Source organism: Flavobacterium sp. MK4S-17 (assembly GCF_009848495.1).
GTDB lineage: Bacteria > Bacteroidota > Bacteroidia > Flavobacteriales > Flavobacteriaceae > Flavobacterium.
The window spans coordinates 1-57,671 of the sequence record NZ_WWEP01000018.1; the positions used below are offsets into that span (position 1 = coordinate 1).

Genomic DNA, 57,671 nt, shown 5'->3' on the forward strand with positions numbered 1-57,671 from the left:
CGGAGGTACTTATACCATAACGGCAACCGACCAAAACGGCTGTGTTACTTTTGATACTTTTACCGTAGGCATGCCGCCTGCACCACCTGTAGCGCCTGTACTGGATACTCCTGTACAGCCAACCTGCAGTACAAATGCCGGCAGCATTACCGTGTTATCCCCTACAGGCACTGGTTATAGTTATAGCATAAACAGTTCACCTTTTCAGGGAACTCCTGTATTTAACGGTTTACAGCCGAATACTTATTCTATAGTGGTAAAATATCCTGATGGCTGCATATCACAGCCTGCACAGGCAATAATCAACCCGGCACCGGGCACTCCGGCTACACCACAGGCTGTAGCTTCAGCTTTACAGTGTGGCGATATAAACGGTACTGTAACTGTTAACCAACCTCTTGGTACTGACTTAACCTATAGCCTTGACAATGGCCCATTCCAGGCATCGCCGGTATTTAATGCTGTGCCTCCCGGTATTTATCCGGTAGTTGCTAAAAATTCGGCAGGATGTATTTCTCCTGTTGGGTATGTTACAGTAAATCCTGCACCGGTTGCACCTGTAATACAGGCCACACAGGTAAACCCTGACTGCGCAGGTACTATGGGCAGTATAGTTGTAACGGCTCCTGTTGGAACTGGTTATATGTACAGCCTTGATGGCGGTACCCCGCAGGCTTCTCCTGTATTCAATAACCTTGCACAAGGAACTTATACCATAGTGGCCGATAATGGCATAGCCTGCCCTGCAACAAGGCAGTTTACGCTTTCGCAGCCATCATCTTTATTTGTATTTGGTACAATAATACAGGATGCCACCTGTTCATCGCCCGGAAGTTTTACAGTTACCTTCCCTGTAGGCCCTGAATATACTTATAGTGTGAACGGTGGTGCCCCGCAAACATCAGTAGTATTTAATAATCTTCCTGTTGATGATTATATTATTACTGCCGTAAGCACTAACGGATGTGTGCATCAGGGCACATTCCGCATATCAACACCTGCGCCACCAGCCACACCTGTTGCAAGCGCATCGGTTTTGGATTGTGAGGACACAACAGGAAGTATAGTAGTTGTATTCCCTACAGGAAGTGATATAACTTACAGTATAAACGGAACCGCAGGGCCATTCCAGGCATCTCCATTATTTACGGGGCTTATACCCGATACTTATGAAGTAACAGTTAAAAATGGCAAGGATTGTACATCATCCAGAATGGTAACAATTAACCCTGCGCCTGCTTCACCTGCAATGCCTGATGTAACTACACCTGTTATAAATTGTGGGAATACCACAACAAGCCTAACGGTTAATTCACCTACAGGAACAGGTTTAACATACAGTATAAATGGAACCGCAGGGCCATTCCAGTCCTCACGCCTATTTACGGGTATAACTTCCGGAACATATAACGTAATTGCAAGGAACAGTGCCGGCTGTTATTCTCCCGTAAAGCAGGTGGAAGTAGAGCCTGCGCCTGTTGTTCCAGCCGCTCCGCAGGCAACAGCATCTGTGCTGGCATGTGGCGATACTACAGGAACTATAACTTTTACCAACCCAACAGGTAGTGACATTATCTACAGTATTAACGGTACAGCAGGCCCTTTCCAGGCATCTCCGGTATTTAATAATGTTGCCCCCGGCACATATACTCTTATTGTTGAAACAGTACAGGGATGCCGCTCGGCAACAAAGCAGATAGTTGTAAACCCTGCGCAGGCAGCACCGGCTATTACTGCAACTATTACACCTATAAACTGTACCGGCGGCAGTACTGCCACAATTGAGGTAACAGCACCAACAGGAGCAGGATATATGTATAGTATTGATAGTGGTACACCTCAGGCATCGCCAATATTTACAGGGTTAAATGCAGGCACCTACACTATTACTGCCGTTAATGGCAATAACTGTATTTCAACACAATCATTTACCATAAATCCACCAACTGCTGCCCCTGCAATGCCTGTTGTATCGGCTCCGGCGTTGGCTTGTGGTGATACCACAGGTACCATCACCATATTATCACCAAGAGGCAGCGGGTTAACTTACAGTATTAATGGTGAAGACGGCCCTTTCCAGCCATCGCCTGTATTCAATAATGTTTCCCCGAATCTGTATGATGTAGTGGTTCGCAATTCGTCAGGATGCTTTTCTCCTGTAAGCCAGGTTACTATAAACCCGGCTCCGGCGGCTCCATTGCTTGTAGCAAACAAAACTGATGAAACATGTACCGCTTTAGGAAGTATTACTATAACCGCCCCTGTAGGTACGGGTTATAGCTATAGTATTAATGGTGGCACTCCGCAAACATCAAGAACATTCAATAACTTATCAGCAGGTACCTATACTCTTACTGCTGATAACGGTTCAGGTTGTATCTCAACGAAAGAAATCAATATTGGAGCACCTGTTTATCCTTCTGTTCCGCAATACTCTGTAACCGATACAGATTGCAGTAATGCAACAGGCAGTATAATCATAACCAATTATGTAGTGGGCAACCAGTACCAACTGGATAGCGGCCCATGGCAGAGCAGTGCCACATTCAGCAATTTAATGCCGGGCTTATATACTGTTACAGTAAGGAGTGCCAACGGTTGTACTGTAAGCAATACAGTGCAGGCAGAAATTAACACGCCTCCTGCACCTGCGCCCAGCCCTGGTACTATTACAGGAAACAATGATGTATGTGCCGGGGAAACTTTACAACTTGTCAATACGGTAACAGGCGGTATATGGTCAAGCGGCAATGAGACTATAGCAACTGTAGACAATAATGGGCTTGTTACTGCTTTAAGGGCGGGTACTGTTACTATCGGTTATACCGTAGGCACAACATGTACCGCTATGGCTACCAAAACAATTACTGTGTATGCACTGCCTGCACCAAATATTGAAGACATGTATTTATGCCAGAATAATGATACACTAGAGGTAGAATCCGGAGTACTGGCTTCCGGCCTTTCCCCTGCCGATTATATATTTACCTGGAGTAAAGATGGTTCGGCACTTACCTATACTACGCCTAATATTATTATTAACCAGCCGGGTACTTATACTGTTACGGCTACCAACCGTGTAACCGGTTGTGTTGGCGAAGATAGTGCAGTTGTAGGATTATCATCACCTGCCATAGCTTATGCTACTGTTGGGCAGGATTTTAATTATAACCAGACGATTACTGTTCATGTAGATGGTGCATCAAAAGGTATATATGAATACAGCCTTGATAATGAAAACTGGCAGAATGAGCCTTATTTCAGCAATATATACGAAGGTATATACACGGTTTACATAAGGGATATTAACGGATGTTCGCCTATTGAGCTTGAAGTTTATGCCCTGAATTACCCAAGGTTCTTCTCCCCTAACGGAGATGGCGTTAGGGATACATGGAATATTACAGGACTGCGTAACCAAAAAGATGCTTATATTTACATATTCGACAGGTATGGCAAACTTGTGGCATCAATAAAACCTTCAGGCCCGGGCTGGGACGGAACCTATAACGGTGAACGCCTGCCTGCAACTGATTACTGGTTTACATTGATGTACCAATCGCCAAATACCGGAGCGGCAAAAGAATTTAAGGCACACTTCTCGTTGCTACGTTAGTAAATATGAAAAAAGTATTATTAGGTTTATTTTTATTACCGGCTTATTGTATAGCGCAGATACCTGCATATTACAATACTATTGATTTTAATTTAACCGGAGATGCATTAAAAAACCAGTTAGGCACTTTAATAACCAGTACCCACAATGCCAACCTGGAGTATACCCCGGGAGTATGGGATGCACTCAAGCAGACTGACCATGACCCCGATAATCCGGAAAATGTATTATTGATATACGGCTATGATGATACTGATAACGACCCGGATAATGACAGGACAAGGGATAAAGACGATAGCTGCCATACATCAAGCTGCGTTGGGCTGTGGGTAAGGGAACATGTTTACCCCCGCTCTTTGGGTACTCCTAATTTAGGGTATGAAGGGCCGGGTTCCGACCCTCATCATCTAAGGGCGGTAGATTACTATATGAATAACTCACGCAGCAATAAACGTTTTGCCGACGGCTCCGGAAATTCCACATCATTGTCCGGCGGCTTTTTTTACCCGGGAGACGAATGGAAGGGCGATGTTGCACGGATGATGATGTATATGTATGTACGCTACCAGTCGCGTTGCCTGCCTAATGCTGTTGGTTCGGGCAGTTCATCTTACAGTACTTTTGGCGACATGCCGGATATATTCCTGGAATGGAATGAAGAAGACCCTGTAAGCCAATATGAAATTAACCGTAATAATATTTTACAGAACATTCAGGGCAACAGAAACCCCTTTATTGACAACCCCTATCTTGCCACAATTATTTGGAACGGCCCGGAAGCAGAGGATAGCTGGGGGGTATTGGCAACAACATATCCTAATAGCAGCGTAGCCAAATTGTTTGCCTACCCTACCGTTACAACCGGGGTTGTTACTATAGCCAATGCAGAAAGCAACCCTTATCAATACAGTGTATATAATAGTATGGGACAGAAAATAAATGCTAAGGTTAATGATAATGTTATTGATATAAGCCATAATGCTGGAGGCATTTATTTTATAACTGCAACTGTGGATAATGAACGAAAAACTTTTAAAATTATCCTTAATTAAAAAATAACTAAAACTTAATAAAAACTAAACCCGCTTAAAAGCGGGTTTTTTGTGCTTCAAACACTTAATAAAAGTCTGTTAACGTAATGATAACAGTCATTTGACCAAAATGACCCCCTTTATTTAAAATGAGAATTATATTTTTGTATTAGCTTGATTTACAACACTCAAATAATATCTAAATATTAATTAATAGTTTTTACTAATGAAGCAAAAAAACTTTTTTCTTACCAAAAAAACGCTTTTATTCTATTCCTTTACCTTACTTTTTGCATTCCTTGCAACAAGTCGTGTTTCGGCGCAGGTTTCAATAGGTAGCCATAATACTGCTGTTGTAACTAGCCTTAACGGATGGAACGGCAATCTGCCAAATGGCTATGCCATGTCAGGATCAGCAGATACATACAGAGGAACAAGTGCAAGCACATCAGGAGGTGTATATGCTATTTCAAACGCAGGTTTTGGCTACCAGCCATCCAGTAGTGCCGGGAGCATAACACTTACAGGAACCTACAGGAACAGCACAGGGAGTGCAATTACAAAACTTGAGATTTCTTATAAGGCTTTTGAAGTAGTAGCAAGATCATCCAGAACACCCGGGTGGACAGTAACATCGTCCGCAGGAGATGTTGCCGCGCTAAACTGGTCATTCAATGCTTCCAGTTCACCTTCCAGCCCTGATACTAAAAATGTAACTCTTACACTTTCAGGCTCAGGCATTGCCAACAATGCAACTTTTACAATTAGTTTTGCTTCTGACAGAGGTAATGGCAGTGGCTCATCTCCTTTAATAGGCCTTAAGGATATAAGTGTAAAATCAGTGAAAGGCTCCCCTCCTACTGTAGTTACCACAACAGCAACCAATATTGCTTTAAACACTGCAACCTCAGGAGGTAATGTTTCAAGTGACGGGGGTGCTGCAGTTACCGCCAGAGGTGTGGTATGGGGAACATCGCAAAACCCTACAACAGCGTTAACTACAAAAACAACAAATGGAACAGGTACAGGAAACTTTACCAGCAGCCTTACCAATCTTGCACAAAACACTACCTATTACTACAGGGCTTATGCAACAAATAGCGAAGGCACCAGCTATGGTACCCAATACAGCTTTACTACGCTGGCTTTGCCTACAGTAACTACAGTTATACCGGCTACCGATATTTCAATAAATTCTGCCACTACAGGTGGTGAGGTTACCAGCGAAGGTACTTCTGCCGTTACCGCTAAAGGTATTGTTTGGGGAACCTCCCCCAACCCTACCGTTGCACTTGCCACAAAAACGCAGGACGGCACAGGTACAGGCGCATTTGTGAGCAGTATTACAGGTTTGGAAATGGGGGCTACTTATTATTTCAGGGCGTATGCAACCAATGCACAGGGTACAGCTTACGGCAGCGAATCATCATTTACAACGCTTAACGTTGTTGCTCCTACCGTAGAGACAGCAGATTTTGATGCACAAAATGATGCAGATACAACTATAGCGTTCTTTTTAGGAGGCGTAAATAATAATGGTAATGAAACAGTAACTGAAAGAGGTTTTGTATGGAATGAAAGCAATGCAGACTTAACTGTAGGACAAAACTATACCCTTATAAGCAACGGCCCGGATGATAGTGACCTGGCATTTACAGCCATTGCTGAGAACTTAACGCCCAATACACGTTACTACTACAGGGCCTATGCTACAAACACTACAGGCGGAACAGGTTATGGTAACACCAATAGCTTTTATACCCTTGCCGCCACACCTGGCGAACCTGCCGTGAGCAATGCCACAACCACTACGCTTACTGCAACTGCAAATACAAATGGAAACCCGGAAGCTACCGAATATCTTATAAGGGTACTTGTTGGGGGCAACTATTATTATGTTAACCAGTATTCTGAATTACAGAGCCAGCCTGCATGGCTTGCCGGTTCAATGCTAACAACGCCTGTAACCGTTACAGGCTTAACGCCGGGAACAAATTATACTTTCAGTATGAAGGCACGAAACGTTTCAGGTGTAGAAACATCTTGGAGTGCCACAACTGCACTTGCAACCGCAACGCCATCTACTCCGTTTTTTACACTTATAGATTCAGACCTTGATTTTGGCGCAGTATGTACAAATACCACATCAGCGGCAGGATTTTTCACGTTCTCTGCCAGCAACCTGCCAATGAACCAGCAGATAGCCATATATAACCTTAACGGCTTCAGTTATTCACTAACAGAAAATGGCACTTATTCTTCAGGTTTGTTTATACCTTATACAGGCCAGACAAGCATTACTGTTTATGTAAAATTTACACCTACAGAGGTTAAGGATTACCCTGAAAGCATAGAGGGTATACCGGGAACAATCAATATAAACTCATCAGGAACAAGCACTTTAAACATAGCTGTTTATGGAAATGGAGTAAACACACCAGCCACTGTACTGACAGATGCTGCTTCGGGTATTACTGTAACTTCTGCAACACTTGCAGCACTGGCTGAACAGGGATGTACAACAATTACTGCTTACGGCTTTGAGTACAGCACCACACAAGGTTTTACAAATGGAACGGGAACAACTGTAAATGCTACCAATTTTAACGGTATTGATTTCAGTGCTGATTTAACAGGGCTTTCTGCCTGTACAACTTATTATTACAAAGCATTTACAACTGACTCGGCAGGCACACACTATGGCGATGAGATAAGTTTTACTACCGGTAACCTGCCGGCCGCACCGGTTGCTGTTAGTGCTGCCAACATTGCCCAGGAAGGCTTTACTGCCAACTGGGAAGCTGTTGAGGGTGCAACAGGATATTATATAGATGTAGCCGATAATACAGCGTTCGGTTCTTCCATAAGCGTTTCAGGTGTATTTGATGATTTTACAGCTACCTCTACACCATCAACCGTTACCTGGACAGCTTCAGGTATAAACTGGACAGCCTACAGGGCAAGAAAACATGCATCTGCTTTATCAGGCAGTAATTTTACAAAAGGGCTGCTAATGTACAATACTGCAGGTACTGCAGGCCCTGACTATGATAACGGTTATTTCATTTCAGATATAATACCTGCAGGCGGTTTACAAAACGTTTCTTTAGACCTGATATGCAGTATATCAACAGTCAATGAAAAAGTTGCCGTTGCAGCCCTTACTGCCCCGGATTATAACTTTAGTGAAAGAATTGTACTTGGCTCGCAGGATATACAATCAGGAAACGTAAACCATTTAAGTTTTACAGGAAATATCACAGGCCCATACAAGCTGGTTGTATATAGGGAAGGTTTAAGTGCTGGTGGAACTGGTGACTATATCTATTTAGGTAACCTTGAATTTAGCGGCAGTACTGCCCCTGTAATTTCGGGTGCAGATGCAGGCAACGCACTTTCCTATAATGTAACCGGACTGAACCCGGGCACAACATATTATTACAGGATTCGGGCATATTCTGACAATTGCAGCACCGGAAATTCCAATGTTGTTGAAGTAGAAACGTTAAACTATCTTACCCTTGAAGATGCTTCACTTGCATTTGGTGAGGTATGTACCAATGGTGAAGGCAATGGTTTCTTTACTTTCAGCGGGTCAGGAATGTCAAATGCAAGTTTTAATGTATCGGCACTGGAAGGTTTCAGCTATTCATTAACCGAAAACGGGGAATATACCGAAACCTTAACCATAAGTAATTACAGCGGTGCTGAAACTACCGTTTATGTTAAGTTTACCCCTAATACTACTGGTGAGTACATGGGCAGTATAAGCCTGGACGGAGCCTCTCCTTATGAAGCCGCAGAGCTTATCATGAATGCAAGTGGCGAAGGTATATACACTCCTGCCGTAGCTACAGCAGGTGTTGCATCTGACATTACAATAGCATCTGCAACCTTACCGGGACAGTCTGTTGATGGAAACTGTGATGCTACTACAGCCTATGGTATAGAATACAGTACAGTAAATAATTTTGCTGATGGCGATGGTACTCAAATACAGGGCGACAACATTAACGGCGGTAATTACAGTGTAACTGTTTCCAATTTATTGCCTTGTACCACTTATTATTATAAAGCCTACACTGTTACTGAAAGTGGTACGGTTTACAGTTCGCAACAGTCATTTTCCACAACATCACTGGAAACCTCAACAGCATTAACAGCGGCCGACATTACCCAGTCGGGATTTACAGCCCAATGGGGTGCTGTTGAAGGTGCTTCAGGCTACAGGCTTGATATTTCCACCAGCCCTGAATTTGGTATCCAGGTTCCAGGCACCAGTTTTACGGAAGATATTGAACTGGCTTCCGGTTCAAGTTATGCTACAAGATCCTGGACAGGAACAAACGGTATTGAATGGACAGCTTATAAATCAAGGACTGACAGGCATATGGACGGCAGAAGTGATAATCATATCACGCTAAGAAATGAATCGGATTCTTATATTATTTCAGGGACAATTCCGGGAGGTATATCCAATATTAAATTTAAAATCCAGCAGACTTATTCCGGTTCAGGCGGAGAAGTTACTGTAACTATTTTATCGGGTGCAGGGTTTGCAAATGAAACAGCTGTAGGTACAATTGATTATAACCAAAGTGAAATCAAAGTTTTTGACAGTGGAAATATTACAGGTATTAATGGCGACTTTATTGTAAGGATAGACAATAATGCGGCGGCAAGGCCAATGATAGATGATATAGTAATAACATCGGCCGACATTGATGAACCTTACTATCTTGAAGGTTATGAGCAACTTGATGTAAACGATGTAACATCCTATACGGTAACAGGACTTGATGATTATACCACTTATTACTATAGGGTTACTGCCTATGCTGACAATTGCAACTCATCCAACTCTAATGTGGTTTCGGTAAGTACAAAGCCGGACGGTGTAATGTGGACTGGTACAGCCTGGACACCGGCAACACAGGCTGACGGAGTTACCCCTCTTGTGCTTGACACTACTATTGAAGTAACCATAAACGGTGATTATAATTCGGGCGCAAACGGCAGTTTTACTTCTAAAAAACTTACCTTAAACGAAGGCTATACATTTACTGTAGCCGATGGTACAACCGTTACCGTAGAAGATGAAATTATAAATAATGCAGGAGCCGCTAACTTTATCGTTGAAAATAATGCGTCATTGATGCAGGTTAATGATAACCCTAACCTTAATACAGATGAAATAACTGTTATAAAAAACAGCACCCCGTTATTCAGGCAGGATTATACTATGTGGGCTTCTCCTGTTAAAGGCCAGTTGCTGCGCCAGTTCTCGCCAAAAACACTTGCAAACCGCTTTTATGTATATGGTACGGCAAGTAATTCTTATGAAGGTGTAAGCGGTTTAAGCGATATTTCAACAAATACTTTTGAAACCGGCAAAGGATATCTTATAAGGATGCCAAATACCAATACAGATGTAGAAGGTTATGATGAAGGTACTACAGCTTATGCTTACCAGGGTATATTTACAGGTGTTCCGCACAACGGTACTATTCAGGTAAACCTGCCAACATCAGGAAGCCGTTACAGTGGTATCGGTAACCCGTATCCATCCCCTATTAATGTACAGGAATTCCTTAACCAGAATTCAGGAGTACTTAATCCGGGTTCGGCACTTTACTTCTGGAGGAAGAAAAACAACGCAAGCGCATCATCTTATGCAGTACTTACAGCAGACGCCTATATTTATAACAAAGCTGTAGGTGGCGAAGATGGTGAAGACATGCTGGGTGGTGCTGAATGGGATGATTTATTTAATGTTGATTCAGATCCGTCTGAGTGGGTTATTAACCCGGGGCAGGGCTTTATTGTTAAAGCTGCTGAAAACCCTACAGGGCCACTGGTATTTAATAACAGCATGCGTGTAGGCAATGTTCATAATAACCAGTTCTTCAGGTCTTCACAAGGTACAACCTCACCGCTTTCGCGCTTTTGGCTTAATATAGAAGGCAATGCAGGCGGCTTTAGCCAAACGGCTGTTGTGTACAGCAGCACTGCAACTCTTGGTATTGACTACGGCAGGGACGGAAGGGTATTTACAGATGGCGGTTCAACCTTTATATATTCAAAAGCAGGAGACGAAAAACTTGCCGTACAGGCCAGGCCGGAGTTTACGGATACTGATATAGTTCCTGTAGAGTATAAAGTAAATAATGCCGGTACATATACTATAAAACTTCACCGTTTTGATGGTGTATTCACCAACCAGGCTATTTACCTGAAAGACAATGTAACCAATACAATACAAAACCTTAAGGAGGGCAGCTATACCTTTGCTACCGAAGCCGGAACTTTTGAAAACAGGTTTGAAATTGTATATGTTAATGAAGCTCTTAGTGTTGAAAATCCTGTTGCCGACAGTAACAGTATAATAATTTACAAACAGGACAATACCCTAAAGATTGACACCGGAAAATATGAAATGACTGGTGTAACGGTATTTGATATAAGCGGAAGGCTTCTTTATAACAAACAAAGCATTAACGCTGCACAGCATACTGTAAACCAGTTGGCAGTACAAAACCAGGTATTGATAGTACAGGTTACTACAGCAAATAACGGTACAATCAGTAAAAAAATAGCTTTCTAGTCTAGATTACAAACAGGTTATTTATTGAAAAGCCCCGTAGTTGCGGGGCTTTTATTTTTGCTTAAATAGTAAAGTACTTATAATTCAAACTCCTTAACCTGCCTTACCTCTCCCGGCTGTAGGTTTCCTAACAAAATATTGCCTACCCGTACCCTTACCAGCCTTAGCGTGGGAAAACCTACAGCAGAAGTCATTTTTCTTACCTGTCGGAACTTCCCCTCTGTAACCGTTATGGATACCCATGAGGTTGGGCCATGCCTCTCATCACGTATTTTTTTGCCCCTTTCAGGCAGTTCAGGCGGATTATTCAATATTTGTGCCCGGCAGGGTAAAGTAGTATACTTTTCACCCTTTACCCCAATTACTACCCCACTGGCAAGCTGTGCTGCCGCTTTGGGGGTTATAAGCCCGTCAACTTGTGCATAATATTCTTTCTCAACTTTCCTGCCCCTCACAATTTCACTCATCATCCCGTCAGTTGTCAGCAGCAATAACCCTTCGGAATCTTCATCCAGCCTGCCTATAGCCATAATTCCTTCAGGAAAATCGTATAATTCTCCCAATAGCTTTTTATTGCGCTTCAGGTTATAGTTAAACTGGCTAAGGTAGCCATAAGGCTTATAAATAATAAAATGCTGGTGCGGCATAAACGGCTTTTTGTTTATGCAAAGTTAACTTTATAAACGTTCAATTTTAAAACCTGCCTTTTTTACGGCCTCCACAACATCATTTTCTGTAGCACCATTTGGTTCTACAGTAAGTATTTTATGAGGATTATCCGTATCCACCTTCCAGTTGATTATGCCTTTAGTGGCATTAAGCAAAGGAGTTACTTTAGCCACGCAGCCGCCACAATTAATACTTGTCTTAAATTTCATTTCTTTTTCCATATCACAGATTATATTATAATTTTTTTGTTTTTAAAAGCAGGCTGTTGCTTACAACACTAACACTACTAAGTGCCATTGCTGCACCGGCAATCATCGGGCTTAACAAAAAGCCGTTTACAGGATAAAGCACTCCCGCTGCTATAGGTATCCCTATAACATTATAAATAAAAGCCCAAAAAAGGTTTTGCCGTATGGTAGCCACAGTCTGCGCTGAAAGCTTTATGGCCTGTGGTACCTTTAATAAATCGCCTGATATAATAGTTACCTTTGCCACATCTATGGCAATGTCGCTCCCTGTACCCATGGCAATACCCAAATCTGCCTGTGCCAAAGCCGAACTGTCATTAATGCCGTCACCAGCCATAGCTACTATCTTTCCTTCGCCTTGCAATTCTTTTACAAAATCCGATTTATCCTGCGGCAATACACCCGCCTTATAGTGTTTAATATTCACACTTTGTGCTACAGCTTTGGCTGTATGCTCATTATCACCTGTAAGCATATATACTTCAACACCTTCATCCTGTAACATCTTCACTGCCTGTGCAGAACTTTCCTTAATTGTATCGGCTATAGCTATAGCACAAAGTACTTCTTTTTCATCTGCAAACAACACAACAGTATTAGCAAGCAAAAGCTTTTCATCAACCCATTTTCGAACTTCACCGGTGAGCATAACACCCTTGCTGTTTGTAAGTTTTTCATTACCTATACTGTATTGCCTTCCGTTATATATTGCTGTTATTCCCATGCCTTCCCTGTTTTCCAACTGTACATTTTCAAGAAAAGAAGCTTCTTTGAAATGTGCAGCAACAGCTTCCGCTAAAGGATGCTCCGATGATTTTTCAATGGTATATAAAATATTGAGCATTTCATTATTCTCATTGGTAAACCATTTACTATCAGTAACAGCAGGTTTTCCTTTTGTAATAGTACCTGTTTTATCTAATATTATTGCATTTACTTTTTTGGCGATTTCAAGGCTATGGGCATCTTTTATTAATATGCCATACTGTGCACCCTTACCTACTCCCACCATTATTGCAGTAGGTGTTGCAAGCCCCAGTGCACATGGGCAGGCTATTACCAACACTGTAATCATGGCAAGCAAGCCCTGAGTAAAACCATTTTCGCCCCCAAATATTATCCATACTATAAATGTAATTATAGCCATACCTATTACTATCGGCACAAAAATACCTGCTATTTTATCTACAAGCCTTTGCACCGGTGCTTTGCTGCCCTGTGCATCCTGTACCATTTTAATTATCTGTGCCAGCAGGGTTTCACTGCCTACTTTTTCGGCCCTGAACTTAAAGCTACCCTTTTGGTTTATTGTACCTGAAAATACTTTGCTGCCTTTTTCTTTTTCTACAGGAACAGGTTCACCACTTATCATGCTTTCATCTACAAAGGAGCTACCTGAAATTACCTCACCGTCAACCGCTATTTTTTCTCCGGGTTTTACTAAAATAATATTCCCTTTTTGTACCTCTACAATGGGTATTTGCACCTGGTGGCCGCCTTCGTGTATAATGGTTACTGTTTTGGGCTGCAATCCCATAAGGTTTTTAATGGCTGATGAAGTACTGCCTTTAGCTTTTTCTTCAAGCATTTTTCCTAAAAGTATAAATGCAATTACTACTGCGGCAGCTTCAAAATACACATGCGCATGCAGCCCCCTGCTGTGCCAAAAAGAGGGAAATAGTGTATTAAATACACTGAAGATATAAGCCGTACCTGTGCTTACGGCTACCAATGTATCCATATTAGCTGACCGGTGTTTTGCCTGTTTCCATGCACCTGTAAAAAACTGCCTGCCGAAATATAGCACAACAGGCGTGGCCAGTGCCCACATTATATAATTAGCATAAGGCATTACCATAAGGGCAGGTATCATGCCAATGGCAACCAAAGGCACAGAAAACAGTATTGCCCAAAGGGTACGCTTTTTAAGGGATTTGTAATGATCCCGCTGAAGCTCTTCAAGCGTGGCAGCTGCATCGTCACTTTCATCGATTATTAAATCATAACCAACGGATTGCAATGCTGATTTTAGTTTTTGAGCATCGGTAACAGTGGGTACATATTCAACCGTTCCGTTACCATTGGCGTAATTAACCGATGCGTTAACCACGCCGGGCTGCATTAGTAAAATATCCTGGCTGCTTGCCGCACAGGATGCGCAGCTCATTCCTGTTACAGGATACGTTTTTTTTACAGTAGCTACGCTATATCCTAAATCGCGTATTTGTTTTACCGCTTCAGTTATTGCTGTTTGTAAGTCAGCAGTTTCAATAACAGCCCTGTTATTATTAAGCTCAACCCTGTAATTATCAATGGAGCGTATATTTGACAGCCCCTTGCCAATAATCTGGGCACAATGTTCGCTTTCTACACCCTGTAAGGGTAAATAAGCTCTTTTATTTATATCTTCTGCCATACCATTTACTATTCATATAGCAAAGTTCAATAATAAGCTATCAAATAATTTATACAATCAAGGAAAGTGTTTATACTTTTTTGGTAATGCTGTCTAAAGGCTGGCGCATGTTTTTACCTTGCTTTTTAAAAGCCGTTGGGGTAAAGCCTGTGGTTTTGCGAAATTGTGCTGAAAGATGTGCCACGCTGCTGTAACCCAGCATATAGGCAATTTCACTTAACGTTAGTTCATTATACAAAAGCAGTTCTTTGGCTTTTTCTATCTTTTGAAGTATAATAAACTGTTCAATAGTAATGCCTTCGTTTGCAGAAAACAATTTGCTTAGTGCCGAGTAATCGCGGTTAAGTTCCCTGGACAGCAGTTCGGAAAATACAATATGGCTTTCTGCTAAATGATGTACTTTTTCTACAATAACCGCTTTAATCTTTTCAATAATCTGCGCTTTATTGTCTTCAATCAGCTCAAAGCCTGCATCTTTCAGCTTTTGTTTTAGGGCTGCCATTTGATTTTCATCAGGTTGTATTCCTGTTACGGCTTCGCCAAGCTGAATATTGAGGGGATTTAAATGCAAATCCTCCAATATTTTTTCCACGGCTGTTATACAACGCGGGCAAACCATATTTTTAACAGAAAGTTTCATAATCAGGCAGATACAAAGATAGCCATTTTTACGGGTATAATAACTGCTTTGCAATCCTGTTTTAGTAAGTATTTTTTTAGGAAAATTTTAAAAGTGACCTGTTAAAATTATATATACTTTTAGCATAAATGAACACAAAGCTTAAAAAATATCTGAAGAAAAGTTTAAAAATACTATTATGGATAATAGGTTCTGTAATAGCTTTATTTTTACTAATAGTACTGCTGCTGCAAATTCCTTATATTCAAAATAAGGTTAAAGACAAGGCCGTAGCCTACCTTGAAGAGAAAATAGGTACCGAAGTACAGGTAGGAAAAATAGAAATAGGGCTCCCTAAAAAAGTAATACTGGAAGATATTTATTTTGAAAGCCGGCAGGGAGATACCCTTTTAGCCGGTGAGAAACTTGCAATTGATATAAGCCTGTTTAAACTGCTTAGCAATGAAGTACAAATAAATTCGGTAAGCCTTCAGGGTATTGTAGCCAATGTAAAAAGAGGCAGGGATTCTGTTTTTAATTTTGACTATATTATTGATGCCTTTGCTTCAGATAAGCCCAAAGACACCACTTCTGCACCCATGCAATTCTCCATAAACAGGGTTAACCTTGACAGGGTACGTGTTAAATTTGATGATGCCATATCTAAAAATAACCTTGCCGTAAATCTTGGTCATTTTGATACCCGGATTAAAACATTCGATCTGGATAATATGGAATTTGAAGTGCCGGACATTAATCTTGACGGCCTTAAGCTTACACTTGAACAGGGAATAGTTGACAATATAGCACGGAGTACACAAAAAGCGGCTGAAGAAGCCTCTAAAAAGCCTGATTTGAAAATAAAACTGGGGGAAGTAAACCTTGCCAATATAGATGTGGGATATGATAATAAAGACAGCAGGCTTGATACCCGCCTGAAGCTAAAAAAACTTGCAGTTGAAGTTAATGACATAGACCTTAAGAACCAGCTTATAGACCTTGACAAACTTGAGTTGGAGGATGTAAAAGGGCAGCTCGCGCTTGGCCGGTTTGAAAAACAGGTTCAGGAGTCTTTGCCGGAACAAAGTAAAGAAGTTGCTTCGGCACAATGGAAGTTTAAGCTAAACACTACTGAAATTAAAGATGTAAACTTCAGGTTTGATGATATGAATGCCATTCCTGCATCCAAAGGCATAGATTATAAGCACCTTGATATAAAAGAGTTTAATCTCAGCGCAAATGATTTGTCTTATACACCCAATGCAATTTCCGGCGATATTGAGAATCTTTCGGTGAAAGAAAAAAGTGGTTTAAACATCAAGGAACTACGTGCTGATTTTAATTACTCAGAGCAAGGTGCGGAATTAAATGATTTTTACCTTGAAACACCGCAAACACTTATACAGGATAAAATTGCAGTAAGCTATTCATCCTTACAGTCGTTACAGAAAAACATAGGCGAACTGAAAGTAGATGCCAATCTGGACGGTAGCCGCGTTGGTTTTAAAGATGTGTTATTGTTTGCCCCCGCCCTTGCAAACACTAATCCTTTTAAAAGCAACCCTAACGGCACGCTGTATATTAACAGCCGTGTTGAAGGAAAGGTGAATGACCTTTATATAAACAATCTGGAAATAAAGGGCATAGGCAGCACAGTGGTGGCAGCAAGCGGCAGGATAAAAGGCCTGCCTGATGCTAAAAATGCTTACTTTGACCTTGATGTGAGAGAACTGCGCACCACTGCGAAAGATATTAATACTTTTGTGCCAACCGGTACTATACCTGCCAACATAAAACTTCCGCGTACTATTGCCGCAAAAGCAAAGGTAAAAGGAACACTTGAAAACTTTAATGCCAATATAAATCTTGCCAGCAGCTATGGCAAAGCAAAAATTAAGGCTGCTTTTGACCAGCGCAGGAAAAATTATGAAAAATATGATGCCGATATTGCTATTGATAATTTTGATATAGGCAGCCTTTTAAGTAATGATTCGCTTGGAAGGGTAACTTTAAAAGCTGACGTAAAAGGCACAGGGCTTGACCCGAAAACTGCCAACGCAAAGCTTACGGCAAAACTTATAAAAGCTGATTTTAACAGTTACACTTATAGAAACCTTGATGTTGATGGCAAAATAAACAACGGTACGTTTGAAGCTACTGCAGGCATGGATGACCCTAACCTTGATTTCGACCTTACTGCAAAAGGCGGTTTTAAAGATAAATACCCTACAGGCACATTGCGCCTTAATGTTGACATTGCCGACTTGAATAAACTTAACCTGCATGCGGGTCCATTAAAACTTAGGGGAAATGTTGATGCTGATATTGCCGATGCCAACCCTGCCAACCTGAATGGGAAAATAAGCATGCATCATTTTATGTTTGCCAACGGTAAGGAGGAATTCGGGCTTGACTCTGTTAACATTGTAGCAGAATCAACAGCTGAAAAAAATTCAATACTGATTAAGTCGCAAATTGTTAATGCCACTATGGAAGGTAAATATAATATTACCGAAGTTGGCACGGCCCTTTCCAATACTATAGCTAAATATTATAATACTAATCCCGGTGCGCAAAGAGAAAGTGTGCCACCACAAAACTTTGTAGTAAGGCTAAAAGTAAATAATGACCCGGTGTTATATAAACTCATGCCACAAATAGAAAGGCTGGAACCTATTGTTTTGGCCGGGAGATACAACAGCGAAGGAGATACCCTTTTGGTAAACGGGGTAATACCAAGGCTGGTTTACGGCAGTTATACAATTTCAGGGGCAAGCATTAACATTAAGAGCCGTGATACAGCGTTGGTATATGATGTTGTTATAGATGAAGTGCAAAGTGAGCAGCTTCGCCTGCCACACACCAGCCTTGCAGGAGATTTAAAAAACAACACACTTAATTACAGGCTGGAAATAATAGGCCGCAAGGAAGAGGAGCAGTATGTTGTAGCCGGGCAACTGAAATCGGTAGATGGCAATACTGAAATTATGCTGAACCCGGATGGGCTTACATTAAATTATGAGCCCTGGGCTATAGCTGCCGATAACATAATCCGTTTTGGTGAAGCGGGTATATATGCCAATAATTTTGAAATGAGCAACGAAGGCAGTTCAATCAGCCTGCAGTCGCAGTCAGAAAAACCGGGTGCACCACTCGATGTGGCGTTACAGGATTTTAAAATTGAAACGCTTACCAATATCATCCAAAAAGATGAACTTAAAATTGCCGGTACCATAAATGGCGATGCAGAACTACGCAATATTACTACAAACCTTGAATTTACATCTGACATTACTATAGAAAACCTTGCAGTAAGTAAAGATACCGTTGGCAATGTAAGCATAAAGGTTAATAATGAAAAAGCCAACACCTACGCTGCACAGGTCAGCATAACCGGGCAGGGCAATCAGGTAAACCTGGATGGTAACTATTATACCAGCAACAGCAGCTTTGACCTTAACCTTAACCTGCAAAAGCTGAACATGGAAAGTGTGCAGGCCTTTACTTTCGGTAATTTAAAAGAAGGCGATGGGTACCTTTCGGGTGATTTTAAAATAACAGGAACAGCTAATGACCCTAATGTTACGGGCAACCTAAAATTTAACGAAGTCGCTTTCAGGGTAACTCCGCTTAATTCCTATTATCAGTCAATGAACGATAATATCGTTTTTACAGATAGCGGTATTGAATTTAATAACTTTTCGGTTCAGGATAAAAAAAATAACCTGCTTTCCCTCAATGGAAACATAGCTACTACCAATTACAGGGAATTTGGCTTTAACATGCAGGTAAATGCCGAAAATTTCAGGGTGGTTAATTCTACCGCAAAAGATAATGACCTTTACTATGGTGACCTGTTTATAGATACTAATCTCAACATAAAAGGCACACTTGAAAGCCCTGTAGTTGACGGAAGTTTAAGGATAAATGAAGACACCGAATTTACAGTGGTACTGCCGCAGCAGGACCCTGCCATAGCCGACAGGGAAGGTATTGTTGAGTTTATTGACCAGGATAATATGGAAATAAAGCAACGCCTGCAAATGGAGGAAGACTTTAACAGTACCGATGTAAAAGGCATAGATGTTTCGGTTGCTATAGAAATAGTTAAGGAAGCAGAGCTTAACCTTATAATTGATAAAGGCAATGGCGATTATCTTAAACTAAAAGGGGAAGCAGAGCTTACCGGCGGCATAGACCCTTCAGGAAAAACTACCCTTACTGGGCGGTATGAGTTTAGTGAAGGTGCTTATGAAATGACTTTTAACTTCCTTAAAAGGAGGTTTGAAATACAGGAAGGCAGCTATATATTATGGACGGGAGAACCTACAGAAGCTACAATAAATATTACTGCCGTATATGAAACCGAAGCCCCTCCTATTGACTTGGTGGACAACCAACTTGGAGGTGCAACAAACTCTGTAAGGAACACTTATAAGCAAAAAATACCTTTCCATACACTTTTAAAAATGGAAGGCGAGCTTTTAAAGCCGGAGTTGTCGTTTGATATTGTTTTACCCGAAGGCAATTATGCGGTTTCAACCGAGATACTTAATACTACCCGTGCCAAGCTGGAGCAATTGCGCCAGCAGCCTTCGGAGCTTAACAAACAGGTTTTTGCCCTTTTACTATTGAACCGTTTTATTGGGGAAAATCCTTTTGCAAGCGAAGCAGGAGGAACAAGCGGCGAGGCATTGGCAAGGCAGAGTGTGAGTAAAATACTTTCACAGCAGTTAAACAACCTTGCATCCGACCTTGTAAATGGCGTGGAACTTAATTTTGACCTTGAATCTACAGAAGATTATACAACCGGGCAGCGTGAAAACCGTACAGACTTAAATGTGGGGGTTTCCAAAAGGCTGCTTAACGACAGGCTAAATGTAACTGTAGGCAGCAGCTTTGGGCTTGAAGGGCCACAACAGGCTAATGAGGAAACTACTAACATTGCGGGTGATGTTTCGGTTGACTACCAGCTAACCAAAGATGGCAGGTATATGGTGCGCGCCTACCGTAAAAACGAATACCAGGTAGCGTTACAGGGGCAGGTGATTGAAACAGGTGTTGCCTTTATAATTACCATGGATTATAATAAATTTCGAGAGCTTTTCCACAGGACGGAAGAGGAAAAAGCAATGAGGCAAAGGGAAAAAGAAAGAAAACAGCGCGAAAAGGAAGAAAAGAAGCAGAGGAAAGAAAAAGAGAAAGAAGAAAAGGAAAACAGTGATTTACCGCCAAACAGTGAAAAAAATGAAAGTGAAGAATAAATATGTACCCTTGCTTTTAACCGCATTGTTTTTTGCAGCAGGCTGCAGCAATACCAAATACCTGCCCGAGGGCGATATGCTGTATGTGGGTGGAAGCGTAAAAGTGGAGGATTCATTAATTTCTAAAAAAGAAAGGAAAGCACTGGAAAGTGAAATGGAAGACCTTTTACGACCAAAACCCAACAGGAAAATATTAGGTATGAGGGTTAAGTTGTTTTTTTATAACCTTGCAGGCGAGCCGAAAAAAGACAAAGGTTTCCGGTACTGGCTGCGCAATAAAGTGGGCGAGCCTCCTGTTTTATTCAGCCAGGTTGACCTTGATTACAATGCCGATTTACTTCAGAATTACTCAGAAAACAAAGGGTATTTTAAAACCATCACCTCTGCCGATTCCACTTCGCGCAATAGGAAAGCAAGGGCTGAATATACTGTAGAGCCGGGCAGGCAGTACAAAATACGTAATGTTATTTTCCCTTCTGACTCTACCATGCTGGACAGCACCATAATGAGTGTGCAAAAAAGAAGCCGGTTAAGGCCGGGGCGCCCTTATGACCTTGGTGTGATTAAAACAGAGCGCGAAAGGATTGACAGAAGGCTGAAGCAAAAAGGATATTACTATTTTAATCCTGACTACATACTGGTACAGGTGGACAGTACAGTAGGCAACCATGAGGTTGACCTGTTGGTAAAAGTGAAAGAGGAAACGCCCCAAAAAGCCAGGCAGGTGTATAAAATAGACAGTATTTATATATATCCTAATTATTCAATTACATCGGCAGATACTTTAATGTATAATGAAAATGCGGTGGAGCAGTACAAGGATTTTACCATAATAGACCCCGAGCACACCTTTCGCCCTATTATATATGACCGCACATTATTTTTTCATAAAGGGGATATTTATAACAGGCGTGACCATAACCTTTCGTTAAACAGGCTGGTTAACCTGGGTACATTCAAATTTGTAAAAAATGAGTTTAAACTTGCCGACACTATTTCAAATAAACTGAATGCTTATTACTACTTTACCCCCCTGCCCAAAAAATCTATACGGGTTGAAGTACTGGCAAAAACAAACTCTGCCAATTATAACGGCTCTGAGCTTAATGTAAACTGGAGCAACAGGAACACTTTCCGTGCAGCAGAGCTTTTAACCATTTCAGCTTTCGGGGGCCTTGAGGTACAGGTATCCGGGCAAAATAAAGGTTATAACGTATATCGTGTGGGTAGCGAGGCAAGCCTGGTTTGGCCGCGCTTCATCACTCCGTTTAAGGTGAAGGACTCCAGTGCCTATGTGCCGCGTACCAGGGCAATGGTAAGTTATGAATACCAAAACAGGGCAAGGCTGTACTCTTTAAATTCCTTCAGGTCGCAATTTGGCTATTTATGGAAAAATAACATCCGTACCGAACATCAGCTGAACGTTGCCGATATAAACTATGTTAGCCCTGCAAATGTAACCGAGGAATATAATGATAGGGTTAAAGAAAATGAATCATTGGGAAGGGTGATAGAAAAACAATTGATTTTTGGCCCTACCTATTCCTATACATTTACCAATACAATGAGGCGTTTTAAAAAGCATACTTTTTATTATAAAGGCTCGTTAGACCTGGCAGGAAACATTACCGGGCTTGTTATGGGAGCCGATGTTAAAGGCGGCAACCAAAAAGAAATTTTGGGCGTGCCTTTCAGCCAGTTTGTAAAAATGGAGCATGATTTCAGGCATTATTTAAGGCTTGGGCGCAATTCCCAACTTGCAAGCCGTATAATAGCAGGTGTAGGGCTTCCTTACGGTAACTCAAGGGAGCTGCCGTTTATAAGGCAGTTTTTCATTGGAGGTACAAACAGTATAAGGGCGTTTAGGGCACGTGCCATAGGCCCCGGCTCGCATGACCCTACGGCTGATGAGGACGAATTTCTTGCAGACCAAAGCGGCGACCTTAAACTGGAACTTAACACCGAATACCGTGCTAAGCTTTTCAGTGTGGTGCATGGTGCCATATTTGTAGATGCCGGTAATATATGGCTATGGAATAAAAATGAAGCCAAGGCCGGTGCTGAGTTTACAAAGGATTTTTATAAAGAGCTTGCAGTTGGTACAGGAGTAGGCCTTAGGTTTGACCTTTCATTCCTTGTATTACGCACCGACCTTGCTTTCCCTATACGCAAACCGTGGCTTCCTGAAAATGAGCGCTGGGTGCTTGATGACATAGATTTTGGTAGTAAATACTGGCGCAGGGAAAATCTTGTTTTTAACCTTGCAATAGGATATCCGTTTTAATATATTAGCTTAAAAATATATACTATGAAAAAGTTTCTTTTTTTAAGCCTGCTGTTCACGCTGGTATTGACTTCATGCTCTGATGATGATAATAAAACCCAGGGAACTGCAAATAAAGGCACACTTACAGTAAACGGAGTTGACTATGATGTTAACAGGGCTTACCTTATACCTAACTACACAGGGCAGAATCCTGAGTATGATAAAAGGCGCTTTTATATTGTACTGGCCAATGGCGGTTTAAGCCTTAATAATAATGAATTTGTATACTCAGGCGGTATTACACAGCTGATAGATTTTAATCTATACACTTCTGATGGAAACCCGGGCAGTATTGAAGAAACTACTTACGGACTATGGAGCAATACACCCAACACCGAAGCTTACATAGCACATGCAGGGATAAATACTGATGTTGAAGTACAAAACGGGGAATTTATATCGGCCAACTCATTAAGTTCTGACGATATGGATAGCAGACAGGTTACTATTTCAAAAAATAACGGTGTATATACCATAACCTTCTCTTTCAGTAATGAAACCAATACCGTAACCGGAAGTTATAAAGGCACGTTGCAGAGCCTTAATTATAATTATGAATAACCGTTTGATTCCATAAAAAGAGCCCGGGCAATGCCCGGGCTCTTTTTATGGGAATACTATTATGCCGGTGTTTTATTCTTTTTTTCAGGACGTATAATCATTCGGAAAGCCTGGTCTTTTGAAAAGTACGCAACCATCCAGTTCCAAAATGTGGTAAGCCTGTTACGGTAGCTGATTAATGACATGAGGTGAATAAACAACCACATGAGCCATGCTATAAATCCTTTAAAATGAAGTTTAGGCTTGGGCAGGTCAACCACTGCCTTATTTTTACCGATAATAGCCATAGAGCCTTTATCTTTATATTTAAAAGGCTTTAACTCCTCACTTTTTACCATACGTTTAAAATTTTTAGCAAGATGCTCCCCCTGCTGTATTGCTACCTGGGCTACCTGTGGGTGCCCCTGCGGAAAATCCTTATCGGTAGTTTGCAGACAGGTATCGCCAATAGCATAAATATTTTCGGTATTGGCAACTTTATTAAATTCATTCACTATCATCCTCCTGCCGCGCCCGTAACTTTCCTGTGGCAATCCCTCAAATATTTTAGCAGATACACCTGCTGCCCATATCAGGTTTTTAGACTGAATGGTTTCCCCATTGGCAAAGTGTACAGTGTCATCAATATAATCAGTTACACGGGCATTAAGCTTTATAATCACCCCCATTTTTTTCAGGGCATCATAGGTATCCTTTTGCGATTTTTCGCTCATTGGTGCAAGCAGTGCATCTCCCCCGTCAACAAGGTAAATATTACTGGCACTTGTTGCCAGCTCAGGATATTCCTTGCGTAATACACCATTACGCATTTCGGCAAACATTCCTGAAACCTCAACACCGGTAGGCCCTCCCCCTGCCACAACAATATTTAAATATTTCCTGCGCTCACGGCTGTTTTTGCAAATGGCTGCCTTTTCCATACGCTGCAATAACTTATTGCGCATTTCTATGGCATCATTAAGGGTTTTCATGGGTATGGCGTTTTTCATAACATTTTCCATACCAAAATAATTTGTTTCGGCACCTGTGGCAAAAACAAGGCTGTCATATTCCAGCTCGCCATTGTGCAGCACAACTTTATTTTCCTGAGGCTTTACCGAAAGCAGCTCGCCAAGGCGAAATTGTACATTTTTTCTATTCCTGAATAATTTACGGAAAGGATAGCTTATACTTGAAGGTTCAAGATAGGCGGTGGCTACCTGGTATATTAACGGCGGAAAAAAATTATAGTTATTTTTATCCACCAATGTAATTTTAAAATCCTTATTTCCGGCAAGCTCTTCGGCAAGGTTAATGCCGGCAAAACCTCCCCCTATTATAACTATCCTCATACCTTACTATTTTAGTTTTATAGAATGCTTAAAAGGCTATATAAAGTTAGCCAATTTAGCATTAACAGCCAATGAAACTACCTGTTGCCAAACTAAATTTATGAAATAATTGGCTTTTTAAATAAGGATTTACAATTATCATTTAAACAAGGATTTTCCTATACAAATAGTTATATAGATATGTTAATAAAATAGCTTTTAGCCTGTTCAATATTTACTTTTATGGGTAAATAATTTCCACACTATGGCAAAAATTTTCAGCAGGCAGTTTTTTAAAAACAGTTTTTCAATATTAAAAGAAGCCTTTATGGGTTTTATGGAAGACAAAGGGCTTAAATTAAGTGCTTCGCTTTCGTACTACACGGTTTTTTCCATGGCTCCCCTGCTTTTACTTGTAATATCGTTGGCAGGTGCTTTTTTTGGCAATGAAGCTATTGAGGGAAGAGTCTTTTCAGAAATTAACGGATTGATTGGCGATAAGGCCGCAGGGCAGGTTCAGGAAATTATAAGTAACCTGAAATTATCAGGTAAAACAACCTTTTCGGTAATTATAGGTGCAATTACACTGGTTATAGGTGCCACTACCGTTTTTGCCGAAATACAGGACTCCATAAATATAATCTGGAAAATAAGGGCTAAGCCTAAAAAAGGTTGGCTAAAGCTGCTAAAAGACAGGTTACGTTCGGGTTCTATAATTGTGGGGCTCGGATTTTTATTAATTGTTACCCTTATTATAAACGGGTTACTTTTGGCTTTAAGTGATATACTGCACCAGTATTTTCCTGACATAACACTTGTACTGGTAAACATTATAAATATAGCCATTAGCTTTTTTGTTATAACGGTGCTTTTCGGGGTAATATTTAAAGTACTGCCCGATGCGTACATTGCCTGGAAAGACGTTAGGGCCGGTGCCTTTTTTACGGCATGCCTTTTTATGCTTGGGCGTTACCTTATAGGTGTATATATAGAAACAACGGGTGCAGGCTCGCCCTATGGCGCGGCAGGTTCTATCATAATAATATTGCTGTGGGTATATTACACCGCTGCCATATTGTACTTCGGTGCTGAATTTACAAAAGCCTATGCCAATTTTATAGGGGCGCAAATACGCCCATCAGAATATGCGGTTTATGTAGAGCAAAAGGAAGTTGAAAAGATAGTTGATGCAATACCCGCCAAAGAACGCAAAGAAGATAATAACAGCTAAAAAAAATGCCATCCCGTTTTATCGGGATGGCATTTTTTTTAATTTATAGGCTATTAAACTTTTAGCCTGCCTTCAAGGCTGTTATCATCTACTCCTTTGCCTAATATTGCACCCGCTGCCCATTTAATAAGCGATATCATTTTTCCACTTTTTGTATCCCAGTAATAGGCATCTTCAGGCGCAACCTTAATCACAGTTACATCCGGGTCTTCCTTTCCTTCTTCAAACCATGTTTTTGCAATAGGTGTCCACACCTCATCAATATGTGCTTTATCACGGTAAATTACTGCTTTGCCAAAAAGCGATAAAAAATGGGCATCAGCATTTTTTGCAAAAATAAGCTGTACATCCTCATCATGCTTAATTTCAAAATTCTTATTGCTTTTTGCAGAACTGATGAACCATATATTCCCTTCATCATCCACCTCCTGCACTGCCATTGGCCTTGTTGGTATCGGCCTTACCGAAAGTTCTGTGCAAAACATGCACATTTTAATATCTTCTGCCATTTCCTTTATTTTGGCAACAGCTTCTTTACTGAATAAATCTTTATGATTTCCCATAGCTTTTTATTTTTAATTAGTTATTTATTTTCCTGAAACCCAATTTACCGCACTATTATAATCTGCTTTGTGAAAGCCACGGAATTCACCCGGCATTACTTTACTGAATGCATCCGTAAATTCTATAACTGCATCAGAATCTGATACAATAGCAGCACGGTTCCATTTGGTAATGTGGTTAATACCCAGCAGCGCATCCTGCAGCCATGCGCCCATTGTAAAGTCTTTTGGAGAATTATCAAGAAACAAAAGGTAGTTTAGTTTCCCTGTTTTTTCTACCAGTGAAGCTACCTGTTGCTTTACAATTTCAAAATCGTCTTTGGTTACTTCGCCTTCAGAGCGGAAGCCAACCATATTTTCCGGCAATCCGGTAATTTGCGTTATCATAGTACAAGGGTTTAAAGTTTATACTAATTTACCCTTTACCTTATTAAACGCATGTTAGTGTAATCATAATAATTCTGAAAGTTATTATAAATCATGCAGTTGCTTTTCCATAATATAATCTTCCATAAGGTATCCCTGCCCTATATCAATGTCCTCTTCGCCGGTTTTTATAAATCCGGTTTTAGTATAAAACTGTAGTGCGCTATTAAACCGGTTAACGTTTAAGGTTAAAACACTATTGCCGGCAGCCTTGGCGGCTTTCTCAATAGCGTTGGTTAAAATACTTCCGGCACCTTTGCCCTGGGCTTCGGGCATAATGTATAGTTTATGGATTTTTGTAACGCCGGTACGGTAATTTATTTCATAAGAAGCGAAGCCAAGATATACACCATTATCCTGTAATAACAGAAATTCATGCCTGTTTTGTGTTAACTGACGTAAAATACTTTCAGGGCTGTACATCATGCCAAACATGTAATCCAATTGCTCTTTACTGAGTATATGCCTATAGGTTGGCTCCCATACCCTGCCTGCAAGCTGGTTAATTAAGTTTACATCATTATCTGTTATCCTTCTTACTTCCATAAATTTATATTTTGCGACTGCTTTATTTAAAAGGCTTTCCTTAGTATAAAGGTACTCAAAAAAATTATTGGCACAGTAATTGGTTTATGGTAAGCAAACAACAAAACTTTTATACAAAGGCACTATAATTACCTAAAATCATGAAAACTTATTTACTACATATAGCCGTTTTTACACTGCTTACCTTAAGCAATGCATTTGCACAGGATGTTACTACTGTGCGGGCTAACAGCTACGATATAAGCGATAACCTGAACCTGAAGGCTGTAGCCTCCATATTTGGAGAATCGCGCGACCTTGAAGATTTTGAAAGAAAGCTTAATGACCCGGAACTGCAAATATCAAACCTTGACCTTAACGGTGATAACAGGGTAGATTATTTAAGGGTTATTGAAGTAACAGAAAATAACACGCACGTAATTATACTGCAATCTGTTTTGGGTATTGACACCTTTCAGGATGTAGCTACTATTGAAGTGGAAAGAGACAGGTATAACAATGTACAGGTTCAGGTTGTGGGCGATGTTTATATGTATGGGCCGAACTATATATATGAGCCCGTTTATGTTAGCAGGCCATTAATTTATGATGTGTTTTGGGCAAGCAGCTACAGGCCATATTACTCGCCATGGTATTGGGGTTATTACCCTGTATATTATACTTATTGGGCACCCTACCCTGCTTACAGGTACAGGAACCATATACATGTACATATAAATACAAGGAATAATTATAACTATGTAAACGGCGGAAGAAGCTCAAGGGCTGTGGCATTATACAGCGGAAGAAGGGCAAATGCCTATGAAAGACAAAATCCGGATAATTCATTTACCAGCAGGACGTCTTCTACAAACAGGTATGCGCTTGAACAAACAAGGACAACTTCTGCAACGCGCAATTCAGTTCCTGCAACCAGGACATCTTATAACAATTCATCAAGAAATTCAGGCACAAGGTTAAGCAATACCAGTGCCACAAGGAATAGCAGCATAACAACGCCGCAAAGGACAAATACTTCAGTAAGAAGCACAACTCCTTCAAGGCCGGCCGCTACACCTGCAAGGAGCAGCAGTACAATAACAAGGACAAGCCCTTCTTATGAAAGAAGCCGTACACAGCCGGCCAGGAGCGGTAATACCGTTAGAAGTTCTGCACCGGCAAGAAGCAGTGCCCCGGCAGTAAGAAGTACACCTTCCAGTTCAAGAAGTTCATCTACAATAAGAAGCTCACAGCCCCAGCCAAGGCAAAGTTCGCCATCAAGGCAATCAGGCTCAGGACGTTCAAGAGGTTAATTTATTATATTCGAAAAAAGCACCGCGTACTGCGGTGCTTTTTTTATACAATACGTTTAGTATTTATGGCTTCTGCCCATTCATCCCTGCCGCATACAGAGCAGTTGGCAGCAACAGGCTCCAGTTGCTGTATATTAGCACAAAAAGTGCAGGCGTAAACGCCTGACTTTGGTATATTTCTGGTTTTTAGGTTAAACAACTGGGGGCGTATTGGCAGGCCATATTTTATATCTTTATCTTCATAAAAATAAATACTTATGGCTCCGTTTGTTTCTATATAGGCATACCTCACCTGCCCCAGGTGCTCAACCGATTTTAGCCTGAGTTCTGCAAAAAACTCGTCCTGCGCCAAATCTTCCTTTTCAAAGCTTGATAATGAAAACTGCCCGTCTTCAATAATACATTTGGTTTTGCCTTCAATAAAATTTTCAAACCGCTTGCTTTTACCCAACAGCCAGGTAACACTCCTGTACATGGCGAGTATGCACATAAAAACCATTATGGCAGGTATAAGCCCTACATCTTCATAAAACATAGGGTCCCCTGCTGCCGAACCCAGCGAAATGATAATTACCACCTCAAATATAGAAAGCTGTTTTACCCCACGTTTACCGGTAAACTTAAGCGTAAGCAAAACAACTATGAACATTACAACAGTGCGGAAAATTACTTCCAGTACAAATGTTATGGGCAGGTCATTCAGCAGCACCCTTTTCCATTCAAATATTTCATCCATATAAATAAAATCTGTTTTAAAAATACTACTTTTCCCAGCAGCGTTAACAAATATTAGCACAACTTTAGTAGTGTATTAAAACACGTATAACCATCTAAATGGTAATTTTATAACTGTAAAAATTACTAATCAAAAAAATTAAAATCATGAGCAAGAAAGTAGCTATACTGGCAACTGACGGTTTTGAAGAAAGCGAACTTAAATCACCAAAAGAATATCTTGAAGAACAAGGCTGGACAGCACATATTGTCAGCTTAAAATCAGGTTCAATTAAAGCTTGGGCTGAAAAAGACTGGGGTGATGAATATAAAGTGGATAAAACCCTTGATGAAGTAACATCTGGAGATTATCATGCCCTCGTACTGCCAGGAGGCGTTATAAACCCAGACCTGCTAAGGAGGGAAGAAAAAGCAATAAGCTTTGTAAAAGACTTTTTTAAAGAACATAAGCCTGTAGCGGCAATATGCCATGGCCCGCAGCTTTTAATTAATGCTGAAGTGGTAGATGGCAGGGAACTTACATCATTCCCATCTGTAAGGAAAGACCTTGAAAATGCCGGTGCAAAATGGGTAGATAAAGAAGTAGTGGTTGATAACGGCCTTGTTACCAGCCGTAACCCTAACGACCTTCCTGCATTCAACAAAAAAATGGTAGAAGAAATTAAAGAAGGTAAGCACGAGTTGCAAAGAGCATAATTAAGGTTACTACTTTAATTCACCGAAAGCTTTTATGTGTAATGCATAAAAGCTTTCTTTTTTTTATATTTTTACATTTAAATCATCCACCTTTATTTATGAAGAAATATTTTACATGCATAACCTTAATCCTTATGGCTTTACCCGGTTATGCGCAGCTAAAAGCAGTTGCTTATAAAGACGGTAGCCAAAAGCTTAACGGCTATGCTGCAAAACCTGTAAAAGCATTACCCGAAAATCCGGGAATACTTATACTGCCTGCCTGGAAAGGTATAAGCACCCACTCTAAGGAGGTGGCCCAAAAACTTGCCGATGCCGGTTATCATGCTTTTATTGCCGATATTTATGGTGAAGGCAATTACCCTTCAACAACCGAAGAAGCCGGAAAAATAGCAGGATATTATAAAACCAATTATAAAGAATACCAAAAAAGGATTTCGCTTGCGCTTGATGAGCTTATAAAATCAGGGGCAAGCCCGGAAAACCTTGTAATAATAGGTTATTGTTTTGGCGGTATAGGCGCTCTTGAAGCTGTCCGCGCCGGCCTTGGTGTAAGAGGTGTGGCGAGCTTTCATGGCGGGTTGGGTAAAGATGCCTCCAGGCCCAACGGAAAAATACGTACAAAGGTTTTAGTGCTTCATGGGGCTGATGACCCTTATGTGCCGCAAAAGGATATTGAATCATTCCAAAAGGAAATGCGCGATGGCAAAGCCGATTGGCAAATGATATATTATTCGGATGCAGTGCATGCTTTTACCGAAAAAGAAGCAGGTAACGACAACTCTAAGGGTGCTGCCTATAATGAAACTGCCGACAGGAGAAGCTGGCAGCATTTTATGCTGTTTCTGGATGAAATACTGAGCGAATAACATTCTTTTTCAATTAGCCAATATACTGTATGGGTAAGCACCATTTAAGGACAGATAAGAATTGCGAAAACTGCGGTTATACTGTAGATTTAGCCTACTGCTCTAACTGCGGGCAAAAAAACGTGGAAACCAGGCAGTCGTTCATTCATCTTATAACACACTTTGCAGAAGATTTTACGCATTATGACAATGCCTTCTGGAAGACTATTAAATATCTTTTATTCCGCCCTGCAAAACTTACAAAAGAATATCTTGCAGGACGCAGGCAAATGTATGTACCGCCTGTAAAACTTTACATATTTATCAGCTTTGTTACTTTTTTCCTTTTAATTTTTCTTGACGGGTACCAGAATCGTGAACATGAAGAAGAAATTACAACTGCAAATAAGGAAATGGCACATAGCCAGGAAATTACCCTTTGGGATAAAACCTATACTTCAAAAGAAGATTTTATACAAAAACAGGCTGTCCTGCCCGAAGATAAAAAACTACCGCCCATGCAATATAAGCTGGGTAAAAGTATACTGGAACTTTCAGAAAAAAACCTTACGGGAAAACAGTTTGCAGAAGTGTTTTTCCATACCATGCCAAAGGCCCTGTTTTTATATATGCCTTTTTTTGCGTTTTTACTGTGGCTTTTTCATGGTAAAAAGCGCTGGTATTTTTTTGACCACGGTATTTTTACCCTTCATTACTTTTCGCTGTTGTTATTATTGGTAACACTATGCCTTTTATTCGACTGGCTTGTAAGTTCTGTTTTCAGTACGTCAATATCAGATGCCTTAAGTTCTTTTATGGTAATTGTTGCAATGCTTTACGGGTTTTATTACTTCTTCCGTTCCCATAGCAGGATGTATGGCGAAACAAAAACCATATCAAGGCTTAAAAGTTTGGCTTTATTTATTATAAACTTTATTTTTTTAAACATAATTTTAATAGCTATAGCAATATATACTATATACCATATTGACTAATTAAAACCCAGATGATAATGAAAAAAATTGCGATACTTTCCCTTTCTCTTTTTGTACTGTCATGCAGTAGCACAAAAGTTAAGGACTATACCAAGGCAGATGTAAACAAATATATGAATACCATATCGGCAGAAGACCTTAAAAAACATCTTTACATAGTAGCATCAGATGAAATGGAAGGGCGCAATACCGGCGAGCCTGGACAAAAAAAAGCAGGCGAATATTTGATTTCACAATATGAAAAAAATAATATTTCCTATCCAGAAAAAGCTGGCAGTTTTTACCAGAAAGTACCTTCAGCATTTATGGTAAGGCCATTTAGCCCACGCTTAAACGACTCCGAAAATATCTGGGCTTATATAAAAGGGACGGAAAAACCTGAAGAAGTATTAGTTATTTCTGCCCATTATGACCACGTGGGCATGAAAAACGGCGAAGTTTACAATGGTGCCGATGATGATGGTTCGGGCACGGTTGCATTGCTTGAAATAGCCCAGGCATTTATGGAAGCCAAAAAAGAGGGTTACGGCCCTAAACGCTCAATACTTTTCCTTCACGTAACAGGTGAAGAACACGGCCTGCACGGTTCACGCTATTATTCGGAAAATCCACTGTTCCCTATTGACAGTACCATTGCCGACCTCAATATTGACATGATTGGGCGCAGGGATAACAACCACAAGGATAATGGAAATTATGTGTATGTTATAGGCTCTGACCGCCTTAGTACAGAACTGCATAACATTAATGAGGAAGCCAATAAAAAATATACCCGCCTGGAACTTGATTACAAATATAATGACAGAAATGACCCTAACCAGTTTTACTACAGGTCAGACCATTATAATTTTGCCAAGAAAGGTATTCCTATTATATTTTATTTTAACGGTGTACATGCTGATTACCACATGCCTACAGATACTCCTGATAAAATTGAATATGACCTGCTTGCAAAAAGGGCGCAGCTTGCTTTTGTTACCGCATGGGAACTGGCTAACAGGGAAAACCGCCCTGTAGTTGATAAAGACGGAAAATAATTATAAGCCAGTATTGCTGTTTTTAGTATGGATACTATAACTATAAGGGAGGCTACACCTAACGACTTACCCGGAATATTGAGTATTATAAACTATAACATACTGCACACTACGGCAGTTTATGACTATGAGCCAAAAAACATGCAGTATATGGAAACATGGCTTAACGAAAAGCAGCAGGCAGCTTTTCCTGTATTTTTAGCACATGATGTTTCAGGGCAAATAACAGGCTATGCCTCATATGGCAATTTTAAGCAAAAAGACGGTTACAGGCATACTGTAGAACATTCTGTATATACGGCAGAAAGTTATTCAGGAAAAGGTATTGGAAATTTATTAATGCTTGCGCTGCTGCAACATGCAAAATCTCAACACGTACACTGCATGATAGGGCTTATTGATGCTGATAACCATGCCAGTATTTACTTTCATAAAAAGCATGGCTTTACAGAAGCAGGTATTATAAAACAGGCAGGATATAAATTTAACCGCTGGCTTGATGTATTAATAATGCAGGTACTATTATAATTACTTTTTGTCCATACGCGCCAGTATATCATTCATCATGTCAATCTGAACCCTCTGTATCTCAATAAGCGACTGTTCCTGGTGCAGGATAAGGTGATCCAGCTTTTCATGCAGCATGCGTATTTCGAGTTCTGACTTCAAGTTTACCATATAATCGTTTTTTGCCCTTTCCCTGTCTTTCTCTTCCTGCCTGTTTTGGCTCATCATAATAACAGGAGCCTGTAATGCTGCAATACACGAAAGTATAAGGTTAAGCAATATAAACGGGTAAGGGTCAAACCCTTTATTGGCAAGAAAGAAGATATTTACCGCAATCCATATCAGTAAAAAGGTTACAAAAGATATAATAAATGTCCAGCTTCCGCCAAAGTCGGCTACTTTATCGGCCACTCGCTGACCAAATGTAGAGGTTCCTGCCTCATCTTCAAGTTTATCGGCAAGCAGCGTACGGTTTTTAAGTGAATCCAGTACTTTATTCTCCATTTGGGAAAGCTCCCCCATCTCCTTAGTAAGAAAATCAGAAATATACCTTTCCCTGTAATGGTTAAGCTCAGCCATCGAAAGGCTGCAGGTAACATTAAAATCAGGATGGTCTTTTTGTATAATATCCAATATTGGTTTTCTTACCAGTCTTGCCATCACCCTTTCCTTAGCAGGGAATTCCTTTCCGGAAATATCGCTTATAAACTTCTGCATATTAAAACCAGTCTTTTCTTTTAAAATAAATTATCATAACTATTGCTATTAAAACCATTACGCCCAGGGTTATATAATAGCCGTTTTGGGTGTGCAGTTCGGGTATGTTTTCAAAGTTCATCCCATATACCCCCACAATAAAAGTGAGCGGCATAAAAATAACCGAAAATATGGTAAGGGTTTTCATTATCTGGTTCATACGCTGGCTTTGCGCCGAATAATGAAAATTTGAAATACTGTCCAGCGAGTTCAGGTCATATTCCACCTGGTCTAATAACTCAAGGCTTTTTTGATAAAGCCTTGCAAAAAAAGTGCGGCTGGCTTTGCCAATATTTTCATATTCCTCATCGTCCTCAGTATCCTTTAGCTTGTACAGTGCTTCCCTAAGCGGATTGAGTGAGCGTTTAAGGTAATTAAGGTTTTCCCTTCCCCTCTCAATCTTGGCTACTAAATCAGCTTTTACATTTGTCTTAGCCTCGGTATTTAGCACCTCAATACGGTCTTCAAACTTCTCAATGGTTATAAAATAATTTTCCATTATGGCATCAAGCATAAGGTACAACAGGTAATCATTCTTTTTCTTTCTTATTATGCCTGTGCCCGTCCTTATACGTTCGCGTATGTGTGTAAAATAATCACTTTTCTTTTCCTGAAAAGAAATAATAAGGCTGCCTGTAAGCAAAAAACTTATCTGTTCTGTTATAATCACTCCTTCCTCCTCTTCCGGCAATACTGACTTCACGCTGAAAAAAAGTGTATCCCCAAGTTCTTCAATACGCGTGCGGCGGGAAGTATTCAGGATATCGCCCACAACCATGTTATCAATCTGCAGTTGGCCTGCTATCTTTTTTATAAGATTAACATCATGCAGCCCATGCACATTAAGCCATTTAACATCCTGCGGGTTTGCATTGCACTCCTGCTGGGCATTTTCCGGGGAAATATTTACAAACTCCTTATAACCCTCTTCATTATATAAAAAAAGCTGTACCTGTACAGGTTCGGTAGTATAACTTCCTGTATATTCAAAATTATAAGGCTGTACTTTGCGTACTTTACGGTATTTTATCCTTCTCATGTACTGCATTTGTTTGTATAAATATAGGAGTTTTTTAAAATCCATTCTATTTTTACAAAAAGTTTAGTGTAATGAACATACTTATTAAAAATATTAAAGAATTACTACAGGTAAGGGAACCCGGAACTGATAAAATTGCAGGAAAGGAAATGGCAACCCTGCCAAAACTGGAAAGTGCCTGGTTATTAATAGAAGGCAACAACATAACCGATTTTGGTACAATGGATAGTTGCCCTGAAGTTAATGCAGCCAGTACTATAGATGCCACCGGAAAAACCGTATTACCCGCATGGTGCGACAGCCACACACATATTGTTTATGCAGGAAACCGGGAGCAGGAATTTGTAGACCGGATAAACGGGTTGACCTATGAGGAAATTGCAGCACGCGGCGGCGGCATACTCAATTCGGCAAAGAAACTGAATGAAACCAGTGAAGAAGATTTATACCTGCAATCGTGCCAACGCCTTGAGGAAGTGATGCGGTTAGGCTCCGGCGCGGTAGAAATAAAATCAGGCTATGGGCTTACTGTGGAAGGTGAACTAAAGATGCTGCGCGTTATAAAAAGGCTTAAGGAAGAATACCCTGTTGCCATAAAGGCCACTTTTTTAGGCGCACATGCTTTTCCAAAAGAGTTTAAGGAAAACCATAAAGGCTACGTTGATATAATAATAAATGAAATGCTGCCTGTTATTGCAAAAGAACAACTTGCCAATTATATTGATGCCTTTTGCGAAACAGGCTACTTTTCGGTTGAGGAAACGGAGCAAATTATAGAGGCCGGAAAAAAATATGGCTTGCAGGCCAAAATACATGTAAACCAGTTTACCGCCATTGGCGGTATTGAAGCCTGCGTAAAGCATGGTGCATTATCTGTTGACCATCTTGAAATTGTAACTGATGAGGATATTGAAGTTTTAAAAAACAGCAATACCATACCTGTAGCTTTGCCATCATGCTCTTTCTTTATCAGCATACCATACACACCTGCCCGTAAAATGCTGGACAATGGGCTGCCTTTGGCTCTTGCTACCGATTTTAACCCCGGCACAACACCATCAGGCAATATGAACCTTGTAGTGGCAACAGCCTGTATAAAAATGAAAATGACTCCGGAAGAAGCTATAAATGCAGCTACCCTAAACGGGGCTTATGCCATGGGTATTTCCAAAACACATGGAAGCATAACTAAAGGCAAAAGGGCTAATGTTATAATTACAAAACCCCTTACCTCCTATTACCAGTTACCATATGCCTTTGGCAGCAACCTGATTGACAGTGTAATTATAGAGGGTGAAATTATAAAGTAACCTGCATAAAATTTAATGAAAAAAAAGGGAGTTTAAACTCCCTTTTTTTTCATTAAATTTTATCTCAACGTGAATGTTGAACTGCCCACAAGTTTATCCTTGTCAAAAAGGTTTACATAATAAAGCCCTTTTTCAAAATCTTTACCTGAAAGTGTTTCGTTTACATTTACGGTTTTATTGTCATAGCTCACATTTGTGGTAAAGCTGTAAGTTAAATTATACTCACCAAAAACTTCATTTTTCTTTTCGCCTAAAACATTGTTTTTGCTGTCAATAATCTGCACATAATACATTCTTTCACCAGACTGTGCCACTTCATTGGCTGCTATGGTAAAACTAATTTTAATCTTATCAACACGCCTTGCTTTATCAGTAGCAACCAGCTTGCCGGAATTCCTTTCTTTAAAAGGCTCTGCCTTAACGTTTAATATAGTCAGCTTGCTGGCTTTCTCAACAGTTTTGCTAAGGTTTTCATTTTGTGTAACCAGTGTATCGGCATACCTTCTTGACTCATCAAGTGCTGTCATGGTACTGTCGCGCTCACTGGTAAGCATGGCATTTTGTTCTTTAAGCTGTTTATTCTCTGCCATCAGCTTATCCATTTCACGCTTAAGCCTGCTGTAATCATCTTTAAATTTCCTTAATGAATTGGCATCGCCTTTCCATTTTTCCACTTCAGCCATCAGCTTTTCAATTTTATCCCTTTCAGCCTGTAACTCACTTTTAAGTCCTGAATTATCAGCTATAGCTGCATCATAGCTATCCCTTGCTTCCTTTAGGTCAGCCAAAAGTTGTTCTTTGTCAGATTTGTAAACTTTTTCTGCTTTTTCACTTTCGCTGCTCATTTTATACATATAGGCCAAACTACCTACCAGCAGTATGGCAAGCACTACAATAATGGCTTTTAAACTTGAATTGCTTCTTTGTTGTTCCATGCTAAAAAAATTTTCTCAAATTTATATATATTTTAATTTCTCCTTTTCATTTTAACGAAATTTTATCTGAAAATATTATTTTTGAATGTACTTAAAAAGCTATGGAAAACATAATAAGGTTTACAGAAAACGACCTCTCTAAATACACACAGCACCGAAGCGGGGAAGTTAAATTTGGTGAGAGGATTCATACAATTCAATCTTCAGGCTCAATAGCCGAAAACTTAAAAAATTCTGACGCTCAATTTGTTGTGCTTGGCATACCCGAAGATATTGGTGTACGGGCAAACTTTGGCCGTGCCGGTGCTTCATCAGCCTGGGAATCGGCTATTAAAGCTATTGTAAACCTGCAGCATAATAAATTTTGCAAAGGCAGTAACATGCTTATCTTAGGGCAAATTGATACCTCAAAAGAAATGGAGGAAGCTTCTACACTTAATGCTGCCGTAAAAGAAGACCGTAAAAAACTGTCGGAACTAGTTAAGGTGATAGATAAGGAAGTTTCGCATAGTATATGCCAGATTATAAATGCCGGTAAAATTCCTGTAGTAATTGGCGGGGGGCACAATAATGCCTACGGCAATATAAAAGGTACAGCCTTAGCCAAAGGCCGCCCTGTAAATGCAATAAATTTTGATGCCCATTCCGATTTCAGGATACTGGAAGGCAGGCATAGCGGCAACGGATTTTCCTACGCTTTTGAAGAAGGCTTCCTTAAAAAATATTTCATATTTGGGCTGCATGAAAATTACACTTCTAAAGCGGTAATGGAAAATATAAAAAAGCTGTCAGACCGTGTAAAGTACAATACTTATGAGCAGATAGCCGTACGCAAGGAAAAAAGCCTTTCGGATGAATTGGGTCATGCACTGGGATTTATTGAAGATGAGCCTTTTGGTATTGAAATTGACCTTGATGCCCTACCAAATATTGCAAGCAGCGCAATTACACCAACGGGTTTCAGTATTGAAAAGGTAAGGCAGTTTATAAATTATTTCGGGAAAAGCAGGCAGGCTTCCTATCTGCATATTTGCGAAGGTGCGCCAAGCCTGGATAATGAAAAAAACAACCACCTTACAGGAAAGCTAATTGCTTACTTAATTACCGATTTTATGAAAGCAAGGGCAGCAGATTAGGCTTTTAATTTATTTAACCTACCTTTGTAACCTCTAAGCATTAACTAATTAGTGCTTAACACATTATTTATACATGACATTTAAAGATCTTAATTTACTGCGCAATATAGAACAGGCCCTTTTGGATGAGGGTTATGAATTGCCCACACCAATACAACAGCAGGCAATTCCTGTAATACTGGAAGAAAACGACCTTGTGGGCTGTGCGCAGACTGGAACAGGAAAAACAGCAGCTTTTGCCATACCTATACTTAACTCGTTGCACCATATAGTAGGTTCTGCAAAAAAAGTGAAGTATATACGCACACTTGTTATTACCCCTACACGCGAGCTTGCATTACAGGTAGGTGAAAGTTTTGATACCTACGGTAAATATACTAATATAAGGCAGCTAACTATTTTTGGCGGGGTTAACCAGACACCACAGGTTGACCAGCTTAAAAAAGGCGTTGATGTGCTTATTGCAACACCGGGACGCCTGCTTGATTTACACAAGCAGGGCTTTATAAACCTTGACCACCTGCACCACCTTGTGCTTGATGAAGCAGACCTTATGCTGGATATGGGTTTTATAAATGATGTAAAGAAAATTATAAAGCTGACACCTGATAACAGGCAAACATTATTGTTTTCAGCCACTATGCCTATTGCCATACGCGAACTGGCAGATACTTTCCTTACCAACCCCAAATATGTATCGGTAGCACCTGTATCTTCTACCGCTGAAAAAGTAAAACAGCAGCTTTACAATGTGGATAAAGCGGATAAACGCAAATTACTGTACCACCTTATACGCAATGAAAACCTTTCTAACGTATTGGTGTTTACCCGTACTAAACACGGGGCTGATAATGTAGTAAAGGCATTAAAGAAAAACGGTGTTGAGGCCGGGGTTATACACGGGGATAAATCGCAAAGCGCAAGGCAGAGAATGCTGGATGCTTTTAAAAATAAGGAAATTTCGGTACTGGTAGCTACCGATATTGCCGCCAGGGGAATAGATATTGAAAGCCTGCCGTATGTAATTAATTTTGACCTACCCAATATACCTGAAACCTACGTGCACCGCATTGGCCGGACAGGAAGAGCCGGTAACGAGGGGCTTGCAATATCGTTTTGCAGTAAGGACGAACTGCCTTACCTGAAGGATATTGAAAAACTTATCAGGATGAAGATAAAAGTTATAGACGGGCATCCTTATCCTTATGCAGAAACAGCCGGAGAAAAACCGGAACAGCAAAAACCTGATTTAAGGAATAAAAAAACAAATCAGCGTTCAGGAAAATCAAAATCAAGAAAGTCAGACGCTTCTAAAAAGAATAAAAAACGTTGGTATTAACCAGCGTTTTTTATTTTAATTTTACTGCTGAAATTTTTTAGTATGAAAAGGAATATAGCACTGATAGCTTTATTTATTGGCTTATCATTATACGCGCAAAATAAGCCTGCCGCCTCTGGCGTTAAGCAGGACTGGGATTTACTGGATGAAACCTTTATTACCCTTATTCAGGCTCTTGAAAAGGGCAATGAAGCAAGCTTTAAATCGGTAAGCCTTGCCAATTTGGACTGTGTGGATTGTGTTGGCCCAACAGAATACAGCCAGGGGGGTGTTTTTGTGCCATCGGGCTTTTTCTTCGCGGTTATCAGCAAAAATTTTACAGCATCGCCCGTATATAAGGCACTGGCAAAAAAAGGTTATTCCTTCAGTTCGGTAACTGTAAAAAATTTCAGGCCGCCGGTATTGCCAAAAACCTTTCCAAAAGACACAAAGTTTTATGAGGTTTGGGTAGAAACCTACAAACCGGGGGAACTATCTAAAAACCATACCGGCACAAGCCATTCTTTCCGGTTTGTAAAAGTTAACGGAAAATTCAAATTTTACGGGCTAACCTCTATACCCTGATACGTTTAATTGCTTAAATTTACATAGTATTAAATTTTAAGCAAATGGATATACAATACCACTACGCCACTGTTTACAAAGCTATAGAGGAACTAAGAGCCAAAGGCTATACTGAAGATTTTAACCTTCATGAAAACTGCTTGGTTTGCAACTCTGCAAAGTTTAACGACGATGATTTTGAAGTTACCCATATTTATTTTTATGAGGGTGAAACAGATCCGGGAGATGAAGCTACGGTATATGGCATAGAATCAAAATCAGGCATAAAGGGGATTTTGGTAACTGGTGATGAAATGGACACTGACCCCATGACAAACAGTGTGATAAATAAATTGCTGGTGCACAGGAAAAGAAAAAGGTAATGTGCAGCCTTAAAACATATATCTTTCTTTTGCTTATAGCCACCGCCTCTTTACAGGCACAAACGGTAAAGGTTATTACCTATAACATAAGGCTTGATATAGCTTCAGATGGTGAAAACCGCTGGGATAACCGTAAAGAAATGCTGGCAAAGCAACTACAGTTTTACCATCCTGATTTTTTTGGGGTACAGGAGGCCCTGCCGTCACAAATGGCATACTTATTACTGTACTTTAATAACCAGTATGATGCTGTTGGAGTGGGAAGGGATGATGGAAAAACCAACGGGGAATATTCGGCTATATTTTATGATATAAATAAATATAAGGTAGTGCGGCAATCTACCTTCTGGTTATCCCAAACACCTGAGAAGCCATCATTGGGCTGGGACGCTGCCTACAATAGGATATGCACTTACGGGCTTTTTGAAAACATAAAAACCAAACAAAGGCTTTGGGTATTTAATACTCATTTTGACCATGTGGGTGAAACAGCAAGAATGGAAAGCGCCCGGCTTATTCTTAGCAAAATACAGGAGCTAAATGAGCAGAATTTACCTTTTGTACTAACCGGCGATTTTAACCTTGAACCTGAAAGTGTCCCAATACAATTAATCACCGGGGAGCTTTACGATGCAAAAAATGTTAGCCCTTTTACTTATGGCCCGCAGGGTACATTTAATGCTTTTGAGTTTAATAAACCCGTTACACGCAGGATAGATTATATATTTATCCCTAAAAAGGGTATTGAAGTTAAAAAATATGCGGTTTTAAGCGATTCTGACAATTGCCGCTATCCTTCTGACCACCTTCCCGTATATGCAGAGCTCGAAATTATAAAGCCGGCAGAGTAAAAGGAATTACTCCTCAAACTCAACAATTACTTCCTTTGATTTTGGTATAACCGCAATACAGTATGGTGAGGTTAAGGCTGTAGTAACCATACCTCCATCCGGCCTGGTTTCCCTTACCTTTACTGTTACCGTATTATTATCATCAACCGTAATGCTCTTAACACTGATGCTGTAACCGCCTGTATTTTTTTGTCCCATAAAAATGGCCACAACATTATTTTTAGTAAAGTCTACATCGGGAGGGGTGCCCAGCCCGAGTTCCTTATAAAGTGCATCAAGCCCCTGTTTGCCGGTTACTACTTCATGCGACTCATTTTCCCTGCCCCCATACGATTCTTCTTTTAAGACTTTAAAACTAATTCCCGGTGTGTTGATATTATTTACAATTTTAATATGGCAGCTTGTTACAATAACTAAAAGCAGAGCCAGGTTTACTAATTTTTTCATGTGTGTTGTTTTAAAGCTTTACGGTATAGTTGTTCATATAACGGCATTATATTCTGTATATCAAATTCTTCGGCTACTTTAAGGGCATTTGTTTTAAACTGAAATAGCCTGTCATCATCAGAAAGTATGTGCAATGCCTTTTTGGCCATTTCCTGCACATCGCCCACATTTCCCAGATACCCGGAATACCCTTCTCTGTTAACTTCCGGCAAGCCCCCTGTATTGCTCGATATTACAGGTACACCGCAAGCCATGGCCTCCAGTGCTGCAAGCCCGAAGCTTTCTGTTTCAGATGGTAAAAGGAACAAGTCGGAAAAACATAAAATCTCCCCTATTTCGTTACTATTCCCAAAAAATATAACCTTATCACTAATGCCAAGCTCCTCACAAAGCCTCTCGGCGGGTACTCGTTCCGGCCCATCACCAACCATCATCAGCTTTGAAGGAATCTGTTTTTGTATTTCATAAAATATCCTGATAACATCGGGTATCCGTTTTACTTTCCTGAAATTACTTATGTGGGTTATTATCTTTTGTGTATCGGTAGCCATCATGGAGCGGTGGCATTGCGAATTTACATCCATCCTGCTCCTGTCAATCTCAATAAAATTTGGTATTACCACTATATCCCTGTTAATGTCAAAAAGCCTGTAGGTTTCGTCTTTAAGGTTTTGTGATACCGATGTAACCACATCGGAATGGTTTATACTAAAACTAACGGCTGGTTTATACGTTGGGTGGTTGCCTACCAGTGTAATATCTGTGCCGTGCAGTGTGGTAACCATCGGTATTTTTATGCCCTGTTCCTTAAGCATCTTTTTTGCCATATATCCTGCATAGGCATGGGGTATCGCATAATGAACGTGCAACAGTTCTATGCCATGCAGTTTTACCATATCTACCAGCTTACTTGAAAGCGCAAGCTCATAAGGCTGGTATAAAAACAAAGGATATTCGGGTACATGTACTTCGTGATAATGGATATTTTTATTAAGCAGCGCAAGCCTTACGGGCTGGCTGTAGGTAATAAAATGTATTTCGTGCCCCCTCCGGGCAAGCTCCAACCCCAGTTCGGTAGCTACTACCCCGCTGCCCCCAAAGGTTGGGTAACATACTATTGCAATTTTCATAGATTGTTTAATGAAGTAACGAATTTAAATAAAAAAAACAGGCTAAGCCTGCTTTTTACGCAATTAATGCTAATTCTTTACTCAGCGTTTCAACTGTGCTTCATACAAATCAATCCATTGCTTAGGCGTCATCTTTGCAACAAGTTCGCCAATAAGCGTAAAAGGTATAAGCTCCGGTTTTTTAAAACGGATACAGCTTTTACCCATATCCAGTTTTGTTTTGCAGTGTTTTGGATATTCAGCCACAAACCAGACATATAACCCTTTATCAGCATATAAGCCCATATGGTACAGGGCAATAAAGTTTTTTTGAGAGGCAATACTTAAAAAAGGCAGTGCCTGCTCAGGATTGCAGTGATAGCCCGCAGGATATACCGAATGTGGCACTACCCAGCCAAGCATGCCATAAGCCATGGTTTCCTTAAAGCCTTCAGGCAGGTTTTGTAAAATAGTATCCCTCAGTCCTGCCATAGCTTTTTTCCTGTCTTCGGGCAGGCTTTCCAGGTATTCTGATGTGGTTTTTGCTTCTGATTGCATAAATTATGGTTTAGGCTCAGGCAAAACAGCTTCCTGTATTACCTTTTGTATATCTTCACGTATATTTTCTTTAGATAGCCTGTTTTCTCCCGCTTCAGGATATGTCCTGTTGGAAAGGAAAACATAAACGATTTCAGTTTCAGGATCGGCCCATGCCATAGTACCTGTAAAGCCCGTATGCCCAAAGCTGGATTTTGATACACAGCCGCAGGTTGGCCCTGATTTTTCTATTTGCGGCTTGTCGAAGCCCAGGCCTCGCCTATTGCCTTCCCGGCAATCATAACAGGTATTAAAAGTATCAAATGTTTTGGCAGAAAAATACTCTTTTCCTCCGTATGTACCCTTATTAAGGTACATCTGCATAATTTTGGCTACATCCATAGCATTGGAAAACAGTCCTGCATGCCCTGCTACACCATCCTGCATTGCGGCTGCCATATCGTGCACATAACCCTGTATAACCTGGTAACGGTAATAATTATCTATTTCTGTAGGCGGTATAATGCTCATATCAAACTTTCGCAGCGGATTATAAGTAGTATAAGATGCCCCAAGCGGCTTGTAAAAATTTTCATTGCTTAGTATGTCAAGCTTCTTGCCTGTTTTATTTTCAAGATATTCCTTAAGCAGTATAAAGGTAAAATCACTATACTTATATTCCTTTTTTCTTAAAAGTTTGCTTTCAGCAATACGGGCAATTATAGTATCCTGGTAATCTTTCCTTAAATAAAGGTTTTCTGCCACCTGGTACGGAAATTCAGCACTATACATTTTACTGTAATAAGTGGAATCAGGATGCTTGCCGGCATCAAGCGTTGCCTTGTAAAAAGGCAGCCAGGGCTGGAATTTTGCCTGGTGCAAAAGCATATCTTTTAAAGTTATATTTTTTTTATCAGTATGGGCAAAAACAGGAAGTAATTTGCCGAGCTTATCGTCAAGCTTTAACTCGCCTCTGTCATAAAGCTGCATTATGTTAGGCAGGGTAGCAAGTATTTTGGTAAGCGATGCCACATCATAAATATCAGAATTCCTTACCTTCATATCATTATCATACGTATGGTAACCAAAAGACTTTTGGTAAACCACCTTGCCTTTCCTTGCCACAAGTACCTGAAGGCCGGGCGTCATCTTTTCGTTAATGGCACGTTGTGCAATTAAATCAATTTTTGTAAGCCATGCTGTATTCATTCCCGCATTTTGTGGTGTTGTAAAGCCAAGCCTGCCCAACTCCCTTGTCTGCACTCCCTGATTAAGCCTGAATGAACCGGCAATGGTTACCGGCAGTTTCCCTTTTGAGCCTATGGCGCCAAATACAATCTCTGCAGCCACTGTCTGGGCAATTTCATTATTTTGGTATGCCATTATAACGCCTTCTATATTCCTGTAGTTTTTTAGTGGTATAAGTGTGTAAGGCTTAGCAAAAACGGTTAAAATAGTTTTATTATTTTTTGCAATACTATCAATCCAGGTTAGTTCCTTAGCGGTAAAATCATGCTTTTTCCATGCACCGTCTGCCTTATGAAAGCCAAGTATAACTGTTGAATAATCCTTAAGCTTTTCCATCAGCAAGTGCAGGCTGTCTTCTTTAATTTCAGTAACTTCAGTATATTTCTGCAATGTGTTCAGGTAAACCGAACCGTCATCATCACCAAGCTTTACATAAGCTATTTTTTCATTTTCAATATGTTCTACAGGCAATAGCCCTTCATCATTTTTAAGTACCGTAACTGCGTTTTCATAAAGCTTGTAATTAAGGTCTTCATATTCGCTTGCATTAAGGTCGTTATAAAGATTTTGAAGGTCTACAGGTGTATAATTATTAAGCCCTGCCCTGAATTTGTGTGCTAAAATCTTTTTTACCGAATAAGACAGCCTTTCTTCCGTAAGTACATTATCCACAAATGCCTGACGGAACTTTTCTATGGCTACAGGTACATTTTCTGCAAAAAGCAAAACATCATTACCTGCTAAAAACGCTTCAAGGTCAATATCGCCCGGCTGCATATAGCTGCTGGCACCTTTCATATTAAGTGCATCTGTAAAAATGAGCCCTTTAAAGCCCAACTCACCTTTAAGGATATTGGTAATTACATTATAGGAAATAGAGGTGGGATAATTTTTGGCAGCTTCTATACTCGGTACATTAAGGTGTGCCACCATTATACTTGCCAAACCTTCATCAAAAAGTTTTTTATAAGGGTAAAATTCTATATTATCTAATCGCTGCCTGTCAAAGGGCAGGTAAGGCAATCCGTAATGGGAATCAGAGGCAGTATCGCCATGCCCCGGAAAGTGTTTTCCTGTTGCATAAATACCCTGGCTCTGTATGCCTCTCATTAATGCCAGTGCCCTTTCGGCCACATTTTGCCTGTCTTCCCCAAATGAGCGGTTGCCGATAATAGGGTTGGCGGGGTTTGAGTTAATGTCCAGTACCGGGGCAAAATTAAAATGTATGCCCATCCTGTTGGCCTGCATACCCATCTGCTCTCCCATAGTTTCCAACAGGCTCATATCCTGTACCGCGCCCAAAGTCATATTCCAGGGATAACGGTAGGTTGAATCAAGCCTCATACTAAGCCCCCACTCTGCATCTATACCTATAAATAACGGTACTTCCGACTCTGCCTGGTACCTGTTGGTTAGTTTGGCTTGCCTTACCGGGCCGCCCTGAAAAAAAATAAGTCCGCCAACCTTATAATCGGTTACAAGCTTATCTATACTTTTTACATGCTCCATATCCTTGTTGGAATAGGCAGCTACCATAAATAACTGCCCTACCCTTTCATCAAAAGATAGTTTATTGTAAATGCTGTCAACCCATTTGCGTTCAGCTGCCGACTCATAATCGTTAAATATCTTTTCCTGCTGTGCAAAAACTGTATTTATAACCAAGAAAAAAACCAGTACCGATAACCTCATTAATCTGTTCTTTATTAAATTAAAAATCATCATTACAAGGAAATAATGATGATTTATATTTATACTGTGCCGAAAGCATCTTTTAAAAGAAGCGGCTGTGCCAGCTTTCAGCAGCAGGTACTTCCCAAAAATCCTGCCATTCTCCTACTGTATTAACGAGATTATTAAATACAATAGTATTAGCAGATACAGCCTTTTCTTTGGCCATTTTTTTAAACTCAATTAAAGGCTTGTGCGTTATATGCTCCCCCATTTTAAAGGTAACATTCATTTTATCAAGCAACTCCACATCATATTTCTTTTCAAGCTCCTGTATAAAATGCACAGAGGCATCTATAGAACAGCCTGTGGAAGCCTGAACCTCCTGGTTTACAGCCAGTATAATAAACCTGTTGTATTTTATTAAATAAGAAGCTTCAAGCCCGGTGCCATGTGCTGCCCAGTTTTCAATAAAATTTTTTAAGGCATTGTCTATTTCCGCTATTTCTTCATCAGAGAATTTCCTGTTGGACTGGTATATCCAGATCCTTGATTCTTCCGGCAGCGTTTCAAAAGGTACATACATAATTATAAATCCTTTGCATTGGCAATAAGTTCTGCCACATCCATAACTTCAATTTCGGCTTCCCTGTTTTTAGCCTTAACACCATCTGTAAGCATGGTATTGCAAAAAGGGCATCCTGCAGCTATAATCTGCGGCTGTGTTTCAAGGGCATCCTCAGTCCTCTCCACATTCACATCCTTACGGCCGGGTTCCGGCTCCTTAAACATTTGTGCACCACCTGCACCACAACATAGGCCGTTCCTGCGCGAACGTTTCATTTCCACCAGTTCAGCATCCAGTTTTTCAATAAGGTCGCGCGGGGCTTCATATATATTATTGGCACGGCCTAAATAGCAAGGGTCATGAAAAGTTATGCGTTTTCCTTTAAACTGCCCGCCTTCTATGCTTAGCCTTCCTTCATCCAGCAGCGATTTTAGAAATTGTGTGTGGTGCACCACCTCATAATTACCGCCTAAGCCGGGATATTCATTTTTAATTGTATTAAAACAATGCGGGCATGCCGTAACTATCTTTTTTACTTCATACCCATCCAGCACCTGTATATTCATCATGGCCTGCATCTGAAACAAAAACTCATTCCCTGCCCTCTTTGCAGGGTCGCCCGTACAGCTTTCCTCTGTTCCCAATACTGCAAACGATACATTTGCCTGGTTAAGCAGCTTTACAAATGCTTTTGTTATTTTTTTGGCCCTGTCATCAAAACTGCCGGAACAGCCAACCCAAAAAAGAACTTCGGGCTGTTTTCCCTGCGCCATCATTTCGGCCATAGTCGGAACTGTCAAAATTTCTTCTGCCATATCTTATAATATCTCATCTTCATCGTGCTTACCATCATCAAAAACCTGTATGGTAACCGCTTTGTCAATTAAATCTGTAAATTTCCCTCGGTATCTTGTAGCTTTTACAAGGTGGTTGTCAATCCAGTGATAATTACCACCTCGTGGCTTGCCCATAAGCATGCCATGGTATTTAAAACCATGCCTGTTAAGCCATTCTTCCGTTACTTCACGGTGTGCTTCTGTCCTGGAAGTGAAAAAGTATATTATATGCCCTTCGTCATACCACCTGTTTAAGGTTTCCAGTGCATCAGGATATACTTCTGCAGTTACCATACGCTCCGGCTCCTCATTTGGTATATCATCACAAATAGTACCGTCAATATCTATAAGGTAATTCTTTATTCCCGGTGGAAGTATGGGGCTAACATGCTCCCCATTTTCGGTTAGGGGCTGCAAGTTTTTATCTATATCTTCTTTCTTCATTATAGCTCTTCTTTCCAGTTTAACCTGTCCATCTGGCTGTACTGCCATGGTGCGCCGTTATTTTCAACATTTGTCATCATGCCGTTAAGCTCTGTTGGGGCAGCACTTTGCTCCATTACAAGGAACCTCCTTAAATCCATGATGATTGAAAGCGGATCAATATTAACCGGGCATGCCTCAACACAACCGTTGCAGGTAGTACAGGCCCAAATCTCTTCGGGCGTTATATAGTCAAAAAGTAGTGTTTTACCGTCTTCTACAAATGTGCCTTTATTTTTATCTATATTTTTACCCACTTCTTCAAGCCTGTCGCGGGTATCCATCATTATTTTTCGTGGAGATAATTTTTTACCGGTAAGGTTGGCAGGGCAGGATGCCGTACAGCGGCCACATTCAGTACAGGTATAAGCATTCATAAGCTGCACCCAGTTTAAATCCTGAACATCACTCGCACCAAACTTTGCCGGCACATCTCCTTCGGCAGCTGGCGGGGCAGCAGCAAAAGGGTCTGCATTCGGGTCCATCATAAGCTTTACCTCATTGGTTACCGATTCAAGGTTTTCAAATTTACCTTTAGGCTTAAGGTTTGCATAATATGTGTTTGGAAAAGCCAGAAGGATATGAAGGTGTTTTGAATAATACAGGTAGTTCATAAATATTAATATACCTGTTATATGAAGCCACCACGCAGCACGTTCAATAATTATAACCGTGTCCTGCGACATCCCTTCAAACAACGGCGATATAAACCCAGAAACTGGAAATGCACCGGCCTGTACATAATGATCGGCGCCAACTCCCTGTAAATAATGGTCAGCAGCATTCATAGTAAGGAACAGCAACATTAATACTGTTTCAAAATACAGAATATAATTGGCATCGTTATGCGGCCAGCCTTTAAGGTCGCCATGTGCAAAACGCCAAAGCTTTATAACATTTCTCCTTATCCAGAAAACAACTACTGAAAAAATAACCGCAAAAGCTAATATTTCAAAAAAGCCTATTAAAAACCCATAAAAGCCGCCCATGAATGAAAACAGCCTGTGGGTACCAAAAATACCATCAATAACTATTTCCAGCAGTTCAATATTAATAATAACAAAGCCTACATAAACTATAATGTGCAATATGCCCGCAACAGGCCGCCTAACCATTTTTGACTGTCCTAACGCAATAAGTGCCATGTTGCCCCAGCGCGCACCGGGATTATCTGAACGGTCGGCATCCCTGCCCAGCTTTATATTACGGATAAGCTTTTTTACATTAAAGGCAAAAAAGCCTATGCCTGCGGCAAAAATCAGTACAAATAAAATATTGTCTATATAACTCATAGTAAAAGATAAGCCTGCTTTAGCAATGGTTATTTTTTTGTTTCTTCATAAGGTGTACCCTTTTTGCCAAATATTGAAAAATGCACATAGCGCTTTGGGTTGTTTTTTATATCGGCAAGGAGTTCCTTCAGTTCTTTAGATGCCCCGTCAAGATTGTTGTACATCGAGTCATCTTTAAGCAATTTTCCAATAGAGCCTTTGCCGTGCTCAACATCGCTTATAATGCTGTCAACATTAGCAAGGGTATGCTCAAGCCTCCTTACAGTGTGGGCAAGGTTGGCAGAATTTATTGAATCTGTAATTTTAGCAAGATTTTCAGTAGTTGCATTAAGGTTGCTTAATGTTCCGTCTATATTTTCCCTGTTGCTTGCCACCATACCGTTTACGGAACGGGCCGCCTTGCTGAATTCCTTCATGGTATTGCTCAGTTCCGCTATGGCAACATGAATATTTTCCTGTGTCCTTTCATCAAACACATTATTAAGGCTGGTTAAAAGGCTGTCGGCAGTTACAACAGTTGCTTCCACCTTTGTTTGTAACGGGGAAAGCTTTTCACCCACAACACTCAGCATACCCGGTTTCAAGCCTGCTACAAGGTAATCTCCACTTTCGGCCAGTTCACGGTTATCGGTATCCGGTATTATTGCTATCTGTTTTCCTCCCAGTAAGCCGGGCTCATATAATGTTGCATGACTGGTTTTAGATATAGGAAAATCTGTTTTTACCTGCATTTCAATCCTTAGTTTTCCTGTGGCATGGTCAGTAAATGTTATTCCTGTTACCTGCCCAACCGTAAGTCCGTTAAGCGTTACGGGAGCAGAAGGTGAAAGCCCTTCCACATCATTATACACCACATAAAAGGTTTTGTAGGAATTAAATAAATCCCTTCCTTTTAAAAAACTGTACCCCCAAATAAATACCAGTATTGCTCCTATAACCAGTATGGCTGTTTTTACTTCTCTTGTTACTTTCAAAATAGGTTATTTTTTAACAAATGTAGGACAAATATATTTATTAAAATGTGAATATTATTTTAAAGCTTCCTGCAACGATATTTTTTTACCGTCTTTAAAAGCTACTACAAATGCCGAGGTAAACCCTTTAGATTTCGCTTCATCAAGAAGTTGCCTTGATGCCGCATAGTCCGAAGTCTGCCCGTAAAAATATTTTATTACAGAAGTACTTTCATCTTTTGAAAGGTCATTAAGCCCATTAAAGTTTTCAGGCACAAGTTCCAGGTTTTTCCCGCTTGCTGCAATCTGTACTTTAAAAACCACACCTTTTGCCGTTTCCGGGTTAGCTGCGGGTTTCTGTTCCACCACCTCAGCTTTGGGTTTTGTTTCTTTTACTACAGCAGGTTCTTGGTAATCGGTACTGCCTATAGGTATAAAATATTCCTTCTTGTAGCTTAGTATTGCCTCAGCAATCCCTTCAGCCAATTTGTCCTGACCAGCCTCCGAATTAAGGAAATTCCCTTCATTTTTATTGGAAATAAAGCCAAGCTCTACCAAAACCCTGGGCATATAAATGTCGCGAAGCACAAGGAAACCTGCCTGCTTTACACCTCGGCTTTTTCTTTTAAGGTCGGTGCTTATGGCTGTTTCTATTTTGCTTGCCAGTTCAATACTCTGGTCAAGGTATTCTTCCTGCATAATTTTAAGCCCTATAAACGATTCGGGCGAATTAGGGTCATAGCCTTTATACTTGATTTTATAATCCTTCTCCATGGTAACCACGGCATTCTCCTTTTTAGCCACCTCAAGGTTTGAAGCATTACGCGTAATACCCATTACAAACGTTTCAGTACCGTATGCGGTTTGATTGGCGGCACCGTTACAGTGAATGGAAACAAAAATATTTGCATTGTTGTTGTTAGCAATATTAGCCCTTTCTGTCAACTCAATAAATACATCCGTCTTGCGTGTATATACCAATTGTACAGATGGATCTTTTTCTAATAGCCTGCCCACCTTAAGTGCTACATTAAGTGCTATATTCTTTTCTATAAAACCATGATATATAGCCCCATAGTCTTTTCCGCCGTGGCCGGCATCCAGCACAACTTTAAATTTGGAAGCCTGCTGCCCGAAAGACACGTTGCCCAGTATAATAAATGCGATAAAAGCCAGTTTTAATTTCAAGTTCCCTCTCATTGTAATATTGATATTATTCCTCTTAGGTATGGGTTATATGGTTATTTATATTTGCTGTTCAATTTTACCAAAAATATCGTAAGTTTGACACTTCAAAAAATAAGCCACATTTTTACAAAAATAGTATTAAAACCGTTGCGTACAAACTTATTTCATATCGTTTTATTATCATTTTTCCTAACAACGGGATGCTTTAAAATTTCGGCGCAGGAAATACCTGTAAAAACAAAACCGATACCCACTGTAAAAGAGAATGATACCATTAAACCCGCAGCAGAAGATACTATAACAATTGCATTGCAGGATACCATTAAGCCTGTAAAAAATGACAGTGTTAAAAAAAATAAATCAGGGCTTGATGCTATTATAAAGAGGAAAGCAAAGGACTATGAAAAGCTTGACCAAAAGAAAAAAGAGCTTACCCTGTATAATGAGGCCGAACTGTATTATAAGGATATTGAACTAAAGGCAGGCATAATTATAATGAATTATGAAAAGGATGAAGTGTATGCAGGCCGTATAAAAGATTCTTTGGGCAACTACTCGCAACTACCCTATTTTAAACAGGGAAGCAATGTGGTAGAAGCCGATTCCATACATTTTAATACCAAAACAAAAAAGGCAAGGGTTTGGAATTCGAGGTCAGACCAGGGAGAGTTCAGAATAAAGGGCGAGATTACAAAAAAGGAAAACGACTCGGTTTACTTTATAAAAGGTGCACGCTTTACTACATCAAAAAATATTGACGATCCTGAATATTACTTTTATACGGACAGGATTAAGCTTGTGCCGGGTAAAAAGGTAGTGGTAGGCTTTACTAACATGGTTATTGCCGATGTGCCCACACCACTGGCACTACCGTTTGCATTTTTCCCGATGACGGATAAAGCCGAATCCGGTTTTATAGTCCCTACTTTTGGCGAGAATAATACCAGGGGTTACTTTTTGCAGAACGGGGGTTATTATTTTGCCCTAAGTGATTATTATGACCTTACGGTGTTGGGCGACTATTATACCAATGGCAGCTACGGGCTACGGTTCCAGTCCAACTACGGCCTGCGCTATAAGTTTAACGGTAACCTAAACCTACGTTTTGAAAATACTGTGCAAAGCGAAAGAGGTTTCCCCAATTATGCCAAGACTAGGCAATACAGCATCCAGTGGACACATAACCAGGACCCTAAGGCCAACCCTAACCACAGGTTTACTGCAAATGTAAACGTGGCTTCGTCACAGTACTTCAGGCAGTCGTTAAATACCAGTAATATTGGTGCCTCATTGAATAATACACTTACTTCCTCTATTTCCTATACAGGAACAATACGCACTGTACCGCAGGTAAATATATCGGCAGCATTAAGGCATTCCCAAAATACCAATACCGAAAGGATTGACATGAGCCTGCCAACCTTCCAGGCCAGCGTTGACAGGATATTCCCTTTTGCTTCGGACGATGAGCCTAAAAAAGGTATTTTTAAAAATATAAACCTGCAATATACGGTGCGTGGCGAAAATAGCATCCAGACTACAGATTCGCTTTTCTTTAAGCCGGAAATGTTCAGGGACGCACGTACTGGCTTTCAGCATACCATCCCATTATCAACTAACTTTAAGATTTTTAAATATTTTAGTGTTTCTGCGAGTACAAACTATCAGGAAACATGGGTTTTTAATACTATAAGGAAAGAATATACCGATACTTTGGTTGTGCGCGATGTTAGGGGTTTTGATTCTTTCCGTACCTACAACTTCTCTTCAAGCATAGGTACTACCATATATGGTACTTTTAATTTTGGCGAAGATAAAAAAATACAGGCTATACGCCACGTAATACGCCCGTCAGTGTCCTATACCTATACCCCATCTTTTGACCAATACTGGGATATTCACCCTATTGATGCCGCCGGAACCACCTACAGGGAATACAGCCGTTTTGAAGGGGGGCTTTTCGGCACACCGGGCAACAGGTACGCCAGCAGTATAGGCATAGGCGTAAATAACACCTTTGAGGCAAAGGTTAGAAACGATGAAGATGAAACAGCTACCGAGCCTAAAAAGATAATGCTGCTAAATAACCTTAATTTCCAGACGGCTTATGATATGGCAGCCGACTCATTAAACTGGGCAGAATTAAGGGTATCGGCAGGTACTAACCTGCTAAAAGATAAAATGAATGTTAACTTTACATCTATACTAGATCCTTATGCCTTAGATAATGCCGGCAGAAGGATTGATACTTATAATATAAACAACGGAGGCAGCCTTTTCAGGCTTACACAGGCAAACTTTACCGTTAATTACTCCTACAGCAGTAAAGACGGCCAATCGGGTGCAGGAAACAATAAGGATAGCCAAACAGCGCGTAACGGTGGCCGTGAAGACGACCTTTTTGGTACAGCAACCGACCTGAGCGATAACCGTACCAGCATGTTTGATGAAGAGGAAGAAAATACAACCGAAGATAAAAGTTCGGGAGGTTTTTATAATGCCAAACTACCATGGGACTTAAGGCTTGCCTATTCCCTTACCTACTCCAACGCGCGAAGGCAAAAGGAAATTACAGGAAACTCAATAATGGTATCGGGTAATATGGATATTACGCCCAAATGGAAAATGGGCTTTTCAACAGGTTATGATTTTGTACAAAAGGGGGTTACTTTTACCCAGCTGCGTTTTGAACGCGACCTTTTAAGCTGGAGGATGGACTTTAACTGGGTACCTATGGGCGTTAATAAATACTGGTCGTTCTTTATAGGCATCAAATCATCTGTATTAAGCGATATTAAGTGGGAAAAACGCCAGGTTCCTGACAGGGTATTACGATAGTACTTCTTAAATAAATAATATAACAACCAACTTTATGAAAAAAGTAATTTTTACCGATAAGGCACCCGCGCCTATCGGGCCATACAGCCAGGCTATATTTTCAGGCAATACCTTATACACCTCAGGCCAGATTGCAATTCATCCTGAAAGCGGTGAACTGGTGCTTGGTTCTATAGAAGAAGAAACAAAGCAGGTAATGGAAAATATGAAAGCTGTTCTTGAAGCTGCCGAAATGACTTTTGAAAATGTAATAAAGGCTACTATATTTATAAGCGACATGAATGATTTTTCCCGCATAAACTCAGTTTACGGGAATTATTTTAATGAAAAAACCGCTCCTGCAAGAGAAACGGTTCAGGTGGCATGCCTGCCTAAAAATGTTAATGTGGAAATATCTATGATTGCTGTGAAATAGCCCGGAGGAACAACTCGGCACTGGCAGGGTTTGTGGCCAGCGGCACATTGTGCACATCGCAAACCCTTATCAGCATATTTATATCTGCCTCATGTGGGTGGCTTGCCAAAGGATCTTTAAAAAAGAAAACCATTTTGGTTTTTCCTTCCGCAACCCTTGCTGCTATCTGCGCATCGCCGCCCAATGGGCCTGAAAGCATTTTTTTTACTTTAAACCCGGCTTTTTCGGCCTTGCTTCCGGTTGTGCCTGTGGCAATCAGCTTTATGCCTTCTTTAATAAGTATATCCTTGTTTTTATTAAGGAACTGCACCATTTCGGCCTTCATGCCATCGTGTGCAATAATAGCTATTTCCATTTTATATTGTTAATCCAGTTTATGGTACTCAATAAGCCCGTCAATCGGCCTTCTTAGCACATTACCCAGCTTCAGGTTGTTTTTTGCCATTATTTCGGCAAGCTCGGCCTTCAGGTAAAATGCAATAGAGCCTACAAAGTGCACAGGCACTTCGTGCGCATTTTCATATTGTGTTATATAATTATCAATAAACACCTGCATTGCATCAAAAATAAGCGACCTTATAAAGGTATCATCTTTATGCTGTATAAGAAACTTTGCAAATGTAGCAAGATATGCGTTAGGATTAGGCTCTTTATATAAATTATGCTTTATCGTGTCCGGGTCAAGGTCATATTCTTTTTCAAAAATTTCCGAAAGGTGCTTTGGCATCTTATTAAAGTAATAAGCACGAAGCAAATCCCTGCCAAACCTGTTACCGCTGCAATCATCCATGGCAATATAGCCTAAAGACTGTACCTTTTGGTGCAGCTCCTCGCCATCAAAATAACTGCAGTTAGAGCCTGTGCCCAGTATGCATATAATAGCCTTATCTTTTGCAGGGTTTGTGGCATAGGCTGCCGCATAGGTATCTTCTTTAACAGAAACCTCAGCTTTTGGAAAAAACTCACGGAAAATGTCGGTCATAAACTTCTTCATCCTGTCGGTACCGCAACCTGCACCATAAAAATAAAGGCTTGTAACATCGTTCCTGTTATTATAAATATCAAAGCGCGCTTCCAGTCTTTCTATGGCCTCTTCCTTACCAATAACTTCGGGGCTAAGGCCTAATGTTTGTGTGGTAAATAACCTGTTGCCGTTGTCATCAAGGGCAATCCAGTCAGCTTTTGTGGCACCACTGTCTACTAATAATTTCATTTTGATTTTTTGGGTTAGTTTTTTGGGTTAGTTTTTTGAGTTAGTTTTAAGTTAAGTTTGTGGGTTTAGTTATATTTTTAAGTTTAATTAAGGTTAAGCTTTGGGTTTGGCTTTCGCTTATAAAAATAAAAAATCCCGCCTTTACAAATGTACAGGCGGGATAATAATATTAAAGAGACGCTATATGCGCAGCAAGGTCTATAAGCTTGCTTGAATACCCGTACTCATTATCATACCAGGATACAATTTTAAAGAAAGTAGAGTTAAGCCCTATACCTGCTTTGGCATCTACAATACTTGTCCTTGAATCTGAAATAAAATCCTGTGATACTACATCATCCTCCGTAAAGCCAAGAATACCTTTCATAGAAGTTTCTGAAGCGTTTTTAAGCACGCTCATTATCTCCTCATAAGAAGTTTCTTTTTTAAGTTTAACGGTAAGGTCAACTACCGATACATCAGCTACAGGAACACGCATAGACATACCTGTAAGCTTGCCGTTAAGTTCAGGTATTACTTTACCTACTGCTTTTGCCGCACCTGTACTTGCAGGTATTATATTAAGTAAGGCAGCACGCCCGCCACGAAAATCTTTCCTTGAAGGGCCGTCAACAGTTAACTGTGTAGCTGTTGTAGCATGTATGGTTGTCATTAAGCCTTCCTCAATACCAAAGTTATCATTAATAACCTTTGCAAGTGGCGCAAGGCAGTTTGTAGTACATGATGCATTTGATACAATAGTATCGGCCGCGGTTGCCTTTTCATGGTTAACCCCCATTACAAACATAGGTGCATCTGCCGATGGTGCAGAAATAATCACTTTTTTTGCACCGCCGGTAATATGTGCCTGTGCTTTTTCAAGTGTTGTAAAAATACCTGTACATTCGGCTACTACATCAACACCTGCTTCATTCCATTTAAGTACTGCAGGGTCTTTTTCTGCTGTTACCCTTATTTGTTTCCCGTTTACATAAAGGTTACCGTCTTTAACCTCAACATCTCCTTTAAAGTTTCCGTGTACAGAGTCATATTTTAAAAGGT

Annotated in this window: 46 protein-coding genes (1 of these 46 running past the window's edge); 21 read left to right on the plus strand and 25 right to left on the minus strand. The window is 40.4% G+C overall.

Annotated elements, in window-relative coordinates:
- From GSF09_RS07805 to GSF09_RS07815, 3 genes are all read left to right on the plus strand, one after another.
- Window positions 1-3,616 (plus strand): T9SS type B sorting domain-containing protein (locus GSF09_RS07805; protein WP_159800389.1); only part of this gene is annotated, 3,616 nt, incomplete at its 5' end.
- Between the two features lie 5 nt (window positions 3,617-3,621).
- The gene (locus GSF09_RS07810; RefSeq protein ID WP_159800390.1) at window positions 3,622-4,668 is read left to right on the plus strand and encodes an endonuclease; all 1,047 of its coding nucleotides are present in this window, start codon (window positions 3,622-3,624) and stop codon (window positions 4,666-4,668) included.
- A 205-nt stretch (window positions 4,669-4,873) separates the two neighbouring features.
- Entirely contained in the window at window positions 4,874-11,251 is a 6,378-nt protein-coding gene (locus tag GSF09_RS07815) for a T9SS sorting signal type C domain-containing protein (RefSeq protein ID WP_159800391.1), read from the plus strand.
- 77 nt (window positions 11,252-11,328) lie between these two features.
- Here GSF09_RS07815 and GSF09_RS07820 read toward each other — a convergent pair whose 3' ends face one another.
- From GSF09_RS07820 to GSF09_RS07835, 4 genes are all read right to left on the minus strand, one after another.
- Window positions 11,329-11,898, minus strand: coding sequence for a pseudouridine synthase (locus GSF09_RS07820; RefSeq protein ID WP_159800392.1), 570 nt, complete (start codon window positions 11,896-11,898; stop codon window positions 11,329-11,331).
- 30 nt (window positions 11,899-11,928) lie between these two features.
- Entirely contained in the window at window positions 11,929-12,141 is a 213-nt protein-coding gene (locus GSF09_RS07825; RefSeq protein ID WP_159800393.1) for a heavy-metal-associated domain-containing protein, read from the minus strand.
- A gap of 13 nt (window positions 12,142-12,154) precedes the next feature.
- A complete protein-coding gene (locus GSF09_RS07830) occupies window positions 12,155-14,584 on the minus strand; it encodes a heavy metal translocating P-type ATPase (protein ID WP_159800394.1) in 2,430 nt (809 codons plus the stop codon).
- A 70-nt stretch (window positions 14,585-14,654) separates the two neighbouring features.
- Window positions 14,655-15,227 (minus strand): helix-turn-helix domain-containing protein, encoded by a 573-nt coding sequence (locus GSF09_RS07835; RefSeq protein WP_370515985.1) that lies wholly within the window; start codon window positions 15,225-15,227, stop codon window positions 14,655-14,657.
- 125 nt (window positions 15,228-15,352) lie between these two features.
- On the opposite strand from GSF09_RS07835, the gene GSF09_RS07840 reads away from it, so the two are divergent.
- The 3 genes from GSF09_RS07840 to GSF09_RS07850 are packed head-to-tail and all read left to right on the plus strand — an operon-like array spanning window position 15,353 to window position 23,354.
- On the plus strand, window positions 15,353-20,467 hold the full coding sequence (locus tag GSF09_RS07840) for a translocation/assembly module TamB (protein WP_159800396.1): 5,115 nt from the start codon (window positions 15,353-15,355) through the stop codon (window positions 20,465-20,467).
- Window positions 20,451-22,751: a BamA/TamA family outer membrane protein gene (locus GSF09_RS07845; RefSeq protein WP_159800397.1), complete on the plus strand. Its 2,301-nt coding sequence runs from the start codon at window positions 20,451-20,453 to the stop codon at window positions 22,749-22,751. Before GSF09_RS07840 ends, GSF09_RS07845 begins: the two co-directional genes overlap by 17 nt.
- Before the next feature lie 24 nt (window positions 22,752-22,775).
- Complete coding sequence (locus GSF09_RS07850; protein ID WP_159800398.1) at window positions 22,776-23,354, plus strand: hypothetical protein; 579 nt, start codon at window positions 22,776-22,778, stop codon at window positions 23,352-23,354.
- Window positions 23,355-23,413: 59 nt separating this feature from the next.
- Here the strand turns inward: GSF09_RS07850 and GSF09_RS07855 are convergent, their stop codons facing one another.
- Window positions 23,414-24,685, minus strand: a complete 1,272-nt coding sequence (locus GSF09_RS07855) for an NAD(P)/FAD-dependent oxidoreductase (protein ID WP_159800399.1) — start codon at window positions 24,683-24,685, stop codon at window positions 23,414-23,416.
- A 244-nt stretch (window positions 24,686-24,929) separates the two neighbouring features.
- On the opposite strand from GSF09_RS07855, the gene GSF09_RS07860 reads away from it, so the two are divergent.
- Window positions 24,930-25,895 carry a YihY/virulence factor BrkB family protein gene (locus tag GSF09_RS07860; protein WP_159800400.1) on the plus strand — a complete coding sequence of 322 codons (966 nt, stop codon included), beginning with the start codon at window positions 24,930-24,932 and terminating at the stop codon, window positions 25,893-25,895.
- Window positions 25,896-25,948: 53 nt separating this feature from the next.
- Here GSF09_RS07860 and GSF09_RS07865 read toward each other — a convergent pair whose 3' ends face one another.
- From GSF09_RS07865 to GSF09_RS07875, 3 genes are all read right to left on the minus strand, one after another.
- Window positions 25,949-26,458, minus strand: a complete 510-nt coding sequence (locus GSF09_RS07865; RefSeq protein ID WP_159800401.1) for a pyridoxamine 5'-phosphate oxidase family protein — start codon at window positions 26,456-26,458, stop codon at window positions 25,949-25,951.
- Window positions 26,459-26,482: 24 nt separating this feature from the next.
- A complete protein-coding gene (locus GSF09_RS07870) occupies window positions 26,483-26,845 on the minus strand; it encodes an STAS/SEC14 domain-containing protein (protein WP_159800402.1) in 363 nt (120 codons plus the stop codon).
- Between the two features lie 84 nt (window positions 26,846-26,929).
- Window positions 26,930-27,430 carry a GNAT family N-acetyltransferase gene (locus GSF09_RS07875; protein ID WP_159800403.1) on the minus strand — a complete coding sequence of 167 codons (501 nt, stop codon included), beginning with the start codon at window positions 27,428-27,430 and terminating at the stop codon, window positions 26,930-26,932.
- Window positions 27,431-27,570: 140 nt separating this feature from the next.
- Here GSF09_RS07875 and GSF09_RS07880 point away from each other — a divergent pair, with 140 nt between their 5' ends.
- Window positions 27,571-28,722: a hypothetical protein gene (locus tag GSF09_RS07880; protein WP_159800404.1), complete on the plus strand. Its 1,152-nt coding sequence runs from the start codon at window positions 27,571-27,573 to the stop codon at window positions 28,720-28,722.
- A gap of 43 nt (window positions 28,723-28,765) precedes the next feature.
- On the opposite strand, the gene GSF09_RS07885 is transcribed toward GSF09_RS07880, so the two are convergent.
- Complete coding sequence (locus tag GSF09_RS07885) at window positions 28,766-29,458, minus strand: DUF421 domain-containing protein (protein WP_159800405.1); 693 nt, start codon at window positions 29,456-29,458, stop codon at window positions 28,766-28,768.
- Between the two features lie 146 nt (window positions 29,459-29,604).
- On the opposite strand from GSF09_RS07885, the gene GSF09_RS07890 reads away from it, so the two are divergent.
- The 5 genes from GSF09_RS07890 to GSF09_RS07910 all read left to right on the plus strand — a co-directional run bounded on the left by GSF09_RS07890 (window position 29,605) and on the right by GSF09_RS07910 (window position 33,561).
- A complete protein-coding gene (locus GSF09_RS07890) occupies window positions 29,605-30,153 on the plus strand; it encodes a type 1 glutamine amidotransferase domain-containing protein (protein ID WP_159800406.1) in 549 nt (182 codons plus the stop codon).
- 134 nt (window positions 30,154-30,287) lie between these two features.
- Window positions 30,288-31,022, plus strand: coding sequence for a dienelactone hydrolase family protein (locus tag GSF09_RS07895; protein WP_236564859.1), 735 nt, complete (start codon window positions 30,288-30,290; stop codon window positions 31,020-31,022).
- A gap of 29 nt (window positions 31,023-31,051) precedes the next feature.
- Window positions 31,052-31,996: a DUF3667 domain-containing protein gene (locus GSF09_RS07900; protein WP_159800408.1), complete on the plus strand. Its 945-nt coding sequence runs from the start codon at window positions 31,052-31,054 to the stop codon at window positions 31,994-31,996.
- A gap of 17 nt (window positions 31,997-32,013) precedes the next feature.
- A complete protein-coding gene (locus GSF09_RS07905; protein ID WP_159800409.1) occupies window positions 32,014-33,033 on the plus strand; it encodes a M28 family metallopeptidase in 1,020 nt (339 codons plus the stop codon).
- 27 nt (window positions 33,034-33,060) lie between these two features.
- Entirely contained in the window at window positions 33,061-33,561 is a 501-nt protein-coding gene (locus GSF09_RS07910) for a GNAT family N-acetyltransferase (RefSeq protein ID WP_159800410.1), read from the plus strand.
- On the opposite strand, the gene GSF09_RS07915 is transcribed toward GSF09_RS07910, so the two are convergent.
- Window positions 33,562-34,257, minus strand: coding sequence for a DUF1003 domain-containing protein (locus GSF09_RS07915; RefSeq protein ID WP_159800411.1), 696 nt, complete (start codon window positions 34,255-34,257; stop codon window positions 33,562-33,564).
- Window position 34,258: 1 nt separating this feature from the next.
- Complete coding sequence (gene corA, locus GSF09_RS07920) at window positions 34,259-35,335, minus strand: magnesium/cobalt transporter CorA (RefSeq protein WP_159800412.1); 1,077 nt, start codon at window positions 35,333-35,335, stop codon at window positions 34,259-34,261.
- 71 nt (window positions 35,336-35,406) lie between these two features.
- Between corA and hutI the strand changes: the two genes are divergently transcribed.
- Complete coding sequence (gene hutI, locus GSF09_RS07925; protein WP_159800413.1) at window positions 35,407-36,645, plus strand: imidazolonepropionase; 1,239 nt, start codon at window positions 35,407-35,409, stop codon at window positions 36,643-36,645.
- Between the two features lie 59 nt (window positions 36,646-36,704).
- On the opposite strand, the gene GSF09_RS07930 is transcribed toward hutI, so the two are convergent.
- Window positions 36,705-37,580 carry a hypothetical protein gene (locus GSF09_RS07930; RefSeq protein WP_159800414.1) on the minus strand — a complete coding sequence of 292 codons (876 nt, stop codon included), beginning with the start codon at window positions 37,578-37,580 and terminating at the stop codon, window positions 36,705-36,707.
- 101 nt (window positions 37,581-37,681) lie between these two features.
- Between GSF09_RS07930 and GSF09_RS07935 the strand changes: the two genes are divergently transcribed.
- From GSF09_RS07935 to GSF09_RS07955, 5 genes are all read left to right on the plus strand, one after another.
- Window positions 37,682-38,716 (plus strand): formimidoylglutamase, encoded by a 1,035-nt coding sequence (locus GSF09_RS07935; protein WP_159800415.1) that lies wholly within the window; start codon window positions 37,682-37,684, stop codon window positions 38,714-38,716.
- Between the two features lie 73 nt (window positions 38,717-38,789).
- The gene (locus GSF09_RS07940) at window positions 38,790-40,055 is read left to right on the plus strand and encodes a DEAD/DEAH box helicase (RefSeq protein WP_159800416.1); all 1,266 of its coding nucleotides are present in this window, start codon (window positions 38,790-38,792) and stop codon (window positions 40,053-40,055) included.
- Between the two features lie 42 nt (window positions 40,056-40,097).
- A complete protein-coding gene (locus tag GSF09_RS07945) occupies window positions 40,098-40,619 on the plus strand; it encodes a hypothetical protein (RefSeq protein WP_159800417.1) in 522 nt (173 codons plus the stop codon).
- A gap of 44 nt (window positions 40,620-40,663) precedes the next feature.
- Window positions 40,664-40,981 (plus strand): hypothetical protein, encoded by a 318-nt coding sequence (locus tag GSF09_RS07950; protein ID WP_159800418.1) that lies wholly within the window; start codon window positions 40,664-40,666, stop codon window positions 40,979-40,981.
- Window positions 40,981-41,832 carry an endonuclease/exonuclease/phosphatase family protein gene (locus GSF09_RS07955; protein ID WP_159800419.1) on the plus strand — a complete coding sequence of 284 codons (852 nt, stop codon included), beginning with the start codon at window positions 40,981-40,983 and terminating at the stop codon, window positions 41,830-41,832. Before GSF09_RS07950 ends, GSF09_RS07955 begins: the two co-directional genes overlap by 1 nt.
- 6 nt (window positions 41,833-41,838) lie before the next feature.
- On the opposite strand, the gene GSF09_RS07960 is transcribed toward GSF09_RS07955, so the two are convergent.
- The 10 genes from GSF09_RS07960 to GSF09_RS08005 all read right to left on the minus strand — a co-directional run bounded on the left by GSF09_RS07960 (window position 41,839) and on the right by GSF09_RS08005 (window position 52,176).
- Window positions 41,839-42,279, minus strand: coding sequence for a protease complex subunit PrcB family protein (locus GSF09_RS07960; protein WP_159800420.1), 441 nt, complete (start codon window positions 42,277-42,279; stop codon window positions 41,839-41,841).
- Entirely contained in the window at window positions 42,276-43,409 is a 1,134-nt protein-coding gene (gene bshA / locus GSF09_RS07965) for an N-acetyl-alpha-D-glucosaminyl L-malate synthase BshA (RefSeq protein ID WP_159800421.1), read from the minus strand. Before bshA ends, GSF09_RS07960 begins: the two co-directional genes overlap by 4 nt.
- An 81-nt stretch (window positions 43,410-43,490) precedes the next feature.
- Window positions 43,491-43,946, minus strand: a complete 456-nt coding sequence (locus GSF09_RS07970) for a DUF1801 domain-containing protein (protein WP_159800422.1) — start codon at window positions 43,944-43,946, stop codon at window positions 43,491-43,493.
- A 3-nt stretch (window positions 43,947-43,949) separates the two neighbouring features.
- Window positions 43,950-46,865, minus strand: coding sequence for a glycoside hydrolase family 3 N-terminal domain-containing protein (locus tag GSF09_RS07975; protein ID WP_159800423.1), 2,916 nt, complete (start codon window positions 46,863-46,865; stop codon window positions 43,950-43,952).
- Window positions 46,866-46,947: 82 nt separating this feature from the next.
- Complete coding sequence (locus tag GSF09_RS07980) at window positions 46,948-47,430, minus strand: ABC transporter ATPase (protein WP_159800424.1); 483 nt, start codon at window positions 47,428-47,430, stop codon at window positions 46,948-46,950.
- A 2-nt stretch (window positions 47,431-47,432) separates the two neighbouring features.
- Window positions 47,433-48,227 (minus strand): (Fe-S)-binding protein, encoded by a 795-nt coding sequence (locus GSF09_RS07985; protein ID WP_159800425.1) that lies wholly within the window; start codon window positions 48,225-48,227, stop codon window positions 47,433-47,435.
- 3 nt (window positions 48,228-48,230) lie between these two features.
- Window positions 48,231-48,692 carry a phosphoheptose isomerase gene (locus tag GSF09_RS07990; protein ID WP_159800440.1) on the minus strand — a complete coding sequence of 154 codons (462 nt, stop codon included), beginning with the start codon at window positions 48,690-48,692 and terminating at the stop codon, window positions 48,231-48,233.
- Window positions 48,692-50,023 (minus strand): (Fe-S)-binding protein, encoded by a 1,332-nt coding sequence (locus GSF09_RS07995; RefSeq protein WP_159800426.1) that lies wholly within the window; start codon window positions 50,021-50,023, stop codon window positions 48,692-48,694. Before GSF09_RS07995 ends, GSF09_RS07990 begins: the two co-directional genes overlap by 1 nt.
- 29 nt (window positions 50,024-50,052) lie before the next feature.
- The gene (locus tag GSF09_RS08000; protein WP_159800427.1) at window positions 50,053-50,997 is read right to left on the minus strand and encodes an MlaD family protein; all 945 of its coding nucleotides are present in this window, start codon (window positions 50,995-50,997) and stop codon (window positions 50,053-50,055) included.
- Between the two features lie 54 nt (window positions 50,998-51,051).
- A complete protein-coding gene (locus tag GSF09_RS08005) occupies window positions 51,052-52,176 on the minus strand; it encodes an N-acetylmuramoyl-L-alanine amidase (RefSeq protein WP_159800428.1) in 1,125 nt (374 codons plus the stop codon).
- Between the two features lie 84 nt (window positions 52,177-52,260).
- Between GSF09_RS08005 and GSF09_RS08010 the strand changes: the two genes are divergently transcribed.
- The gene (locus GSF09_RS08010) at window positions 52,261-55,002 is read left to right on the plus strand and encodes a putative LPS assembly protein LptD (protein WP_201309336.1); all 2,742 of its coding nucleotides are present in this window, start codon (window positions 52,261-52,263) and stop codon (window positions 55,000-55,002) included.
- Window positions 55,003-55,036: 34 nt separating this feature from the next.
- Window positions 55,037-55,417 carry a RidA family protein gene (locus GSF09_RS08015; RefSeq protein WP_159800429.1) on the plus strand — a complete coding sequence of 127 codons (381 nt, stop codon included), beginning with the start codon at window positions 55,037-55,039 and terminating at the stop codon, window positions 55,415-55,417.
- Here GSF09_RS08015 and GSF09_RS08020 read toward each other — a convergent pair.
- The 3 genes from GSF09_RS08020 to gap form a co-directional block, all read right to left on the minus strand.
- Window positions 55,398-55,772 (minus strand): methylglyoxal synthase, encoded by a 375-nt coding sequence (locus tag GSF09_RS08020; protein ID WP_159800430.1) that lies wholly within the window; start codon window positions 55,770-55,772, stop codon window positions 55,398-55,400. The genes GSF09_RS08015 and GSF09_RS08020 overlap by 20 nt on opposite strands.
- 9 nt (window positions 55,773-55,781) lie before the next feature.
- Entirely contained in the window at window positions 55,782-56,630 is an 849-nt protein-coding gene (locus GSF09_RS08025) for a BadF/BadG/BcrA/BcrD ATPase family protein (protein ID WP_159800431.1), read from the minus strand.
- Between the two features lie 169 nt (window positions 56,631-56,799).
- A protein-coding gene (gene gap, locus GSF09_RS08030) for a type I glyceraldehyde-3-phosphate dehydrogenase (protein WP_159800432.1) crosses the window boundary here: on the minus strand, window positions 56,800-57,671 show its 3' portion. Its footprint extends 130 nt past the window's final position; only the last 872 of its 1,002 coding nucleotides appear in the window; its start codon lies off the right edge, out of view; the stop codon is at window positions 56,800-56,802.

Excerpts from the sequence above, each read along its gene's own strand:
- GSF09_RS07810 (WP_159800390.1), top strand. The coding sequence starts at position 3,622 with ATGAAAAAAGTATTATTAGGTTTATTTTTATTACCGGCTTATTGTATA.
- GSF09_RS07815 (WP_159800391.1), top strand. The coding sequence starts at position 4,874 with ATGAAGCAAAAAAACTTTTTTCTTACCAAAAAAACGCTTTTATTCTAT.
- GSF09_RS07820 (WP_159800392.1), bottom strand. The coding sequence starts at position 11,898 with ATGCCGCACCAGCATTTTATTATTTATAAGCCTTATGGCTACCTTAGC.
- GSF09_RS07825 (WP_159800393.1), bottom strand. The coding sequence starts at position 12,141 with ATGGAAAAAGAAATGAAATTTAAGACAAGTATTAATTGTGGCGGCTGC.
- GSF09_RS07830 (WP_159800394.1), bottom strand. The coding sequence starts at position 14,584 with ATGGCAGAAGATATAAATAAAAGAGCTTATTTACCCTTACAGGGTGTA.
- GSF09_RS07840 (WP_159800396.1), top strand. The coding sequence starts at position 15,353 with ATGAACACAAAGCTTAAAAAATATCTGAAGAAAAGTTTAAAAATACTA.
- GSF09_RS07845 (WP_159800397.1), top strand. The coding sequence starts at position 20,451 with ATGAAAGTGAAGAATAAATATGTACCCTTGCTTTTAACCGCATTGTTT.
- GSF09_RS07850 (WP_159800398.1), top strand. The coding sequence starts at position 22,776 with ATGAAAAAGTTTCTTTTTTTAAGCCTGCTGTTCACGCTGGTATTGACT.
- GSF09_RS07855 (WP_159800399.1), bottom strand. The coding sequence starts at position 24,685 with ATGAGGATAGTTATAATAGGGGGAGGTTTTGCCGGCATTAACCTTGCC.
- GSF09_RS07860 (WP_159800400.1), top strand. The coding sequence starts at position 24,930 with ATGGCAAAAATTTTCAGCAGGCAGTTTTTTAAAAACAGTTTTTCAATA.
- GSF09_RS07865 (WP_159800401.1), bottom strand. The coding sequence starts at position 26,458 with ATGGGAAATCATAAAGATTTATTCAGTAAAGAAGCTGTTGCCAAAATA.
- GSF09_RS07870 (WP_159800402.1), bottom strand. The coding sequence starts at position 26,845 with ATGATAACGCAAATTACCGGATTGCCGGAAAATATGGTTGGCTTCCGC.
- GSF09_RS07875 (WP_159800403.1), bottom strand. The coding sequence starts at position 27,430 with ATGGAAGTAAGAAGGATAACAGATAATGATGTAAACTTAATTAACCAG.
- GSF09_RS07880 (WP_159800404.1), top strand. The coding sequence starts at position 27,571 with ATGAAAACTTATTTACTACATATAGCCGTTTTTACACTGCTTACCTTA.
- GSF09_RS07885 (WP_159800405.1), bottom strand. The coding sequence starts at position 29,458 with ATGGATGAAATATTTGAATGGAAAAGGGTGCTGCTGAATGACCTGCCC.
- GSF09_RS07890 (WP_159800406.1), top strand. The coding sequence starts at position 29,605 with ATGAGCAAGAAAGTAGCTATACTGGCAACTGACGGTTTTGAAGAAAGC.
- GSF09_RS07895 (WP_236564859.1), top strand. The coding sequence starts at position 30,288 with ATGGCTTTACCCGGTTATGCGCAGCTAAAAGCAGTTGCTTATAAAGAC.
- GSF09_RS07900 (WP_159800408.1), top strand. The coding sequence starts at position 31,052 with ATGGGTAAGCACCATTTAAGGACAGATAAGAATTGCGAAAACTGCGGT.
- GSF09_RS07905 (WP_159800409.1), top strand. The coding sequence starts at position 32,014 with ATGAAAAAAATTGCGATACTTTCCCTTTCTCTTTTTGTACTGTCATGC.
- GSF09_RS07910 (WP_159800410.1), top strand. The coding sequence starts at position 33,061 with ATGGATACTATAACTATAAGGGAGGCTACACCTAACGACTTACCCGGA.
- GSF09_RS07915 (WP_159800411.1), bottom strand. The coding sequence starts at position 34,257 with ATGCAGAAGTTTATAAGCGATATTTCCGGAAAGGAATTCCCTGCTAAG.
- corA (WP_159800412.1), bottom strand. The coding sequence starts at position 35,335 with ATGAGAAGGATAAAATACCGTAAAGTACGCAAAGTACAGCCTTATAAT.
- hutI (WP_159800413.1), top strand. The coding sequence starts at position 35,407 with ATGAACATACTTATTAAAAATATTAAAGAATTACTACAGGTAAGGGAA.
- GSF09_RS07930 (WP_159800414.1), bottom strand. The coding sequence starts at position 37,580 with ATGGAACAACAAAGAAGCAATTCAAGTTTAAAAGCCATTATTGTAGTG.
- GSF09_RS07935 (WP_159800415.1), top strand. The coding sequence starts at position 37,682 with ATGGAAAACATAATAAGGTTTACAGAAAACGACCTCTCTAAATACACA.
- GSF09_RS07940 (WP_159800416.1), top strand. The coding sequence starts at position 38,790 with ATGACATTTAAAGATCTTAATTTACTGCGCAATATAGAACAGGCCCTT.
- GSF09_RS07945 (WP_159800417.1), top strand. The coding sequence starts at position 40,098 with ATGAAAAGGAATATAGCACTGATAGCTTTATTTATTGGCTTATCATTA.
- GSF09_RS07950 (WP_159800418.1), top strand. The coding sequence starts at position 40,664 with ATGGATATACAATACCACTACGCCACTGTTTACAAAGCTATAGAGGAA.
- GSF09_RS07955 (WP_159800419.1), top strand. The coding sequence starts at position 40,981 with ATGTGCAGCCTTAAAACATATATCTTTCTTTTGCTTATAGCCACCGCC.
- GSF09_RS07960 (WP_159800420.1), bottom strand. The coding sequence starts at position 42,279 with ATGAAAAAATTAGTAAACCTGGCTCTGCTTTTAGTTATTGTAACAAGC.
- bshA (WP_159800421.1), bottom strand. The coding sequence starts at position 43,409 with ATGAAAATTGCAATAGTATGTTACCCAACCTTTGGGGGCAGCGGGGTA.
- GSF09_RS07970 (WP_159800422.1), bottom strand. The coding sequence starts at position 43,946 with ATGCAATCAGAAGCAAAAACCACATCAGAATACCTGGAAAGCCTGCCC.
- GSF09_RS07975 (WP_159800423.1), bottom strand. The coding sequence starts at position 46,865 with ATGAGGTTATCGGTACTGGTTTTTTTCTTGGTTATAAATACAGTTTTT.
- GSF09_RS07980 (WP_159800424.1), bottom strand. The coding sequence starts at position 47,430 with ATGTATGTACCTTTTGAAACGCTGCCGGAAGAATCAAGGATCTGGATA.
- GSF09_RS07985 (WP_159800425.1), bottom strand. The coding sequence starts at position 48,227 with ATGGCAGAAGAAATTTTGACAGTTCCGACTATGGCCGAAATGATGGCG.
- GSF09_RS07990 (WP_159800440.1), bottom strand. The coding sequence starts at position 48,692 with ATGAAGAAAGAAGATATAGATAAAAACTTGCAGCCCCTAACCGAAAAT.
- GSF09_RS07995 (WP_159800426.1), bottom strand. The coding sequence starts at position 50,023 with ATGAGTTATATAGACAATATTTTATTTGTACTGATTTTTGCCGCAGGC.
- GSF09_RS08005 (WP_159800428.1), bottom strand. The coding sequence starts at position 52,176 with ATGAGAGGGAACTTGAAATTAAAACTGGCTTTTATCGCATTTATTATA.
- GSF09_RS08015 (WP_159800429.1), top strand. The coding sequence starts at position 55,037 with ATGAAAAAAGTAATTTTTACCGATAAGGCACCCGCGCCTATCGGGCCA.
- GSF09_RS08020 (WP_159800430.1), bottom strand. The coding sequence starts at position 55,772 with ATGGAAATAGCTATTATTGCACACGATGGCATGAAGGCCGAAATGGTG.
- GSF09_RS08025 (WP_159800431.1), bottom strand. The coding sequence starts at position 56,630 with ATGAAATTATTAGTAGACAGTGGTGCCACAAAAGCTGACTGGATTGCC.